Below are 55993 nucleotides of genomic sequence, written 5' to 3'. Positions count from 1 at the left end.
ACGTGGGCGATGCCGAGGCGGGCGCGCGTCGCTGCCGGAATCCTGCCGAGGTCCGTTCCGTTGAAGGTGATCGTGCCTGCGAGTGGGCGCAGCAGGGCGGAGACGGCCTTGAGTGTGGTGGTCTTCCCCGCTCCGTTGGCCCCGAGGAGGGCGACGACTTCTCCCTCGCCCACTTCGAGGTCGATCCCGCGGATGACAGCGGCTCCGTCGTATCCGGCGGTGAGGCCGGCCACCTCCAGGACTGGGGTACTCATGGTGTCTCCGGTGTGCTGGTGAGGGCCTTGGCGGAGCCATTGCCCGAAGTGCCGGACGCGGTGGCGGGCTGGGCGGCGGAAGCCCCGAGGTAGGCGGCGATGACGGCTGGGTCGGTTCGGACCTGTGCCGGTGTCCCGGAGGCGATCACCTTGCCGAACTCCAGGACGACGATGTGGTCGCAGATCCCCATCACGAGGCTCATGTCGTGGTCGATGAGGAGCAGCGCGGTGCCGGCGTCAGCGACCGCGCGCAGTCTGTGTCCGAGTTCGGCGCTCTCCGTCGTGTCCAGGCCGGCCGCGGGTTCGTCGAGACAGATGACGCGGGGCCGGGCCGCCAACGCCCGTGCCACACCGACGAGTTTGCGTCTGCCCTGGGACAGCTCGCTTGCCGAGGCGTCGGCCAGGTCCTCCAGCCCCAGGGCCGAGAGGGCCTCCGGGACAGCGGGGTTCGAGGGCGGGCGGCGGCCGAAGGTCTCGCCGAGCGCGGTCCACCACGTCGAAGGGTCCGCCGTGACCTGGAGGTTCTCCGTGACCGTGAGGTCTTCGAAGAGTTCGCTGCTCTGGAAGGTGCGGGCGAGCCCTCGGCGGGCCCGTACATGGGGCGGCCGTCCGGTCAGGTCCTTGCCGTCCAGTTCCACCCTTCCCCGGGCGGTGACGAGGCCGGTGACCGCGTCCACGAAGGTGGTCTTGCCGGCCCCGTTGGGGCCGATGAGCCCCACGAGTTGGCCCTCGCCGACCTCCAGGGAGACATCGCTGAGCGCGTGGACGCCGCCGTAGCTGACGCCCAACTGCCGGACAGAGAGCACGTTCACGATGCGACCTCCTTGGCGTCGGCAGCGGTACGGCCGAGGCGGATCTCCGGGGAGCCGACGGTGGATGCGCTGTCGCTCGGTGGTCCCGTCGTGGCCGCCGCACGTTTCGCCCTCTTCGCCGTCCTCCGGCGGTGGGCGGCGCCCGCGATGCCGTCGGGGTTGGCGATCAGCGTCACGATCAGGGAGACGCCGCCGAAGAGCAGGGCCCAGGTCCCCTTGATCCCGAACCACTTGTCCAGCGCGTGGGGCAGCAGCGCCTCGGTGGACATCAGCCCCGCGATCACGGCTCCGGACACCATCGTGATGCCGCCGATGTAGGCGAATCCGATCAGGCCGAGGGCGGCCAGAGCGGTGAAGCGGGCGGCGCTGATCGAGCCGAAGTTGTAGCCGTAGAGGGTGCCGGCGGCGCTGGCGATGAAGGAACTGATCGCGAACGCGGCGATCTTCACCGCCCGCACGTCGACACCGGCCGCCGCGGCGGCGCGCTCGTTGGAGCGGACGGCGAGCATCCGCCGGCCGAGTCCGGTGCGCCTGAGGTGGGCGACGTACAGTCCGAGCGCGACGGTGACGGCCAGGACCAGGAAGCCGAACATGGGGCTGGGTTCGTTGCCGTCCAGGCCGCGGAAGTCCGCCTTCGGTCCGAGGTCGGTCCCGAACAGGCGCGGCGGGGGTACGGACACTCCGGCCGTTCCGCCGAACCAGGTGTTGTTGAACAGCGCCTGTTCCATGGCCAGGGCCGCGGCCAGGGTGACGACGGCCAGGCTCACACCCCGCACCCGCAAGGCGGAGACGCCCGCGGCCGCTCCGAGCAGTGTGGCCGGCACCATCGCGCCGAGGGCGGAGAACGGGAACGGGATACCCCACCCGACCGAGAGGTGGGAGAGGACGAAGCCCGCGGTTCCGGAGATCGCGAGCTGCATCACGGAGATCTGTCCGACGTAGCCGGTGATGACGACGTACGACAGGACGATGACCATGCCGATCATCGAGTTCGTGAGTGCCTGGCGGAAGTCGAACGGGAGCACGATCAGTGCGGCGACGGCGACCGCGGCGGATATCAGGGCGGGACGCAGCAGCCGCTCGGGCAGGGGCACCTCGGGCAGCCGCTGTTCGACGCTTTCACCGCGGCGCGGCAGACCGGCGCCGCGCACGTACAGGGCGACGACCATCAGGGCGAAGACGAGGAGCTGCTGGAGGCCGGGCATGGCGTTGCCGTTGTCGGTCGGGAACCAGCTCTGTGTGGACAGGTAGTACACGATCGACTGGAGCACTCCGATGAGGATGCCTGCGGTGCAGGCGATCCACAGCGAGGTGAACCCGGCGAAGAGGGCGGCGGCCAGGGCCGGGACCACCTGCAGGGGGAGCGTCATGGAGTCGACCTGGACGATGGGCGCGGCCAGGACACCGAGCAGCCCGGCGACCAGCGCGGCCAGGAGTGTGTTGGCCATCGAGACGCTGTTGGGTGACAGGCCCGCCAGCAGAGCGGCCTGTTCGTTCTCCGCGGCCGCGCGGGTGGCCAGGCCGAAGCGGCTCCACCGGTACGAGGACCCGAGGACCAGGGCGATCACGACGACCAGTCCGGCCAGGACGAAGCGGTCGGAGGGTGTGGTGATGCCCAGCATGGTGACGGTGCCGGCCGGAAGGATGCTCGGTGCCTGCTGCGGCTGAACCCCGAAGACCAGGAGCACGGTGGCCTGCAGGGTGAGCAGGATACCGAGCGAGGCCGCGAGTTTGGCAAGGGGCGAGACGGTTCGCAGCGGCTTGAAGACCGCCACCTCCGTGAGCACTCCGACGGCGACCGCGACCGCGAGGGCCCCGGCGAGAGCGGGCCCGACGGGCAGCGTGAACTCGAAGAAACCGGTGGTCAGGGCCCAGAAGGCATAGGCCGCGACCATGGCGACGGCGCCGGTGGACAGGTTGATGATGCCCGAGCCCCGGTAGGTGACCACGACGCCGAGCGCGATGCCGGCGATCAGTGCCCCCTGGCCGAGGCCGAGCACGGCGAAGAGCAGGATCTGTTCCAATTTCATGACTCCTGTCATGAGTCCGCGAATCCGCGAATCCGCGCTGCTGAGGCTGCGTCCCGCGAGGGCGTGCGGCCTCAGCGGCGGCGGGGGCGGGCGGGTCTCACCGGGGCGGGCGGATCCAGTCGGTCAGGGGCTTGAACTGGCCCTTGCCCTCGTACTGGTAGAACCTCGCCTGGTCGTTGCAGACGGCGGGGGCGTCCGGGTACTTGCCGCACTTGACCTCTGCGGCGCCCATGACGACCGGCCCGGGGAACTTCTTGAGCTGCTCGGTCACCGACGCGGGAGTGATCTTGTCCGGGCCGATGGCGTTGAGCACCTTCGCGTACGTCAGGACAGTGCTCCAGCCCAGCGGCGCGAAGACCTTGGACTGGTCGTCCTTGCCCAGCCCCGCCTGAGCCGAGGCCTTCAGGAACGCCTGGGAGTCGGCGGCCGAGGAGTCCATCGGCAGCGTCTGGGCGACGCCGTACGTCCAGGTGGGCAGGTCCCCTCCGAGACCCTGGGCGACATCGGGGGACATGCACAGCGGCGTGGAGACCACCGGCTTGGTGACACTGAGCTGCTTCAGTGCCTTGGCGATCCCGACGCATCCGCCACCGATGGAGATGGGCACCACGACATCCGCGGTGTTCGCCCCGGCCGCGGTGACCGGGCCGATCAGGTCGGTGGACTGCGCGTCGAATCCGACGGACTTCACCTTCAGGCCGGCGGCTTCCAGGCCCTTCACAGCAGCCCCGGAGGCGATCTTGTCGCCGGGCGTGTTCGTGTGGATCACCGCCGCGGTCTTCGCCTTCAGCACGTCACGGGCATACGTGCCCCAGGTGCCGAAGATGTGCGGCAGGTCGCCGAACGTGCTGAAGGTGTTCTTCGCGGTGGGCATGGTCGGGCCGGTCGCCACTCCGACCAGCACGGGCTTCTTCCCCGCGATCACGGAGTTGAAGGAGGCGTCTCCGAGGTAGAGGTTGCCCGCGCCGATGGCAGAGACTTCCTTGTCGCCGAGCAGTTGCTGGCCGCATTTCTGCCCCTCCTCCTCGGCGGACACGACCGTGCAGACGTTCAGTTTCAGCGGGTGCCCGCCGATACCGCCCAACGTGTCGTTGACGTACTTCACGGCGGCGCGGGCGCCCAGGGTGGCTTCGGGGTTGCCGCCGGGGCCGCCCTCGACGTTCACCCAGCCCAGGGTGACCGGTTCGAGGCCGGCGTCGGCCTTGCCCGCCTTTCCGCCGACGTAGGCGAGGTAGTCGGTCACGACGTCACTCGCCTGGCGGGACTCCGCCTTTGCGGAGGAGCCACCCCCGGAGGTGCCGGTCGATGCGGGGGCGTTGGTGCCAGATCCGCCGCATGCGGCGACGCCCAGCAGGGGCGCCATGGCGGCGGAGACGAGGCCGAGTCTCAGAGGACGTGAGGTTACGGGCATGCGGGATCCTCCTGGATCGGAAAACGGCAGGGCGGCGGTGCCTGGCACGGCATGCGGGGAGAGCACGGAAGGCAGAGGAAGGCAGGCGGGCGCACTGGGGTGACCGGTGTCTCGGACCAGCCCGAGAACTTCGAAAGGCCAGGTGATTGGCGGCTTCCGAGTTTCGTAACTTTCTTACGGATCGGGAATCTAGGTGTACGCTGGCACCCTGTCAACGCCCCGGTTCACACCGAATTAACGATCATGCAATGGGAGGGGAAGGACATGACGGCGGACGCCGTGAGACGCAGGCTCCCTCGGCGCTCACCCGAAGAGACCCGGGCCCTCATGCTGGAAGCGGCCACCAAGCTCGTCTGCGCCGGCACCTCCGACACGAGTGAGGCGGCCGTCTCCGCGGCCCTTGCTCATATCCGCGTCAAGCGGGTCACCGAGGAAGCCACCCGCATCATGCGGGAGCGACTGGGCGACGACACAGCACCGGCGATCACGACCGGATCCATCTACCAGATCTGGCCCGCGCAGGCCGACTTCCAGGCGGATCTCCTCTTCCACCTCACCGGCCGACAGGCTGAACTGGTCCCGGGGCTGCCGGAGAGCGTCCGTCGTTTCAAGGAGGCGGTCGACAGTGGCACGACCTGGCAGGAGGCTCTCAACGACGTCCTGACGGACAACCACGAGAACCATCGCGTGGACCCGATCTACCGCGTGCTGCTCGGCTTCTACGCCAGCGCCGCCAACCCCCGCGTCCGCGACGCCCTGGGGCACTACGGCGAGTCGTTCACCGAGGTCGCCTGCGAGGCGTATCGGACGCTGCTGGACGTCTACGGGCTGCGCATGCGCGCGCCTTACAAGGTCGAACACCTTGCCACCACCATCGCCGCCCTGCTTGACGGTTTCCACATGCGCTGGATCGCCGGACACCCCAACCTGGAGGACCCGGAAGGAGAGGACCGCTGGTCCCTCGCCACCCGCGCCGCCGTGATGGTGTTCGACCAGTTCACCGAACCGGCGTAGATGGGTTCGCACGTCCATGCGTCGATGAGTGCGCCGAAGGCCGCCAGAACGCGGACGGAGCGCGTCACCAAGCTCAAAGCAAGATCTCCGCAGCCCCCGGAACTCAACACCACCGTTGCGTTCCGCCAGGCCGTGATCCTGGTCGTCCTCGGTTGATCCGATCGGCACGCTGCGACCCAGGTCCATGCGCAGTCCGGTGGACAGGATCGTGCACAGGCTGACTCGGATCAGCACGTCTGACCTGCAAGAACGGCGTGAACCGGCAAGGGTCGTCAAGGGTCGTCAAGGGTCGTCAAGATCCTCAAAGGACTCATGATCCGTCGGCCGTGGGTTCGAGTCCCACCCGCCCCACCTTTGCAGGCTTCTGACCTGCGGCGGAGTGAGCGATCGAGGTCGTCGCTCACCGTCCGGGTGACTGTGTCCGGGCCGGCACCGGAGGCAGCGCGAATGCGGGTGCCCCTGGTGCGCGGGCCCGGGGGCAGTGAAAATCCCCAAGAGGAAACGGCCCTACGGCGTCAGCGGCGATTTTCCGAAGCCATGCGGCCGGGGTGCGCAGGAGAAGGCCGTCGTCGAGAGGAACGGGGGCATGCGGTCTTGTCGTAGCAGTTCTGCCGTCGGCGGCTCACGTGCGCGGTCCGTGCAGTGCCCCGCCCGGGTAGCGGCGGCCTGGCTCCAGTTGTGTCTCCTGGTCGTCGGCATGGACGTTGGCGACGCAGGCTACTTCGCGCGTGATCTGCCGCGGGTCGGCTCAGCCGACCGCGCCCGGTACGGATCCCGCCGCGTGGGCACGGCCTGGCAACCGGTCGGCCAGGGTGTCCAGGGGTTGTGCCGTATTCCCTGGTGCTGAGCAGGACATGGTTCGGCGCGGCGCACACGGTGGCGAGGAGCGGGTCGGTCGGCTTCGGCACCGAGAACTTCCATGAAGGTGTCGTCCGTTTCGACCACGACCACTACCTGGAAGGCTGGACCCTGACCGTCGGCGTCGGCGCCGCCGTGATCGGTCTGCTGGTCGGGGACGCGACCCGGGCCGGCTACGGGGTGACGGTCACGGATCCGCGCGCGTTGTAGATGACGGCATCCTCGCGTTCACCATAGGTTTGGAAGACCGTGACTGCCTCGTCACGAAGCACGCCGGACACGACCTGGATGCCACGCTGCTCGAACTGCTCAGCCCAGTCCTCGCGCATGGGGCCCTCGTCGAAGCCGGTGAGTCGTTCCACCTCGGGACCTTCTCCGGCGATGACCAGACGCCGGATTCCGGACCACATCGCGGCGCCGTAACACATGGCGCAGGGGCGCCAGTTGACGACCAGTTCAAGATCAGGGCCGCCAGGGGCGCCGAGGTCCCATACGCCCAGCCGGGTCTGCGCGAGGGAGACGGCGACGACCTCGGCGTGGGTGGAGGAGAGACCTGAGGACAGTACGAGGTTGACGCCGGCCGACACGAGTCGTCCGGTCCCCGTCTCGACGACCAGGGCGGCGAACGGGCCGCCGGTGTCCTCCTGGTGGTTGCGTTCAGCGAGCCGGTTGGTGAGACGGACGCGGTCCTCGTCGGTGGGCAGGGTCTCGGGCACGCCGGCCAGCTCGGTCAGCACCCATGCGGGGAGCTGGGCGCCGAACGTCGTGGCGAGGGCGGAGGCATCCATTGAGCAGGTCTCCAGTCGTGGGCCGGATGGGGTCAGGTGCCCGGGCGGATGTTGGGCGCGAAGCGGGCCAGGGCGACGGTCTCGATGGCCGCGATGATGTTGTACGCCAGTGCGGACACGGCGGTGAGGACGGCGACCGAGGCCCAGAGGTGGTCGTAGTCGAAGGTGGAGGAGTCCTTGAGCATGGCGTAGCCGAGGCCTTGTCCGGTGGAGAGCCATTCGGCGAGCATCGCGCCGATCAGGGCTCCGGGGACGCCGATGCGTGCGCTGGCGAAGAACGCGGGGACCGCGCTGGGCAGCATGACCTTGCGGGCGATGGTCCAGTCCCCGGCGCCGTACGCGCGGCACAGGTCGGCGGCCTGGCGGGAGGCGGAGCGCAGGCCGAAGGTCATGGTGACCAGGGCGGGGAAGAAGACGATCAGGCCGCTGATGACGGTGGTGGCCATCAGGCCGCGGCCGAAGATGAGCGTGATGAGCGGGGTCATCGCCACCAGGGGCACGGAGCGTACGACGACGGCCATCGGCAGCAGGGCCTGCTCGACGCTCCGGAGGAGGACGAAGACGACCGCCACGCCCACCGCCGCCGCCAGCCCGGCGACGAAGCCGAACCCGGCGTCCAGCAGCGTGCGGCCCAGACCGGAGGAGACCAGGGAGCGGTGGGCGCCCGCGTCCGCGCCCGTGAACAGGTAGTGGAATATGTCGACCGGCGACTTGGCCACCAGCGGGTCCAGGTCGTAGACCTGCAGGAAGGCGATCCACAGGACGATGACGGCCGTCATCGTCACGATCACGTTCAGCAGCGGGCGCAGCACGCCCGCCGCGAAGCGCAGCGCGGGGGCCGTCCGTGTCTGGGTTGCGGTGCTCATGCGTGTCCGCCTTCCACTGTCGTCGTGCGCGACCACGGCAGGGCGTAGCGGGTGACGATCCCGACCGCGCTGTACGCGAGGCCTGCCACCGCTCCCGAGACCAGGGCGATGCCCCAGGTGCGGGGCACGTCGAGCTGCTGCTGGGCGATGGTCATGGCGATGCCGAGGCCGCTGTCGACCCGGCCGAGGTACTCGCCGATGATCGCGCCGAGCAGCGCCGCCGGACCGGCGATCTTGAGTGCGGCCAGTGTGCTGGGCAGTGCGGCGATCAGGCGGACCCGCAGCATCTGCTGCCAGCGGCCGCCGCCGTAGGCGCGTACCAGGTCGAGCGTGGCCGGGTCGGCCGAGCGCAGCCCGAGCAGTGCGCCGATGAGGGTGGTGAAGAAGACGGACAGCCCGGCCATCGCGGACATCGGCTTGTCTCCGTCCAGGACGAGGGACAGGATCGGGCCGATCGCCACGATGGGCAGGCAGTAGGAGGCCACCGCGATCTGCGTGATCACCCGCTCCAGTACGGGCACCAGGAGCACCAGCACCGCCAGGCCCAGCGCCAGCCCGTTGCCGACCAGATACCCGGTCAGGGCCTCGCCCACGGTCTGCGTGACATGCGGGCTGTAGAAGGACCAGCCGTCGTCGAACACGCTCGCCACGACCGCCCACGGGGTGGGCACGCCGTCCCCGGTGCTGACGACCGTGGTGGACAGCAGCGACCACGCTCCGATCAGAGCGGTGATGCCGATGGCCCCGCCGGTCCAGGCGGAACGCCGCGCACTCATGACGCCACCGCCGCGGGATCGGGGGCGTCGGCGGAGGCGTCGGCGCGGCCGAACAGGAGTTCCGACAACTGGTCGGCGTAGGCGTGGAACTCGGGCGAGCGCATCATCTCCGGGGTACGTGGCCGAGGCAGGTCGATGGTGACGACCTCCACGATCCGGCCGGGCCGCGGGGACATGACGGCGACGGTGTCGCTGAGCAGCACGGCCTCGTTGATGGAGTGGGTGACGAGCAGGGTGGTCACCGAGCGGGCCTGCCAGATGCGCTGGAGTTCGAGGTTGAGCCGCTGACGGGTCATGTCGTCCAGTGCGCCGAACGGTTCGTCCAGCAGCAGCACCTTGGGGTCGACGACCAGCGAGCGGGCGATGGCGACGCGTTGCCGCATGCCGCCGGAGAGCTGGGCGGGGCGGGCCTTCTCGAAGCCTTCGAGGCCGACCAGCTTGATGAGGTCGGAGATCGCTGCCGGGTCGGGTTTGATGCCGCTGATCTCCAGCGGGAGCCGGATGTTGGCGGCGACCGAGCGCCACGGCAGCAGCGCGGCGTCCTGGAAGGCTATGCCCAGGTGGTGCCGTTTGCGGGCCGCCTCCGGGTCCTCGCCGTGTACGAGGGCCGTACCGGAGGTCGGGCTGTCGAGCCCGGCGAGGATCCGCAGGACGGTCGACTTGCCGCAGCCCGACGGCCCGAGCAGCGACAGGAACTGGCCCTCGGCCGTGTCCAGATCGACGCCGGCCAGTGCGGGTACGCGCTGTCGGCCGAGCTTGAACTCCTTGCTCAGCCCGCGCAGGGACAGCCCGGTGCCGGCATGGGCTGGGCCTCCCGAGTCGTCGGATGGCTCGGGAACGGCTGCTGCGGTACTCATCAGATGGTGACCTCTGTGTGCGGTGCGGGTACGGGAAGCAGGTACCGGCGGGACGACGGGGCCGCACCGGTACCGCCGGGGGCCTTAGATGAGGCTGGGGTTTTCCTTGTAGACCTCTTCGAGGATCGAGAGGTCGAAGAGCTTGGCGGCGGTGATGTCGAGGCCGCCGTACTTCAGCGTCTTGATGTTCTCGTCGATCAGTGCCTGCGTGACCATGAACAGGCCGTTCTTCTTGGTGTCGGCGCTCACCATCAGCTCGCTCTCGTCCTTGGACTCAAGGGTCTGCTCCTCGGTCGTCAGCCCGAGCCCCTTGCCGTACGTCTCGGCCGCGAGCTTCGCGCCGAGCGCCGGGTCGGCGATGTTCGCCTTCCAGCCCTTGATCTCCGCGCGCAGGAACGCCTTGAGCAGGTCGCGCTGCTTGTCGATGGTGTCCTGGCGGACGCAGTACGTCTCCGAGACCAGCGGGTAGCCGGTGTCGGCGAGCAGCATCGTGGCGACCTTGAAGCCCTTCAGGCGCAGCGCGTTCGGCTCGTTCGTCACGAAGGAGAACCAGCCGTCGACGGTGCCCTGGGTCAGAGGCAGCGGGTCGAACTGCACCGGCACCTTCGTGATCTTCGATGCGTCCAGCCCGGTCGCCTTGATGTACGCCGCCCACACGGACTCGTTGCCCGCCTGGACACCGATCTTCTTGCCGTACATGTCCTCCGGCTTGGCGATCGGCGCCTTGGCCATCGACATGATGCAGAACGGGTTCTTCTGGTATTGCGCACCGATGATCTTCAGTGGCGCGCCCTTGGCGACGGCCGCGCCTGTGATGTCGGGGGCGCTGATTGCCACGAGTGCCTTCTTGGTGACGACGTCCGTCTCCATCGGCGTCGCGGACGGCCCGCCGCCGATCAGCGTGACCTTCGAGAAGCCCTCGTCCGTGTAGTAGCCCTTGCTGTCCGCGATGTAGCTGCCCGCGAACTCGACGTTCTTGATCCAGGACAGCCGAAGCGTCAGTTCACCGAAACTCTTGGAACCGGAGGCCGTGGGGGAGGAGGCCGAGGACGACGAGTCGGAACCGCCGCACGCGGCGAGCAGCGGGCCGCCGAGCAGCGCGGCACCGCCCAGCTGCAGTCCCCGCCTGAGGAAGAGACGGCGGTCGGTGGCGGCGGCGAACGCTCTGCCGTCACTGTTCGTACTTCTGGTCATGGCGCGCTTTCCTTTCACTGGCCGGGTGGGCACCGGCACATGGGTGGGGCGTGGCCCGGACAGGCCGGGCCGGTCTCCGGTCGACCTGTGACCTGGGATCAGGGATCCCGGGTCACAGGTCGAGGAGGAGTTCGGGGGTGCGGGCGCGGGAGCAGCAGACGGTGATCCGGTCGTTGGCCGCGCGCTCGTCGGGGGTCTGGACCTCGTCGCGGTGGTCGGGTTCGCCGGCCAGGACGGTGGTGAGGCAGGCGCCGCAGATGCCCTGCTCGCAGGAGAGCTCGACCTCGACGCCCTGGGCGGTGAGGACCTCGGCGATGGTGCGGTCGGCGGGGACGGGATAGGCGGTGCCGGTGCTCGCGATCCGTACGGTGAACGCGGTGGCGGCTTCGGCTTTCGCTGCGTCTCCCTCTCCGCCTCCGGTGGATGGCGGAGCCCCCGGGGCGAAGCGTTCGGTGTGAAGCTGGCCGGGCTGCCAGCCCGCAGCGGTCGCCTTGGCCACGACGTGCGTCATGAAGCCCTCGGGCCCGCAGACATAGACGGCCGTGTCCGGTTCCGGGACCAGGAGTTCGGCGGGCAGCCCCGCGCGGGCGGTGTCCCCCTGGTCGCTGTGGTGGACTACTGTCCGCTCGCCGAGAGCGGACGTCTGGAGCCGCTCCAGGAGAGGGGCCTCCGCCGCGCTGGAGGTGTAGTGGTGCAGGACGAACGACGCTCCCCGCGCGGCCAGGGCTTCGGCCATCGACAGCAGGGGTGTGATGCCGATGCCGCCCGCGACGAGCACGTGATGCTCGGCCGTCACGAGCGGGAAGTGGTTGCGCGGGGGCGAGATCCGTAGCCGTCGGCCCACGGTGAGGTCGCGGTGCAGGGTGCGGGAGCCGCCCCGGCCGGTGTCGTCGCGCCGTACGCAGATCAGGTAACGGCCTTTTTCCCGGGGGGAGTTGCACAGGGAATACTGACGGACGAGGGAGGGCCCGAGATGAACGTCGATGTGGGCGCCGGCCTCGAAGGACGGCAGGGTCCCGCCGTCCGCCGCCCGGAGTTCGTAACTGAGGCTGGTGCCGGAGGCGAGGGAGATCGTGTGGACGATGACGTCGAGTGTCTGCACGGTGGGGGCCCCTACGCGGTGAAGAAGTGACTCAGGCCCAGGTCGCGCAGGCCGCGCCGGTAGGCGATGGAGCTGCGGTCGGCGGGGATGTGGACTTCGAGTTTCGGGTCGAGGGGGAGGTTCTCGGGTCTTTGGACCTCGACGATGGCGCGGTCCTCCTCGAAGACCGTGCGGTTGAAGTCGTATACGGCCTGGACGGGTTGGTCGGTGTCGAAGTTGCGGGCGATCGGGGCGAACATGCGGGTCTGGCGGGCGGAGACCGGGGAGGCGGCGTTCATGATGTTGAGCAGTCCGCCGTCGGGGAAGTACACGACGAGGGTGGCCGTGAAGGGTAGGTGCACGTCGAAGCGGCGCAGCCACTGGTAGCCGGGCGGGGCCTGCTTGGTGCTGCCGTGCGGGTAGTTGCTGACGGTGCTCCAGTAGTCGACGGAGTGGCCGTACTGGTGGCGGACGGGGGTGTAGTCGGGGACCTCGGTGTTGTCGGGGTCGCCGAAGGAGTCGAGGTGGACGAAGCCGAAGTGGGCGACGTCGAGGAAGCCCTCGACCTGGCGTCCGGCGAAGGCGGCGATGTCGATCCAGGGGCAGTTGATCTGCTGGAAGTCCTCGTCGTCCCAGTGGGCCATGGTCGGGATCACCGGGGCCGCGTCGGGCTCCGGGCGCAGGCAGGTCCACACCAGGCCGTACCGCTCGACGACCGGGTAGGTCCGAAGGTTCAGCCGGGACGGGATCTTCGACTCCGGATGGGCCGGCACCTGCACGCACCGGCCGCCCTCGCCGAACCGCAGCCCGTGATAGGCGCAGGTGATGCCGGTCCCGTCGCCGCCGCCGAGGCTCAGCGGCACCCCGCGGTGCGGACAGATGTCGTGGGCCACGACCACGCTGCCCCGCGCTCGGTAGGCCACCAGGGTCTCGTCGAGCAGGCGCACGGCGGTCGGGGTGTCGCCGATCTCGCTCGACAGGGCGACCGGATACCAGTGCCGGGCGAGGATCGCCCAGTCGTCGGGATCGAACGTGCAGTCCCGGGGCAGGACGGGCCGGGGCGGAGCAGTGGTCATGCAAAAATCCTTCTGCGTAGCGCGGCTGGGAACGGCCGGACAGACACCTGTGAGGCGCGCACGCCAGGACGACGGCGTGGGACACGTGCGAGGCGAAAGAGTGCGGCGACAAGCCGATCCCGGGCCAGAGACACCGTGGAACCGCAGACCGGGCAGGGCACCGGCCGCGGTTGTCGGTATGAGGTCAGTTGTGAGAGCCCTCCGACTCCGGATGTGAACCGTGCGCCACGCGTCCGCGCGTCCAGGCCGACTGGTGGGCACGGCACCGGAGGTCTGTGCTGCACTCGCTGACAAAGCTCATCGCGCTTCCCTCCGTGCTCAGTGCCGACTGTCTGTCGCCGGACGACCAAGCCGAGACTGACGCACGGAGATTGCCCTGTCATTCCGTGTTTGTTACTTACGGATTCCATGCCCGGTTTTGGCTCGGGGTGCCGAAGCGAGAGCCCGCGCAACCGTGGCAGGCATTGGAATTCTCCGTGCCTCGGGATCATCGGAATCATGGGAATGGTCTCGATGACCCAGCACTGCCACACTCGCGCCGAACTCGACCAGGCGGAGTGGGAAGCCGTGTTCGGAGCCGGCGGAGGTGGCGTCGTGAACGCGCAGGTTCCAGCGTTCAGGGCGGAACCGGGGTCGGGCCCGTAGCGGGAGACAGGCCGTCCATTCTGGGCAACCAGGTGATCAAGCTGTGGGTGCATGTGATCAATCCCTGGCTGCGGGCCGAGGTGCTGCTGAAGGCCGCCGTGTCCATGAGTGTCTCGTCGAGCCCCGATCCGCTCGGTCAGGCCCGCTGAGCTGCGGGTAATGTGCTGGCCATGCCCGATACCCCGGCCCTGCCCGAACGCGACCGCCTGCTGGGGCTGACCGCGGACTACATCCTGGAGCACGGCGTCGCGGAGATGACCCTGCGCAAGCTCGGCAGCGCGATCGGCACCAACAATCGCATGCTGCTGTACTACTTCGGCTCCAAGGAGGAGCTGATCACGGCTGCGCTGGCCGAGGCGAGCGGGCGCTTCCCGATTCTCGGCAAGGCGTTCGCCATCATGGACGACCAGCCGCGCCCGCTGCGCGAGCGGATTACCGCGGCCTGGGACGCAGTGGCGGCAGCCGAGAACCTGCCGTTCCACCGGACGTTCTTCGAGGCGCTGGGCCTGGCCGCGCATCAACGCGGTCGGTTCGACAGCTTCCTGGGGTCGGTAGGCAGGGACTGGCGCGAACAGCTCGCGGCCTCGCTGGGCGGCGGCGGTGTGCCGAGGGCCGCCGCGGACGATCTGGCCCAGGAACTGGTCGCGCTGTGGCGCGGCCTGCAACTGGACCTGATCACCTCGGGCGACCGGGCCGGGACCGATCGGGTGATCGCGTCCGCCGCCGAGTCGATCGCCCGGCGGGCGGCGACGGCCGCCGCTCCTGAATCCTGATGTTCCGTCACATCAGCCTGGGCGATGGGGTTTTCAAGAAGCCATCGGGATCCGGGGGACGACAATGTCCAGTGGGCCGTCCGGAATGGCGACCGCGTCCTGGCTCCAGCCCCAGATCGAACAGACCTTGCGCAGCGGATCGCTGTGCCCGTCCCTGCCGTGCAGCACCCGGTAGTTGTCGATGCAGATCATCTCACCCGGGCCCACCCGGAACATCGGCCCGCTGTCACGGGCCGCGACGACCGCGTCCTGCCAGGCGCGCACATACGTCCAGTGCTCCGACTCCAACGGGCCCTCGACCGGCGCGAGATAGGGATGGTGACGGCCCTGGAAGCGGCCCGACGGGGTCCGCCGGACGATCGGCGAAAAGCCGCCCTGGGGGTAGTTGGGCTCGGAGTGGTCGATGTCGACAGTGCGGCAGAAGTGGGCAAGCGCGGTGCTGCCGGGATCGGCGGCCAGCAGGTCCAGCAGCCGGGCGGTGTCGATCAGGAAAGAGTCGCCGCCGCTGGCCGCGGGCCGCTCGCACCACAGGAACAGATGGTCGGGGGCGTAGTCACCGAAAGCGAAGCCGTCGTTGTGGGCGACCATCCGCTCCTCGGCCGGGCCGGCGTCGCGTTTGCGGCCACGCCTGTCGGCGGGCTGCGCCCTCATCTTCATCGCCTCGACCCGGCCGCTCTCCTTCGTCGCCTCGAACTGGGTGCCGCAACGCACAGCCCGGTCCCCCATGATCGCGCGGCCCATCGCGACCGCCGTCTCCTCGTCCGGCAGCCCGGTCATGATGGCCGCGCCCTCGGCGGCGAGCACCGCTGCCGCCTCCTGTGGGCCGGTTATTTTGCGCGGGATGAAACTTGCGGTGCTGACGTCCAACACAGCGCCTCCTGAAGTCCGCGGAACCAAGCCCGATTGAACCAATCGGTTCAATCAGCGTAGAAGCCCCGTGTTTCACCAGAGTGACGCACCCGCGTGCTTCGGGTTGCCCATGCGGACCCTGGAGTCCATCCGGCCCCGGGCTCGTGCCATGCACAGCTTGAACCTGATCCAGCAGCGGCCGGGGCGAGAGCGGGGCCGAGGGAGTGGCCCGGCTGCGGGTCGAGAACACGAGGGTGCTGTCCATGGCACCGCGGTCCTTGAGGACGTCGAACTCCTTCATGCCAGGCATCCCGGCCGCCAGCTCCCTGGCGCCGCCGGTCAGCCGGAGCGCCAACCACGAGAGGGAAGCCGATGACCCCGCCCTGGCTGGGGGCGGGGCCTACGTGGACCGCGTACATGCCGAAGACGGCCAGGCCGCGGGCCAGGTCCAGCCCTGTCAGCCGGCCCACGCCGGGCGCGCCGGTCGAGGGCTCGCTGCGCTCGCGTTCGGGGGACGGCGCGTCGGCCGTAAGCGGCGGGGAGTCCGGGTGATGGGTCATGACCCTCAGGCTGGAGACCCGGGCCGATCACGGACTATCCGGCAGAAGGCTGCCATGTCCCTGCCGAGTCGTGGGTGCTACCCCGCCGTGTGGCTGGAGCTGCCGCTCGCCGGGCCGCAAGAGCTCTACGTGGCTTTAGGGTCGAGTCGACATGGGCCGGACGGCATGAACGAAGGTGAGGCGGAGCGCGTGATCCGGGTAGTGGTGGTCGACGACGAGGCACTGGTCCGCTCGGGCTTCGAACTCATTCTGGGCGCGTCCGAGGACATCGAGGTCGTCGCGACCGCGAGCGGCGGCCACGCGGTGGAGGCCGTCCGGCGGGAGCGGCCGGACGTGGTGCTGCTGGACATCCGGATGCCGGACGTCGACGGGCTCACCGTCCTGCGCGGGCTGCGGACGATGCCGGATCCGCCGGTGGTGGCGATGCTGACCACGTTCGACGCCGACGAGTACATCCTGACCGCGCTGAACTCCGGCGCGGCCGGCTTCCTGCTCAAGGACACGGAGCCGGAGCAGCTTGCCCACCTGGTGCGGACCCTGGTCGCGGGCGGTGTGGTGCTGTCGCCCAAGGCGTCGCGGACGCTGGTGCACAGCCACCCCGGCACCGAGGCGGCCGTCGACGAGGAGGCCGCGCGGGTCCGGCTGCTCACCGCGCGGGAGCGCGACGTCCTCGTCCTGGTGGCGGAGGGGCTGTCGAACGCCGATATCGGGGCGCGTATCCACCTGGGGGCGGGCACGGTGAAGGACCACGTCAGCGCGATCCTCACGAAGCTGCGGGTGACGAGCCGGGTGCAGGCCGCGCTGCTGGCGCAGCGGGCCGGGCTGCTCGACGAGCGCCCGCGGTCGGAGGCCGGCCGATGAGCCGTACACGTGCCGTGTGGCAGCGGGTTCCCGCGCCGGTCGTCGACATCGTCCTGGTGACGGTGGCGGCCGTGGATGTGCTGGTGGTGGACATGTGGGAGCACACGCGTCCCGAGGTCACGCTGGCCGCGGTCGGCTGCGCCGCGTTGGCGTTCCGGCGCAGGTTCCCGCTCGGCGTCTTCCTGCTCACCCTGCCCATCGCGCTGATGCAGGATGTCGCCGTCGCTGTGCTCGCGGCGCTGTTCACGCTGGCCGAACGCTCCCGCAACCGCCGTCTCCTCGCGGTGTGCGTCGTCCTGGCCGCCGTCGCGAGCAGTACTCCGTGGCCCCTGGCCGAGGCGGACCGGACCATGACGCTGGTCTTCTTCGTGTACGGCCTGGCAACCAGCGCCGCCCCGGTCCTCTTCGGCCAGCTTCTCCAGGCACGACGGGACCTGGCGCGGCGGCTGGCCGAGGTCGAGGAGGCCAGGGAGCACGAGCGGACCCTGCACGCCCAGGCCGTGCTCGCCCGTGAGCGCGCCCAGCTGGCCCGCGAGATGCACGACGTGGTCTCCCACCAGGTCAGCCTGATCGCCGTACGGGCCGGGGCGTTGCAGGTCGCCACGCGGGACGCGGACGCCAAGGAGGCCGCCCGCACGATCCGTTCGCTGAGCGTCACCACCCTCGACGAACTGCGCACCATGGTCACGCTGCTGCGCGCCTCCGGCGGCAAATCCACCGAGCTGACGCCGCAGCCCACCTTGGCCGACCTGCGCAGACTGGTCGAATCCAGCGGCACTCACACGGAGCTGACGGGTGAACTGCCGCCCACCGTGGGCACACCCGCCCAACGCGCCCTTTACCGCACGGTTCAGGAGGCGCTGACCAACGTCCGCAAGCACGCCCCCGGCGCCAACGCTCGCGTCGAGCTGTGGCAGGACGGGGACGGTATGGGAGTGACCGTCACCAACACCCCTCCCACGCGCCCCTCCCTCTCCTTGCCCGGTTCGCAGCAGGGCTTGGTCGGCCTGCGGGAACGGGCCGAGATCCTGCACGGCTCCCTGGACGCGGGCCCGACTGCTCAGGGCGGCTACCGGGTGCGGCTGAGGGTTCCCCTGAGCGCGGACTGACATGCTGTTCTGTCGGCTTGCGGCTTGCGGCGTGCGGCTCACACGTGAGCCTCAACCGGCAGCGCACGCCGACGCCCCTGGACCGTGCTCCGCCGGCTTGCCTTTCGTCCAGCTCCCCGTCCCGACCGTGTCCGGTGCCACGTCAGCCCGGTGAGGATGCCGGAACCAGGCTGACGGCCCTGATCGCCGCCCCACTTCAGCAGGGTGCTGACCAAGGCGACGGCCCGGTCTGCGGCCCGGGAGGCGAGCAGGCCCCAGCCCAGGAGCAGGACGGTGTTGATTCCGAAGGCGACGTACTCGAGGCCTGTGGAGTGCCACCAGCCAAGGCCCGCCCCCCACAGCAGCAGTGTGGTGGGCAACGCCGCCACTACCAGCGGCCATTCGGCGAGGACTGCGCGCACCACTCCCCGTATGCCGGGACGGCCCTGAGCATCGCGGTGAGCGATCTGGTGGGCGTATCCATGAGCCAGGGCCGGGGCCAGGGCGGCCGCCACGGGCCCATCCGGCAACCGTCGGGTCCACCCCCGCCAAGTGGCCGAACAACACCGCCCGTCCGGTCGCACCGGACCGACCGGTCAGGACGAGACTCCGCCTGTCGGCAGGGCGGTACCCGCCGATCGGCGGGGGAGAGCCCGAAGACTGCCGGATGGTCAGCCCCCGGACGTCCACGCGAGGTTCTCCGTATGACACAGACACAGCCGCCGCAGGAGACGTCAGCTCCGCAGGAGAACTCGCCTCCGCCGCCCCAGACCTCCCCCGAGTCCCCGGCCTCGCCCGGTCCTTCGATGGGACGCATCGTCGGGGTGGACCTGGCCCGCGCGCTGGCGGTGTTCGGCATGTACGTCGTGCACATCGGCCCCCCGCTTTCCGCCACGACTGGCGTCGGCAGCTGGATCCGATACATATCGGACGGTCACTCGTCGGTCCTGTTCGCCACCCTCGCCGGGTTCTCCCTGATGCTGCTCGCCGGCCGCCGCGAGCCCAAGACCGGCCAGGCGGGCCGGCAGGCGAGGGCCCGCATCGCGATCCGCGCCGTGATCCTGCTGGCGCTGGGCACCGTGATGGCGATGGAGTACGGGGGCGTGATCATCCTCGGCTTCTACGGCGTCTACTTCCTCCTCGCCCTGCCCCTGGTGCGACTGAGCGCCAGGACCCTCGCGATCATCGCGGCCGCGTTCGCCCTCGTCACACCGCAGCTGGCGTTCGTCCTCACCTCGCTGCTGACCCCGTCGGTCCAGCAGAGCATCAACACCTACGACCCGCTCCGTCACCTCAGCGAGGTCGGCGTCCTCGATCTGCTGCTCACCGGCTTCTACCCGGCGCTCACGTGGATGTCGTTCGTCATCGCGGGCATGGCGCTGGGCCGCCTCGACCTCTCCTGCGGCACCATCCTGAAGCGCCTGGCCGCGCTCGGCGCCTCGCTCACCGCGGCCGCCTACGGCATGTCCCTGCTGCTCGCCGGATCGGGCGCGTTGAGGAGCACGGCGGAAGACGGGTCGTCGTCCGGCGGCTCCGGTTCGATGCCCACCGGCAGCGGGTCGATGCCCACTGATGCAGGGTCGTTCCCCGACATGTCCGCGTCGTTTCTCCTGAAGGCCGGGCCGCACAGCGGAACCACGTTCGACATCATCGGCAGCGTCGGAATCGCGATCCTCGTGATAGTGGGCGCGACGGTGGCGATGGACCGCCTGCCGCGACTGCGCCGCTTGGCCAAGCCGGTCATCGCCGTGGGCACCATGTCCCTGACCGCCTACGTCGGCCACTTCCTCGCACAGACCGCATTTTCCACGCCCGCCGGAACCGGCACCCAGCAGTCCTGGCTGCCCCTGATCATCTACGTCCTCGGAGCCATCCTGTTCGCCGCGATCTGGTCCCGCTTCTTCCGCCGCGGCCCCCTGGAGTACCTGCTCAACGCCGCCACCAAGCCTGCGAAGCACCTGCGATGAGACCCGGGCCGGGGTGTGAACTCCCACAGTGACCAGGCTGAATCCGCTGCTCGTGAGCTCGACTCCGGTGCCATCAGAGTTACTTGAGGTCACTCTGACCTGCACAGACGTATCAGCCCACGGCTGGAGGACGGTGTCGTGGGTGGGCTGCGCGAGCGTCTGGACGTCGGATTCTGGACGCTGGCTGGACGCGAGGATCCGGGCCTCTTGTATCTGGCCACGGTCATCGGCCTCGCGTCCCGGCGCCTGGCGGGCTGGGCGATCGCCGAAACCCTCCGCCCTCGCTCGCGTCCTGCTCCGCTTATATGTCGCTGCTGGCCGTGGCTGTGTGGGAGACGCATGGATGCGACGGCGCTGCGGCGGCATCCCGGAGGGCGCGGAGTCGGCGCGAGCGTACGAAAAGGGTCGGTACCGTCGCGTCCGGCATTGTCCCGCGATGCCGGGCCGCCCGGAAGAACCGCTCGACCCGCTCACGGTTGCCGGGGATGGCGTCGCCGGGCACGTCCGCGGCGGCCGCCCGGTCCGCGGGCAGCGTCACGTCGTACTCGCCGGCACCACGGCCCGGTAGGGGGCGGTGCTCCTCGCCGAAGTCGAGGCGGTCGACGGCGCCCAGCCTCTCGTACGGGCCCCGCAGGGAGAGCGTCTGGCCCTCCGACCCGACACCGGAGAGCTCGTGCGGGGCCGTCTCGAACTCGTAGCGGCCCCGCCCGAACGGCGTCGACGTCACTCATGGCCGCCCGCCGCGCGGGCGATCTCGTCGAACTTCGCGCCCATCGCAGCGGCCAGCGCGTTCGCGCCCGAGAGCGGGCGGACCATCACCATGAAGTCGTCGATCCTGCCCTCCTCGTCGAAGTGGAGGAAGTCGCAGCCCGTGAGCTGCCTGCCGTTCACGGTGGCGGTGAAGACCAGGGCGTGGTCGCGGCCGTCCGGGTTCGCGATCTCCCGGATGTAGGTGAAGTCCTCGAAGACCTCCGACACGGCGTTCAGGATCGCGGCGGTGATCGCCTTGCCCGGGTACGGCTTGAAGGCGACCGGGCTGGTGAAGACGACGTTCTCGGCCAGCAGGGCGGCTACGGCCTCCTTGTCGCCCGCTTCGACGGCTTTACGGAAGGGATGCATGGAAGGCCACCTCATGTAATCAACGATTTGAATAGGTGCATCGCAGATTAGGGTCGGGATGTGTGGCGTGTCCAGGGTTTACTAATCACTTTTTTGACTAATCAACCAGGTGTTAGATTGACTGGCATGGCTCTGCGCAACGCGGTGATGGCCGCTCTCCTGGAGGGCGAGGCGTCCGGATATGACCTCGCGAAGGGCTTCGACGCCTCGGTCGCCAACTTCTGGATGGCCACGCCCCAGCAGCTCTACCGGGAACTGGAGCGCATGGAGGGCGACGGGCTCATCACGGCCCGCGTCGTGGAGCAGGAGCGCCGCCCCAACAAACGGCTGTTCTCCCTCACCGCGGCCGGACTGGAGGCGGTGCGCGCCTACACCGCCGAATCCCCGTCCAGGCCGACGGCCATCAGGGACGAGCTGATGGTCAAGGTCCAGTGCGTCGACGCCGGCGACACCGAGGCCGTACGGGCCGCGATCGCCGAGCGCATGGAGTCGTCTGCCGCCAAGCTGGCCCGCTACGAGCGGCTGCGCAAACGCCTTCTGGACGGACGCACCGAGGACGAGTTCTTCGCGACCGCCGAGCGCATCGGCCCCTATCTCACCCTGCTGCGGGGGATGGCCCTGGAACAGGACAACCTCCGGTGGGGCACGCTGGCCCTGACCCGACTGGAACAGCGCGCCGCGGCCCCCACCGGTGGGTGAGGCCGGGCGACCGGACCTGCCCGGCGGGCACGGCACGGACACCACCGGATCAGGCCGGCCGGCAGGTACCCGTTCCGCGAGCAGGTGCACCTTGGTCACGGGTGCCGCCGAGCCGTTGGGGTTCAGGTGAGTGTGGCGTGAACGGCCGTCCGGGCACCTGCGGGCAGGTCGTCGGCATCCGCCGATGGCCCGCCGCAACCCGGCCGGGTTCTCGCCGGCCACCGCGAGGTCTGCTGGGCCACCTCCTCGGCGAGCTGGGCGTCGCCGGTGACCGTCACGGCCACCCCGTCGTGGTCGTCGGCCCCGCCGGCAGCGCGTCATCGGGCATCCATGCCGGAGAGAGCCCCCCATGGTGCGCATCACTCATGGGCGGCCTCCTCGCGGAGGGGTTGTCCGGGGGCCGACCCGGATGGTGCTGGTTCCACGTCCCTGCGGTGGAAGGGCAGCAGCGCGTCGAACGTCGCGGCGAGGGAACCGATGTCCGGCCGGGCGGTGGGGTCCGGTTCCAGGCAGGCGTCGACCGCGGCGGCGAGCGCACGCGGCAGCCGGCGCGCGGTGCCCACAGGTGCGGCCCTGCCCTCCAGTTGCGGGTAGAGGCGCTGTCGGCCGTAGGTGTCGTCCGGGCTCACGGACCCGGACGGGGTGTCTGCGCCCGCGTCGCCGGCCGGTTCCCTGTCCGTCGTGGTGGTGGTGATCTCGGGGAAGGGAAGGTCACCGGTGGCGACCTCGTACAGCGTGATGCCCACCCCCCAGACATCCGCGGCGGCGGACAGGTCGGCACCGCGTGCCTGTTCGGGGGCGAGATAGCAGGGGGTGCCGATGCCGGCGGGCGCGGGCCCCGGTGGGCGGGCGACGCTGAGGTCGAGGAGTTTGGCGCGCCGGCAGTCGATGATCACGTTCGAGGGCTTCACGTCCAGGTGCAGCAGGTCCCGGCCGTGCAGGTAGTGCAGTGCGGAGCACAGGTGCAGGCCGAGGAAGGCCACGTCAGGGGCGGCGAGCCGGCGGTGCAGGCGGCCGATGAGGTGGGCGACGGTCTCGCCGGTCAGAGTCTCCAGGACGACGAAGGGCTCGGGGGCCTCGACGGTCTCGTAGGCGCGGACCAGATGCGGGTGGCTGAACGCCTCCAGCCAGCGGCCCTCACGCAGGAGCCGTTCGCGCAGCCGTGGTTCGTGCCGCCGGTCGGGACGCAGCGTCTTCAGCAGACAGCGGCAGTCCCGCTCATGGCTCCAGGCGTCGTACACGTCGAGCCAACCGGTCCTGGTCAGATGGGCGAGGATCTCGTAGCCGGCCACCGGTCTCGTCCCCGGCGGCAGAGGCACGAGCGCGGGCGGCGGGGGTGCGGGCGGCGGGGCGGTCCGGTGCCGGGGGACCGTTCGCGGCGGGGCGAGGTTCGGACGGCTCATGGGAAGGCCTTGGTCGTGGAAGCGGCGACGACGGTGGCGGCCGGGTCCGTGGGCGTGACGGCGGGGTCCGCGGGCGCGTGCAGCCGGTGCAGCCGGGCGTAGGTTCTGCCGCTCAGCAGGAGGTCGTGGTGGGTCCCTTGCTCGACGACCCGGCCGTGGTCCAGCACCAGGATCACGGTGGCGTCGCGGACGGTGAGCAGGTTGTGGGAGATGAGAATCGTGGTGCGTCCGGCCATGAGCCGGCGCAGCGGCTCCATGACACGTCGGCCCGATTCGGCGTCCAGGCCGGTGGTCGGCTCGTCCAGAACGAGGACGGGCGCGTCACGGATCATGGCCCGGGCGATCGCCAGGCGCTGGCGCTGACCTCCGGACAGCAGCCTGCCGCGCTGGCCCACGACGGTGTCGTAGCCCTCGGGCAGCGCGGTCACGAAGTCGTGCGCGTCCGCGGCGCGGGCCGCCGCGACGACCTCCCGCTCACCGGCGTCCGGACGGCCGTAGAGGATGTTCTCGCGCACGGTGCCGTGCAGGACCAGCGTCTCCTGGAGCACCACGGCCACGTTGTCCCGGACGTCGGCGAGCCGCAGGGTCCTCAGGTCCGCTCCGTCCAGCCGGACGGCGCCGTGCTCGGGGTCGTAGAAGTGCAGCAGGAGCTTGGCGACGGTGGACTTCCCCGCACCGCTGGGCCCGACCAGCGCCAGGGTCTGCCCGGGCTCCACACACAACGACACGTCGCACAGCGCGGGCCGGTCGGTTCCCGGATAGGTGAAGCCGACACCGTCGAACTCCACCTGCCCGCGAGCGCGCCCGAGCCGGGCCGGACGGGGGACCTCACTCACCAGCGGGCGCTGGTCGAGCAGTTCGACGATCCGCTCCGCGGCGGCGGAGGCCGTGTAGAAGGTACTGGTCAGGTGGGACATACCCCGGATCGGGCTGTAGAGCTTGCCGAGCAGGGCCAAGAAGACCAGAAGCTCGCCCAGGGTGAGCCGGCCGCGGGCCAGTTGCCAGGTGCCCAGGCCCATCACCAGGAGGGCCCCGCTCAGCTCGACGAGATCGACCAGCGGCCCGAAGACGGCACGGATCCGGGTCGAGGCCATGGTGGCGCGGTAGCGGCCGAGGATCTCGCGATGGAACCTGCTCTGCTCCCACTCCTGGCGGTTGTACGCCTGCACCAGAGCGATGTTGCCCAGCACCTCCTCGGCGAGGGCGCTGACCGAACCGCTGCGTCGGCGGCGTTCCCGGGAGGCGGCCTTCACCAGCCGGGAGAAGTACCGGGCCGCGCACCAGAACAGGGGCACGACCACGAGGGCGAACAGCGTCAGGTCCCAGCTCAGGTAGAAGAGCATGCCCAGGAAGATGCCCAGCCGCATCACGTACCACAGGGCCTGGGCCACGCCCGAGAGCAGGAACGTCTCGACCGCGTCGACGTCACCGGTCACCCGGGCCAGGACGTCACCGAGCCTGCGCCGTTCGAAGAAACCGAGGGAGAGGCGTTGCATGTGCCGGAAGACGTCCGTGCGCAGGGCGATCAGGAAGCGCTCACCGACCCAGACGGAGGTCACGTCGTCGGCGAACGACACGAGGCCCGAACCGAGGCTGAGCCCGACGTACGCCAGCGCGATCGGAAGGAACGCACTGAGGTCGCGTTGGACGAGGACGTCGTCCACCACCACCTTGAACAGCCATATCTCCGCCGCGTCGATGGCGGGGCCGACGACACAGAAGGCGACGAGGGGCAGCAGCCACCTCCGCCCGCCGCGCGTGTAGGGCCAGAACCGCCGGAAGATCTGCCGCAGCGGAAGTACCGGTGCGGCGGCGACGAGCTGCTCGCCCTCCGGCTCGGCGACGGTGAACGACCGTCGCAGCGCCGCGAACAGGGCGGCGCTGCGGGCGGTGCGATGGCAGGGTTTCGTCACTTGTGCGTGCCGGTGCTGGAGGTACGGCGGCGGTGCTTGCGGTGGTGGGACGTCCTCCCGTTCATGCTGGTCGTGGACTTCTTGCCCTGGGAGTGCCGCTTGGCGGGTGCCAGGTGACTGAAGAGGGACATGATCTTTCCCTTCGTCTCGCCGGTTCACTGGGACACCGGTTCACTAGGACATACGGGCGACCTCCGTCACGGGATTGCGAATCCGGTAGGAATTTCCCGTCCTGGGCACGTGCGCACGGACTTCGGGAGGTCGCGGGTCTTGTCACCGGCGTGGCGGACGTGTCAATGTCCGCCATGGTTACGTAACCATGGCCGGTTTGCGCGGGTCCGGATGGCTGTCCTCATCCGGACCCCGGCTCATCAGTGCCTCGGCTCAGGTGACGAACCCGCACTCCGCACTCCGCGATTCCCGTCACTGGAGACGACATGACCAAGACCCTGAAGGGGTCGAGAAAACTGGCCGGTGTGATCATGGCCGGCTTTGGCGCTTCACTCATGTTCCTGACCGGCCCCGCCCCCGCCTTCGCCCAGTCGGCCGCCACGCCGTCAGCCGCCCCGCACGCGCCGGTGAAGCCCGCGCCGAAGGGCGGTACGAGTGACTTCCGCGGGGTGAACTGGGCGGACCCGCGGGACAACTACGCCTCCGACGCCGTGGTGCCCAGCGGGCTGTCGGTGACGGACGACTACCGCACCGTGTACCGCACCACGGGTCACATGGTGCGCGGCTTCAAGAAGAACCTGGGCGCCAACACGCTGCGACTGCCCATCAACCCGGCGAGTGTGGGCACCGCCTGGTGGAAGTCGTACCGGGCGACGATCGACGCGGCCACGGCCTACGGCGACAAGGTCATCGTCAGCTACTGGGAGGCCGACACCAGCAAGGACGGCCTGGTCGACGACACGGCCGCCTGGAACACCATGTGGAACACCGTGGTGCGGGCGTACAAGAACAACCCACGGGTCTACTTCGAGCCCATGAACGAGCCGCACGGCTACACCCTGGACCAGTGGGTGTCCGTCACCAGCGGCTGGCTGGCCCGGCACAAGGACGTCCCGCGCGGCCGTGTCGTGATCAGCGGTACCGGCTACAACGACAACGTCACCGGTGTCGGCGCGGCACGCGCGCTGAAGGGAACGCTGCTGTCGCTGCACTTCTACGGGTACTGGAAGAGCTACACCCAGCAGGCGGACTGGGTCGCCGACCTCGAAGCCCGGATCGGCGGCTACGCCGGCCGGACCGTCATCGACGAGGCAGGCGCCCCGATGACCATCGGTCTGAACTACGGCGCGTGGAACGGCAACGTCTACACCTCGTATCTCGCGTCCGTGACCAACACCGCCCGCAGCAAGGGGATGGGGCTGGTGTACTGGCCGGGGCTGAGGTTCGGCGACGCCTACTCGATCGAGTCGCTGGACTCCGAGGGCAACCTGGTGGACAACAGCACCACCGGAGTCGCGCAACTGCGCTGGGGCTACGGCTTCGGCACGACCTCGCCCGCGAACGACCTGCCGGCCGCGCCTCCCGGTGAGGTCCTGCGCGGAGTGGGCTCGGGCCGCTGCGTCGACGTGCCCGGCTTCAGTACGACCGACAACACCCAGCTCGACCTCTGGGACTGCAACGACGGCGGCAACCAGTCCTGGAACTGGAACGCGGACAGACAACTCACCGTCTACGGCGACAAGTGCATGACGGTGGGAGGCACCGGAGCCACGGCGGGAGACCCCGTGGTCATCTCCGACTGCACCGGCGCGGCGGCCCAGCAGTGGAACGTGAACGCCGACCTCACCGTGACCAGTGTCGCGAACCCGGCGCTCTGCCTGGACGCATCCGGAGCGGGCACCGGCAACGGCACGTCGGTCGACGTCTGGTACTGCAACGGAGGCAGCAACCAGCAGTGGACCAGGAGCTGACACCGGCACCCGCTCCCGTGGAACGCTGACACGGGTCAGCGCCGCCGCGCTTCGCCCTCCGGCGGAGGCGGCGGCGCCGCGGTGCTCGCGCGGACCACCAGCCGGGTCGGGACGAGGGTCTTGTCGATCACGTCGGGCCCGGTACGGCCGATCTTGCCCAGCAGCTTCTGAAGGCTGAGCCGGCCGACCGCGGCGAAGTCCTGCCGCACGGTGGTCAGCGGAGGCCAGAAGGCGTGGGCCTCCTCCATGTCGTCGAACCCCACCACGCTGACATCGTCGGGAATCCGGCGGCCGAGCTCGTGCAGGGCACGCAGGACACCGAGCGCCATGTGGTCGTTCGCGGCGAAGATCGCCGTGACCTCCGGCCTTCGCCCCAGGGTCAACCCGTGCCGATATCCGGATCTGGTGGTCCAGTCGCCGTACAGCACCGGCGGCGGGACGATACCGGCATCCTCCAGGGTGCGCCGCCAGGACTCGACCCGATGCGCCGCGGAGAACGAGGTCGGGGGTCCGGCGATGTGCCACACCTGCCGGTGGCCGAGTTCCAGCAGGTGCTCCGTGGCCTGACGAGCACCCTGCGCCTGATCGGTGTCCACCACGGTGTAGCCGGGGCCGGTGTCGGAGTCGACCACCACCATCGGAACCCCTGGGGGGAGGCTGAACTCCGCATCGTCCAGGAGATGCGCCTCGAAGACGAGGATCACCCCGTCGACGGCCGCCTCGCTGAGACGGTCGTAGGCACCGGAAACCCTGCCCATGGTCGGATCCGAGACGGGGATGAGGGTGACGGCGTACTTGGCGCGTGCGGCTTCCTCGGCTATGGCGTCGAGGGTGCGCGTGTTGCCGAACGTCCTGAGCGTGAACGTGATGACACCGATCGTGTTGAACCGCCCGCTCTTGAGCGCGCGGGCGGCTCCGTTCGGCCGGTAGCCCAGCGCCTGCATCGACTCCACGACCCGCTGCCTGGTCGCCGGGTCGACGTTGCTGTGGCCGTTGGACACGCGCGAGACCGTCTGCGGCGCGACGCCGGCGTGCCGGGCGACATCCGCCATCGACGGCCGGGGCCGTCCGGACATGGGCTTGTCCCGCATCACCATGATCCCTTGTTTCCCCTGCTCTCCGGGCCCTGACCACAGCCTAGGCCCACTCCTCGGGCGTCCCGCGGGTGCGAGAACGCGGTGGGGGCGTCCAGCGGGCGTCGAAGAGGGCGCCGACGTGGTACGGGCGGGGTGGAGGCGTGGTTCACGGTGCGCGCGACGTGCGGGTCCCCTTCCGGTGCCACGGACACCTGGCGTCCTTTCCTCTTTCCGCCAAGGAGATGTTCCGTATCCGCGGCCGCACGACCAACGTACGAAGGCTCCGCAGGCAGAGCCGGATAGGCTTTCGGCTGATGATGGCCAAAACCCGACACGATTCGCCGCGTGAGATCCCGGAGATCCCGTTCGCCGCGCCCGCGGGCACTCCCGCCGGTATCGAGGTCATGTCGCCGGCCGAGCTGCGGCGGCGCGTCTCCGGGCACACCCTGGGCCGGCCCCAGCGCCCCGACTTCCATCATCTGCTCACCCTCACCGCGGGCGACCTCTGGCACGTCGTCGACTTCACCGGCTACGCCCTGCGGCCGGGCTCATGGTTGTGGGTGCGCCCGGGGCAGGTGCAGCAGTGGGGCGACCTCAGCAGGGCCGAGGGCACTCTGATCCTCTTCCGGCAGGACGCGCTGGACCCGGCCACGGCGACGGCCGCCCGTGTCGACGACCCGCACGCCCCGGCCGTCACCACCCCCGTCGCCGCCGACGCCGAGGCGGTCACCATGGCCGCGGAACACCTGAGCCGCGAGTTCCGGGCGCTCGGTCACCTGCCTCTCGAAGCGCACATCGCGGCCCTGCGCCACCTCCTCGCCGTCCTCCTGCTGCGGCTGGCCCATCTCACCGTCCCGGTCGGCAGCCCCGCTCCGGAGCCGGACGAGACCTATCTGCGGTTCCGTGACGCGGTCGAACGGCACTTCACCGCCACCCGACGGGTGGAGGACTACGCCCACCTGCTCGGCTACTCGGGGCGCACCCTCGCCCGGGCGACGCTGGCCAACGCCGGGCTCAGCGCCAAGGAGTTCATCGACCGCCGGGTGGTGCTGGAGGCGAAGCGTCTGCTGGCGCACGGCGACGAGACCGCGGCGCAGATCTCGGACCACCTCGGCTTCGTCACGCCCTCCCAGTTCAGCAAGTACTTCACGCAACGCACGGGTCGTTCCCCGATCGACTTCCGCAGGGGGATCCGGGGACTGGACGGGCCGACCCGCGCGAAGTAGGCGGTGGCGGGGCGACCGGGGCGACCGGGGCGACCGAGGGGGGCCGGAGGCGCGATGGTGGTGCCTTCGTGGTGCGACGCGGTCGGCGGATCCCGTACGGCCCCGCCGTTCGCCGTGGTGTCCAGGGCCCCGTCGGCTCGTCCGCGAGTACCAGGACGGGCCGGTTCCACCCGGTCCAGCGCCTCCAGGGCCGGCGAACGGCGTCTGCCCCGCGGACGAGAGCGGCTTCTTCTTCCGCTCGCGGGACGACGACGTGATCATCACGGTCGGCTGTCGCATCGGCCCCTTCGGCGTCGAGTGAAACTCCGCGCACGCGCCGCCGGGAGCACCCCGGCGCCCGGCCGCCCGACCCCTTCCCCTCCGCCCTGCGCACGGCCCGCGCGGCCTCCGCCGGAGGGACGCGGTAACTTCGGTGGCGGGCAGGGGGCCTTCAGTGACCTGCCCGTACGAGAGGGGTTGGTGGAGATCGGCACGCAGCAGCGCGCGCCCCTGAGCAGGAAGCGGGTGCTGGACACCGCCGTGGCGCTGGCCGACGAGGGCGGGGTCGACGCGCTCAGCATGCGCAGGATCGCGCAGGCGCTCGGTGTCGTGCCCATGGCGCTGTACAAGCACGTGGCCCACAAGAACGAACTGCTCGACGGCATGATCGACGCGCTGGTCGGTGAGATCGACCCGCCGTCCGCCGACGCCGACTGGAAGACCGCCGTCCGCCGGCGGGTGCTGTCGGCCCGCCGGATGCTGCTGCGGCACCCGTGGGCGCCCGCGGTCATCGAGGCGCGGATGAAGGCGAGGGCCACGCCGACGCCCGCCGTCCTGGCGTACCTGGACTCGATGATCGGGATCTTCCGGGCCGGCGGCTTCCCGGTCGACCTGGTGCATCACGCGATGCACGTGATGGGCAGCCGCCTGCTGGGCTTCTCCCAGGAGCTGTTCGAGGACCGGACCGACCGCGCGCCGGATCCGGACGCGCCGCCGCCCGAGGAGATGGCGGCGCGCTATCCCCACCTCACCGAACTGGCCAGGGCGGTCGCCCATGACGAGGAGTCCGTCGTCGGCTCGGGCTGTGACGACCAGGCCGAGTTCGAGTTCGCCCTGGACCTGACCCTGGACGGCCTCGAACGGCTCCTGCGCACGGCCTGAATCGAGGTTCCCGCGCCACTGCGGCTCCCTTGGCGGTTCTCCCCTCCCCTTGACGGGTGTACGCCGTACACCTACCGTGCCGTGCAGGTGGTGTACGGCGTACACCCGAGGGGATGGGGGAAGACCGATGAAGGCGATCGTCCAGGAACGGTTCGGCCCGCCGGAGGCGCTGCGGCTCGCGGAGACGGCCCGGCCCGAGGCCGGGCCGGGCCGGCTGGTCGTACGGGTGCGTGCCGCCGCGCTCAACCCGTACGACTGGCACATGCTGCGCGGCGACCCGTACGTGGCGCGGCTGATGGGAGGCGTGGGGCTGACCCGGCCCAAGGCGCGGGTGGCCGGGATCGACGCGGCCGGCGAGGTGGTGGCGGTCGGCGCCGGCGTGCCCGCGCTCCGGCCCGGCGACGAGGTGCTGGGCTTCTGCCCCGGTGCCTTCGCCGAGTACGCGCGCACCACCCCGGAGCTCGTGGTCCCCAAGCCCGCGGGACTGACCTTCGAGCAGGCCGCCGCCGTGCCCATGGGGGCGGTGACCGCCCTGCGCGGCATCCGGACCGTCGGGCGGGTACGGGCCGGCCAGCGGGTGCTCGTCAACGGCGCCGCCGGGGGCGTCGGCACGTTCGCCGTACAGATCGCCGCCGCCCTGGGCGCGGAGGTGACCGGGGTGTGCAGCGCCCGCAACGCCGACCTGGTGCGCTCGCTCGGCGCCGCGCACGTCGTCGACTACGCCCGGGAGGACTTCACCGAACGCCGCGCGCACTACGACGTGATCCTCGACAACGTGGGAAACCACCCGCCGGGACGGCTGCGCCGGGCGCTCACCCCGACCGGGACCCTGGTGGCCAACGGGGGCGGCTCGCCCGGCCGTGCGTTCGGGGCGGTGGGCTCGCTGCTGCGGGTGGCGGCGGCCGACACCTTCGTACGGCAGCGGCTGCGGCCGATCCTTCCGTCCGCCCCGGCCGGACCGGTCCACGAGGACCTGCTCGCCGTCACCGCCCTCATCGAGGCGGGCGCGCTCACCCCGGTGGTCGACCGGACCTACGCCCTGGCCGACACGGCCGAGGGGCTGCGCCATGTGGAGCGGGGGCACGCCCGGGGCAAGGCCGTGATCCGCGTGTCGTCGTCCTGAGAAGAGGTCGTGGGCACGCGCGGGGCAACCGGGACCGCCCCTCGTGGGTCTAGGCAGCGTGACACATCATCAGGCCCGCCGCGCGGAGGAGGCGGCGGGCCCGAGCGTCCCGAAGGGGGAGTCCATGCGTATCCGCTCGGCTGTCGCCGTCGTATCCCTTGCCACCGCCGTGTCCGCCTCGATCGTCCCGGCCACCGCCGGGGCGGCGGACCGCGCCGCGGCCGGCCCGACGACGTTCACGCACGTCGTCGTCAACGGCGGCAAGGACATCGTGCTCGGCACGACCACCCGCAAGACCGTCACCCTCACCTGGACGGTGACCGACCCGGAGGGTGTCGTCGCGACCTGGGCCTTTCTGTGGCACGGCCCCAACACCGACGACGCCGACGGCCATCTGCCGCAGTACCCCCCGGCGGGCACCTGCACGGTCTCGCCCACCGACCCCACCACCTCCGCCTGCACGATGTCCTTCGAGGTGGACCCCGCACGGGATCTGCACCGCAACAGCCTGGCCGGCACCTGGAACGTGCTCACCGACGCACAGGACGCCACCGACGACTGGACGGACGTGGACGTCGCGGCCACGGCGAAGCTCAAGCGGAACGCCAAGGTCACGGTCAACGCCTCGCCCGAGCCGGTGAAGAAGGGCCGGACCGTCACGGTCACCGGCAAGCTGACCCGCGCCAACTGGGAGACCGGCGGCTACACCGGGTACCGGGGCCAGTCGGTGAAGCTCCAGTTCCGCAAGAAGGGCAGCAGCACCTACACCACCCTGAAGACCGTCACCAGCGGCAGCGGCGGCACCCTGAAGACCACCACCAAGGCCACGAAGGACGGCTACTACCGGTACGTCTTCGCCGGCACGGGCACCACCGGACCGGCCACGGCCGCGGGGGACTTCGTCGACGTCAGGTGAGGTCCCGGGGCGGACGGGGGTGACCGGTCACATCCGTGGGTAGGTACGCCCGGACCACGGGGACCCGGACCACGGAAACCCGGAACACCGGAAGGGGACGCCTCGTTGGCCGTCGCAGCCGAGCAGACCGTCCTGTGGTCCCACGACGTCCTCGGGCTGCACGCCGTGGCGGACTCCGCCGGGGCGGTCCGGCTGGGGGCGTCGGGGCAGGACTGGGACCGTCTGGCGCCCCTCGTCGAGGTCACCGTCACCGGGCACGGCCGCACCTGGTCGGGGGAGCGGTTCATCGACACCACCGTCGGCGGCCGCCTCGCCCACCAGGGCCACCGGACGGTGGTGGACGGCGACCTGCGGACCACCACGATCCGGCTGGCGGACCCGGTGACCGGCCTCGCCGCCGAGATCGCCCTGCGGACCAGCCCCGGCGCCGGCTTCCTGCGCTCGCAGGTGCGCCTGGTCAACGAGGGGAGCGCCCCGCTCCGGCTGGAGAGCGTGTCGAGCCTGGCCCTCGGCGGTCTCGTGGACACCGGCGGTTCCCCGGCCGGCGGTCCGACCCTGCACTGGGCGGACAACGACTGGCTCGCCGAATGCCGTTGGCGGCAGGCCGCCTTCCGTGACCAGGTCGTCTCCCTGAACCGGTCCGCCCACGGCCACGAGGGACGCGGCGCCTTCGAGCGCTCCTCGCAGGGCAGCTGGTCCACGGGCCGCCATCTGCCGCTCGCCGCGCTCACCGATCCGGCCGGACGCGCCTGGCTCTGGCAGATCGAGTCCAGCGCGGGCTGGCGCTACGAGACCGGCGAACGCGAAGGCGCCGCCTACGTCGCCCTGTTCGGCCCCGACGACGCACACCACCAGTGGCACGAGACCCTCACACCCGGGCAGGAGTTCACCACCGTCCCGGCCGTTCTCGTCGGGGCGACCGGGGGCCTGGACGCCGCGTTCGGCGAACTCACCTCCTACCGCCGCCGGACGCGCCGCCCCCACCCCGACCACACGGCACTCCCGGTGATCTACAACGACTACATGAACACCCTCATGGGCGACCCCACCACCGACAGGCTCATGCCGCTCATCGCGGCGGCGGCCTCGGCGGGCGCCGAGGTGTTCGTCGTCGACGCAGGCTGGTACGACGACGACGCCCAGGGCTGGTGGGACGCCGTCGGCGCCTGGGAGGCCTCCAGCAGCCGCTTCCCCGGCGGCATCCAGGAGGTGCTGGACGCCATCGCACGGCACGGCATGACCCCCGGCCTCTGGCTGGAGCCCGAAGTGGTCGGCGTCCGCAGCCCGCTCGCCCGCACCCTGCCGCCCGAGGCCTTCTTCCGCCGGGGCGGGGTCCGCGTCACCGAGCACGGCCGGCACCACCTGGACCTGCGCCACCCCGCCGCCCGCGCCCACCTGGACCAGGTCGTCGACCGGATCGTGGGCGACTGGGGGGTGGGCTATCTGAAGCTCGACTACAACGTCAACATCGGCGCCGGCACGGAGAACGGGACCGAGAGCGCGGGCGCCGGACTGCTCGGCCACCACCGCGCCCACCTGGACTGGCTCGGCTCCCTGCTCGACCGGTACCCCGGCCTCGTCCTGGAGAACTGCGCCTCGGGCGGACTCCGCATGGACCACGCGCAACTCGCCGTCACCCAGGTGCAGTCCACCAGCGACCAGCAGGACCCCGCGCGCTATCCGCCCATCGCCGCGGCGGCCGCCACCGCCGTCACCCCCGAACAGGCCGCCGTCTGGGCCTACCCCCAGCCGCACTTCACCCCGGACGAGATCGCCTTCACCCTCACCGGCGCACTCCAGGGCCGTGTCCACCTGTCCGGATTCCTCGACCGGATGAGCCCGGAGCAGTCCGCACTCGTCCGCTCCGCCGTCTCCGCCTACAAGACCCTCCGCCCGGAGATCCCCGCCGGCCTTCCCTTCTGGCCGCTCGGCCTGCCCGCCTGGGAGGACACCTGGCTCGCCTCCGGCCTGCGCGGCCCGGCCACCGCCGCCACCTGGCTCACCGTGTGGCGCCGCGCGCCGGCCCCCGGGGCCGCGCGGACGCCCGACGACAGCACCCGCACCCTCCCCATCCCCCACCTGCGCGGCACCCACGTCCGGCCCAGGGTGCTCTACCCGACCGCCTCCGACGCCACCGCGACCTGGAACCCCGCCGACTCCCGACTCACCGTCTCCCTGCCCCGCCCCGGCACCGCCGTACTCCTGAACCTGACCGGGGACCACTGACACGGGTACGCCGCCGCCGAGGTCTACTGGCAGCTCCACCCCGCCCGCAGGACCAAGGCCGCCCTCGCCCCCGCCCTGCACGGCGGCGCGTTCATCAACCGCCAGGCCTGGAAGTTCCAGGGCTGGCTCCAGGGCTACAACGGCGGCCCCCTCCGCCAGCCCACCCAGCGCATCCACGACCCCCAGATGACCGCCCTGCGCAAGGGCCTGATCGACGCGGGCCTGGAGCCGAGCATGGACCCGTTCCGGGAGTTCTTCGTGCGGCGGAATCCCGCCTGAGGGCCGGGAGGCCGTCGGCGAGGTCGTCACCCCGTCGCCGGTTCCAGGGGCCCAGGTGCCGGGGCCGGCCTCAGCCGCAGGACCCGGTGAACACGGCCACCTCGTCGTTGCTGCTGCTCGCGACCACGAGGTCCTGGGTGCCGTCGGCGGTCAGGTCGGCGGCCGCCGCCTCGTAGGCGCCGTCGGCCGTCAGTTCGGTCAGCTCGGTGAGCTCGCCGCCCGAGGTGCCCTGGAAAGACGGTGACGGAGTTCTCCTTGAGCGAGGAGACGAGGACGTCCGTCACCTCGTCGCCGTCGATGTCGGCGGCGCCCACGGCGACCGGCAGGGCGGACGTCGTGTAGTCGACGGGGTCCGCGAAGGTGCCGTCCCCGCCGCCGGCGTAGATCTCCAGGGTGTTGGAGCCGTTGCCGACGGTGGCCAGGTCGGTCTCGCCGTCCCCGTCGGGCCGTCGCCGTCGAGGTCACCGGTCGCCACGTGCCGGGGGTTGTCGCCGACCGTGGCGGAGGCCTTCGACTCGGTGAAGACGATGTCGGACGAGCACACGGTGGCCGTGGTGCCGGCGGCCGTGGTGGCCGTCCCGGTCGCCGAGGCCATCGCCGCGACGCTCGCGGAAGAACGGCCTTGTCATGGGCACGGGAACTTAGGGTGTGCGGCTGTGAACCACGTGTAACGGGACCGTGCTTTCGTATAGCGCGGGCCCGTCCGCACTCCACGCTCGGCGTGATCGCCCCGCTGATGTCCAGCGTCCCCGCCCCGTGCGTCGGAAGTCGTCCGGAAGCGGACCCGAAGCGGGTGACGGCTGTCGGGGGAAGCGGCTGCCGATCTTTGCTGGGGGAGTGACCAGGTCAACTCGCTTGCGTCGGCGGGATCGCCGACCGTTCGTCCATGTCCCGCAGAAAGGCCTCGACCGCCGGCAGATCCGTCCGCTCCAGTTCGTCGGCCCGGATGACGACCCGCAGCTCGGGGGAGACGGCGGGGTCGTCACGGAGGCTCTCCGTGAACGTCTCGACGATCAGCAACAGCAGTTGGGTGCGGTCGAGTTCGACGACCCGGGCCAGTCCCGCGCCGATCAGCGGGATCGCCACCGGCTTGAACAGACCGTGCACCGCCACCGCCGGCCACAGGCGCTCCAGGCTCAGCCGCAGGTCCGCCGGCGCGGAGCGGGCGCGCAGATCGTTGCCCAGCCGGGAGTAGGCGAGAGCGAAGACCCGACGCGCGCCGAGGGGCACCGCCACCGCCGTACCGACCGGATAGCGGGTGCGCCGGCCCCGCCGCTTCGCCTGGACGCTCTCCGTGACCAGCGGGGTGACCTCCTTGAGCCCGCGGCGCAGACCGTCGTCCAGCAGCCGGTGCCGGCCCTCGAAGAGCCGCTCCACCAGCTGGCCCTGCACGCTCTCCCGGCTGATCACGACGTCGTCGGCGGAGGTGTCGAAGGTGTCGGAGAAGCCCACGACCAGATTGGCGTCCTCCTGGTCGAACAGATCGCCGCGCACCACGACCACGTCCACCCGCAGTCCGCGCAGGGTGTGGCGCAGCAGTTCGTCGCCGTGCCGCTCCCGCAGCCGGGCGTGCAGCCGGGTGAGGGCGGCGGCGGCCTCGGGGTCGTCCGGCCGTTCCCGGGCCGTCTGCTCGGCGACCGGCAGGGCCAGGTCGTAGCGGCCCAACGCGCTGTGTCCGGCGATCAGTTCGCGCCGGGCGGTCTCGCGGAGCTGGGTCAGCCGCCGTACCGGGCCGGCGGCGAACGCCTCGCCGTGGGCCTCGGCCAGCGGACGGCCCCGCCACAGCCGCAGCGCCTCCGCCAGCAGCCGGACGGCGGAGGCCGGTGCCGCCCGCAGCGCGCCGCCGACCAGTTGGGTGAACTCGGCGCTGTCCAACTCCTCGGTGGCCAGCACCAGTTGGTAGCTGCTCTCCACTCCGCGCGCGGTCGGCAGCTGAGCGGTGCGGACGATCCGGGCGCCGAGACCGGGGCCGGCGAGGTCGAGGGCGCGGCGCAGCTCCAGGATCCGTTTCTGCACCTCGTTGCGGCCCCGCAGGTCCTGGCGGGGCAGTTCGGCGGTCGGCTGCCAGACGTCCCGGTAGAGCTGCCGGGCCGGTACGGCCTCGCCGTCGGCGGCGACCAGCCGGACCAGCAGCCGTGCGGTCAGCGGAGTGAGATGCGCCTCGGCGCCGTTCACGTCCAGCCGGACGGGGCCCAGGACGCTCACGCGCACGCTCGGTGTCCGGGTTTCCACGCGTTCCGCCCCCTTCACCGCGTGACGGCCCGTCAGCAGTGAACTCAGCGTACCAAGGCGTCCTGGAGGGATGTATGCGATCGACCGTGCCGTCCGCGCCGCACCGGCCCGCACGGGCGCGGCTGCCGGGATCACGGCGGACCCGGCGGGTGTTCGCCGGGAGTGTGCTGGTGGCGTTCGGCGCGGTGTCGGCCGTCGTGCAGTTCGTCGGCCAGCTGTTTCCGGACCTCGTCCGGCATCCCGGATGGGTGACGGCCGGCTCCGTGGCGCTCTGCCTGGCCTGGGGGCTGGTCCGGGCCCGTCCGCGGTCCTCCGTACGGCAGGAGTTCGGGCGCCCCGGGATGACGGTGGTGGTCGAGGAGGGCGATCTCTTCGACCAGCCCGGCCATCTGGTCGTCGGCTTCACCGACACCTTCGACACCCTCGTCGACGACGGCTTCGTCATCAACGACACCAGTGTGCAGGGGCAGTTGCTGGCCCGCCGCTACGAGGGGGACGCCGGGCGGCTGGACGCGGAGCTGGCCGCGGCGTTGCACGGGGTGGCGCCGGTGGTGCGGGAACGGGCCCGGGACAAGCCGCGGGGCAAACGCGACCGGTACCCGATCGGCACCGTCGCCGTCCTCGGTGCCCGCCCGCGGCTGGTCTTCGCCGTCGCCTACAGCAGGATGGGCGACGACTGCGTCGCCTCCTCCAGCGTCCAGGACCTGTGGCTCGGCCTGGACCGGCTGTGGGACGCCGTCCGCCGGCACGGCCAGCTGGAGCGCGTCACCATGCCGCTGACCGGGGCGGGCCTCGCCCGGCTGCACGACCTCGACGAGGACAGCCTGCTGCGGCTGATCCTGCTGTCGTTCGTCGTCCACGCCTGGGAGCGGCCGCTCTGCCGGGAACTGCACGTGGTCGTCCGCCCCGGCGAGCTGGCCCGGATCGACCTGCCGGAGACCGCGGCGTTCCTGGCGGGCCTGGCGACGGGAGCCCGGCGCCATGTCTGACGCCGGGCGGCGGTACGGGCCCCTCCCCCGGCCGTGGACGACCACCGGGCCCGTACCGCTGTTCACGGGGTGGGCGGTACTCCCCGCCCGGTGCGGCCGTAGGCCGACAAGCGGCTGTACGGCCAGGTCTGACGCCAGTCGGATCCCGTGTCGTTGACCCGGCAGCCCGCACCCTTCAGCCGCTCCACGATCTTGCCCAGGGCGGCCTGCGAGCCGTCGAAGCGGATGACGTTGCGGCCCCCGATGTCGGAGACCGGGCGCAGCTCGCCGATCTCCACCATCAGCGTCCGCTCCGGGTAGGCCATCAGCACCATGCCCAGTTCGATCAGCACGTTCGGCCGGGGCTGGCCGGTCGGCTCCGTCTCGTACGGCGGCTCGCCCGCGCCCCGGAGCGCCGGGTGCAGCTGGACCAGGTCGTCCGGGGTGAGCAGCACCAGCGCGGCCTGCGCCTGGGCGGGCGCACCGGCGACGACCTCGCCGAGGAACGGCGCCGTCTTCCCGGTGGCCCGGACCAGGTCCTCCCATTCCAGCGGACGCAGATCGAGCAGGCGCAGCAGATCGAACATCTTCATCCGCACCTCCTCGTCCCGCCCGTGCACGACGAAGACGTTGCGGCTGACGTCCGGGGAGGGGCCGTCGTCGCCGGCCCTCGCGGCGGACGGCGGCGGGGCGTCGTAGAAGTTCTGCGTCCCGGAGTTGGCGGTGTTGTTGTTGCCGGTGACGAAGTTGTTGCCGCGCCCGAAGTCGTTGCCGTGCCCGAAGTCGCTGCGGTGACCGCCGCCCGTAGAGGTGTCGCTCATGCGGTGCCGCCCCCCTGACCCGCGCCGGGGCCGCGGTGGAAGTTCTGCGTCCCGGAGTTGGCGGTGTTGTTGTCGCCGTTCATGAAGTTGTTGTTGCTCCCGTAGTCGTTGAGGATGTTCGTCTGGCGCGCCTCGTGCTCCGCCAGGTCCACGTTGTGCTCGTGCAGGAAGCCACGGATGACGTGCAGGAGCTGGCGCTCCACGATCTGCGTGTACTTGATCGTGTCCGTCTCCTGGAAGAAGTGCAGGAAGTCCTCGCTGGTGGCCATCTCCCGGATGCTGGTGAGCGCCCCGCGGTCGAGCACGAGGTCCGCGTAGCGGCCGAGGCGGAACTCGCTGGTGTCCAGCGGCAGCAGCACCCGGATCCGGTTCTTGTTCCAGCGCCAGGGCAGCAGACCGGGCAGCCAGGCACGCAGCCGGGTGAGGACCGGCCGGACCAGCGCCTCGGGGGCGCCGAGCAGGGTGTCCCACCCGACGCGGGCCAGCAGCCGGGCGTTCAGGGCGGCGGGCAGCCGGTCCACGAGGTGGAAGTCGGCCTTGATCGGAGCCAGCACGTACGAGTAGAACTCGGTGTGCAGGGTGTTGCCCTTGAGGTCGAAGCCCACGAACGCCGTGGTGACCAGCTCCTGCTGCCAGGAGCCCACCCGCACGCACAGATACGCGCGGGCGGAGTCGTAGACCTCGTCCCAGCGCCCCTCACCGTCCGCCGGGCCGCGCCCGTCAGGGCCGCGCCGGTTCGGGACGGCCGTGGTGAACGTGGACCGCTCGACGGCGAGGCCCTCGATCCGCTCCGACCGCCGTGCGCTCTCGCGCAGTTCGGCGGTTATGCGCTCGGCGACACAGCGGGTGATCTTCTCGACGGTGAAGGGGATGACCTCCTTGCGTTTCGGTTCCTGGGCGGCCGGGGTCCCGGGGGCCGCTGCCGCGCCCGGGGGCCGCCGGTCGTGTTCGGTCATCGGCAGTGGCGCGCCGACCAGCAGTTCGGCGGTCGACCACTGCCGTACCTGCTCGCCCGCGCCCACGAACGGCTTGTACCCGCCGTAGTGGACCACCGTGCCGTCCGAGGCCTGCTCCTCGTCGATCTTGGACACCAGGTCGGGGGTCAGGTGCGGGTGGCGCGGGTACGCGCCGGTGAACCCGCCGCTGCCGTGTCCCAGCCGGCCCACCAGGGTCTGGAGGGTGACGACCCGCCGCAGGTAGGCGGTGACCCAGCACAGCCACAGCGCCGTCAGGAACCCGGTGAACCCGCCCAGGACCCCGGCCCCGGTCAGGAAGACGGTGGCGACGAGGCCCGCGCCGAGGACGGCCAGCCGGATCCGCTGCAACCGGCGCGCGGCCAGCGCGTGCGCGAGCACGGGTACCGCGTCGTAGCCGTACGACGGTGCCACCACCCGGAACCGGTGGGTCAGCAACTCCCGTATGACGGAGGCCCGGTAGAGCGGATCGAGATACGTGCCCGCGCACAGCAGCCGGGTCGCGTTGCTCGTGGCGTCGCCCGCGGCGCGGCCCGGGGCCGGTCCGGCGACGGAGAGGGTGGTGTCACTGGTCATGGCGTCGCTGCTCCGCTCTCGCCGGTCGGTTCCATGGAGCCGCTCGTGATGACCCCGTCCACCACGGTGTAGGTACCGCGGTACGACTTCTGCGTGCCGTCGGTCCCTTCGGCGACGAGGCTCACCGTGACGGTGTCGCCGTCGACGGACTCGACGGTGGGCTCGGCCCGTGCGGTGTCCTGGTAGCCCAGCACGAAGGCCTGGTAGCCGCCGTCCCCGAGGTTCTTGCCGCCCAGCTCCCAGGCGGTCTCGAAGTCGTGCGCGTTGATGGCGTCGTAGTAGGCGAGGACGGTCGCGTCGGGACCGTCGGAGAGCCCGGTACCGGTGGGACTCGCGCCCGGGTCGGTGCCGGAAGAAGTGACGGTCCCGGTGGGGCCGGCGGAGGGCACCCACAGCCCCGTGTCGTCGTCGGTGCCGGTGTACTCCTCGGTGGGGTACTGCTCGCTGGGGTACTCCGCGCTCGGCGACGCGAACCAGGCACCCCCGGCCCCGTCGGAGGACCCGGACGACCCGGAGGACCCGGACGACCCGGAGGACCCCGTGTTCGCGGACGCCAGCGAGGGCAGGACGGTGATCAGCAGGATCAGCAGCAGCGGTATCCCGGCGACGATCAGGGCGTACGTCCGCTCCTGGCCGGCGGTGGGTAACAGGGTCGGCGTCTCGTAGGTGCCGCCCGGTCTCGTGCGGGCTTCGGGATGGTTCGGCTGGCTCATGGGCCCCTCGCAACTCCCGGCAGGCTGCCGGGTCTTCGCTGTTCTCGCGGCACGACCAGAGTCACTCTGCCCGACATCCGTGGGGCGCGATCCGGTTTCGCGCTGACGAGATGTGACCAGACACCCCGCTTCCCCGGCCAGCCCTTCCACCTGCCGATCCGCTTCCGATCCGCTTCCGGCCCGCGGGGCGGGTCACCAGGGCAGCGGGCCCTCCGCGTCGAAGTAGCCGCCGGTCGGCCCGTCCGGCCCCACCTGGGCCATCCGCACGACGATCGCCGCGCCCTGTTCCACGGTCTGCGTCCCGGTGTTCCCGTTCAGGTCGGTCCGGGTGAACCCGGGCTCGACCGCGTTGATCCGCAGCTCCGGGAACGCCTTCGCGTACTGGAGCGTGACCATGTTGAGCGCGGTCTTGGACGCCGGGTAGGCGACCCCCGGATAGCCGTACGCCGGGGTGCTCGCGTCCGAGGCCAGGGTGAGGGAGGCCAGTCCGCTGCTGACGTTCACCACGACCGGGGCGGCGGAGCGCCGGAGCAGCGGCAGGAAGGCGTGGGTGACCCGCACCGCGCCGAAGACGTTCGTCTCGAACACCTCCCGCATGGCGTCGGCGGTCACCTCGTCGGCGCCGGGGATCGTGTTGCCGGGGCCGCGGGACTCGATGCCCGCGTTGTTGATCAGCACGTCCAGGCCGCCGTCGGCCTCGACCGTGCGCACCGCGGCCTCGACCGAGGCGTCGTCGGTGACGTCCAGCAGGACCGTGCGCGCCCCCAGCCGTTCGGCGGCCAGCCGGCCGCGCTCGGCGTCCCGGCTGCCGAGGTAGAGGGTGTGGCCCGCCGCGAGGAGCTGCCGGGCCGTCTCGAATCCGATGCCCTTGTTGGCACCGGTGATCAGTGTGGTGGTCATGCCCTCCAGCCTGCGGCGGGCGGCCCGGGGCAGCCAGTTCCCCCGGCTTCCTGGGACCGCGGGTACCAGGACGACGGCAGGGGGGCCGGTGCACAGTGGTGGCATGGCGGGTACGGAGTTCGGGCGCACGGTACGGCGGTGGCGGGACCGGGTCTCCCCGGAGGCGGCGGGGCTGCCCTCGGGCGGCCACCGGCGGGCGCCCGGGCTGCGTCGGGAGGAGCTGGCGATGCTGGCGGGCATCTCCGCCGACTACGTCACCCGGCTGGAACAGGGCCGCGCGGCGAACCCCTCGGAGCAGGTCGTCGAGGCCCTCGGCCGGGCGCTGCGGGTGTCCGCCGCCGAGCGCGAGCACCTCTTCCACTCGGCCGGGCTGGTCCCGCCGGGACGCGGCACGGTCCCCGCCTACATCGCGCCCAGCGTCCACCGCATGCTGGACCGGCTGACCGGCACCCCGGTCGCGGTCTCCGACGCGTCCTGGACGCTGCTGCTGGCCAACCCGCTGTACACGGCCCTGATGGGGGAGCGGTACGGCCGGGAGCGCAACGGCGCCTGGCGGATCTTCCTCGGCCGCGGCGAGAACCGGGTCCGGCACACCCCGGAGTCCCGGCGGGCCACGGAGGCGGCGGTCGTCGGCGACCTGCGCGCGGCGGCGGCCCGCTATCCGGCGGACCGCCGGCTGCGGCAGCTGATCGCCGAACTGCGCGCCGAGAGCCCCCGGTTCGCCGATCTGTGGGACTCCGGGGCCGTGGGGCGCCACGAGGCCTCCCGCAAGACGGTCGACCATCCCCAGGTCGGCCCCGTGACCCTCGACTGCGACACGCTCAGCGTCGCGGGCAGCGACCTGCGCATCATGATCTACACGGCAGAACCCGGCACCCGGGACGCCGAACGCCTGGAACTCCTGTCGGTCCTCGGCCTTCAGCCCGTCGGTGTCTAGTGCCGCGGCAGGCAGCGTTCGCCCCGTCGCGACGGGCAAACGTTGCCTGCCGCGGCACTAGACACCGGAGCCCGGCCGCCCCAGGGCCTCCAGCACCGCGGCGAGCTGCCCGAGCGGTTCCGGACCCACCACGCGCAGGACGACGGTGGCGGCGCCGGCCTTCGCGAGGTCCTCGATGTTCCCGGCGGCCTCGCGCGCGGTGCCGGAGACGGTGAAGACCTCCTCCTGCGGGCGGCCGAGCCAGGCGCCGTGGCCCTCGGTGTGCGGATGGAGGGCCCGGGACACCTCGTCGGGGTCGTCGCCCACGCAGGCGAAGGAGAAGACGGTGAGAGTGTGTTCGGGGGTGGCGCCGCCCCGGTCGGTCAGGGTGCGGACGCGGTCCAGGTCGCCCGGGCCGTGGCCCTCGGCGATCAGGGTGCCGTCCGCGACCCGCCCGGACAGCTCCAGCGAGCGAGGCCGTACGACCCCCGCGACGACGGGCGGCACCTCGGCCGGCGGATGCACCAACCGGATGCCGTCCAGGCGTACTTCACGCCCCTCCAGGTCCACCTTCTCGCCGCGCAGCAGCGCCCGCACCGAGGTGATCGTCTCCTCCAGCAGCGCCAGCGGGGAACGGGCCGCGACGCCCGCCTGGGCCATCCACTCCGGCACCCCGTGCCCGATACCGGCCACCAGCCGGCCGGGGAACACCCGGGCCAGGGTGGCCAGTTCCATCGCCAGCAGCGCGGGGCTGCGCAGCGGGGCGGGGGCGATGCCGATGCCCACCCGGAGGCGTTCGGTCGCCCCCAGCGCCACGGCGGCCGCCGACACCCCGCCGTTCCAGCCGAGGTCCTCCACCACCCACAGGTCGTCCGCCCCGAGCGCCTCGGCCCGCCGCGCGAACGCGGGCAGCCCCTCCGGCGCCCAGTCGCGGTCGTACATCACACCGATCCGTACGTTCGTCATGTTCCGGAACCTATGCGTGGGGTGACAGGGGGATCAACGGCATATGCATGCGGGGGAGTCCACTCGGATCCCGGGTGCGGGAAGCGGCGACCGGCCCGCCGGTGTCAGGGTCGGCGGGCCGGTCTGTCCGGGTCAGCCCTGGACCGGCCTGCCGCGGCCCCAGGCCCAGGCGAGGCGGTCCGCGCCGGACTGGTTGGTGGTCTCCAGCCACGGACGGTTGACCGGGCCGACGAGCTTCTGCACGGAGTACGTGTCGTCGGTGCGCAGCCCCGGCCAGTACACCGAGCCCATCTTCAGCTCGCGGAAGGTGTCGGTGACGGCCTGGATGAAGTTGACGTAGTTGTTGTCCGGCGTCTTCACGTCGTAGTTCAGACCGTCGGTCATCGGCGCGCCGAACTCGTCCGCCACGGTCCGGTTCGCGCAGTCCCCGATGCGCACCTTCAGGTCGGCGACCCACTCGTCGTAGGTGGCGTACGACTTCCAGAAGCCGTAGTGGTGCAGGGAGAGGTACGTGCCCTTCAGGCGCGGGTCGGCGCAGACCGAGGTGACGTGGTCGTTGTAGCCGGCGCCGCTGACGAAGACCCGGTTGCGGGGCACGGACCGGTAGGTGTCGAGCCACTTCGCGGCGAGGTCGGCCCACTCGGTGTCGGTGTAGCCGTGCGGCTCGTTCATCGGCTCGAAGTAGACGCGCTTGTCGTTCTTGTAGGCCTTGACGACGGTGTTCCACATCGGCCAGTAGGTGGCCTCGTCGTCGATGTAGCCGTCCTTGCGGGTGCCGGTGCCCTCCCAGTAGGACACGATCACCTTGAAGCCCTGGTCGGAGGCCGCGTCGATGACCCCGCGGTACGACTTCCAGTACGCCCCGTTGACCGTGTACGGGTTGATCGGCAGCCGGACCGTGTTGGCGCCGAGGTTGGCGCGGAAGGCCGCGATGATCCGGCTCGCCTTCGCATACGTCTGCCGGTAGGTGTCCGAGGTCGACAGACCGGACAGCTGGAGGTAGTCGTCGGCGAAGTTGTCCCGCGGGTCGGCCCAGTTCACGCCCTTGAACTGGGTCGTGTCGGCGGCCAGGCCCGTCCTGGCGGGCGCGGCGGAGGCGGAGGCGGGGGCGGGGGCGGCGGCGAGGGTGCTGCCGGCGACCGCGGCCACCGCGACCGCGGCGAGGGCGGCCCGCACCCGGGGCGAGCGGGAGGAACGGGAGGAACGGGAGGAGGCTCTGACGGGGGTCCTGCGCATCGGCTTGCCCTTTCCGGACGACGATGTTTACGTAAACATCCCCGGTCGCGCGTGGCTGATGTTTACGTAAACATGGCGGCGCCGGAAGCTTCGCACTGTGCCCGGTGATCGTCAAGGTTTCGCGCGTGTAACGTTTGCGGGCGAGGCACCCCGCGGGGCAGCTCAGGAGCTGGCCAGCGGGGTGAGGGTCAGCGGCGCGATCTTGCCCTCCAGCATGGCGCCGAGGCCCTGCGCGGCGCAGATGTCGGGCCGCTCCGCGATGTGCACCGGCATGCCGGTGGCCTGCCGCAGCATGTGGTCGAAGCCCGGCAGCAGGGCGGAGCCGCCGACCATCATGATCCCCCGGTCGGCGAGGTCGGCGACCAGGTCCGGCGGGCACTCCCGCAGCACCCTGCCGATGCCGTCGAGCACGGCCGTCAGCGGGGTCTCGATCGCGTCCCGTACCGCGGCGGTGTCGACGAGGACGGAACGGGCCAGGCCCGTTGCCACGTCCCGCCCGTGGATCTCCGTGGAGGCCGGGCCGTGCGGGGTGAGACCGTTGCCGGACAGGGCCAGCTGCAAGGGCCGTACGGACTGGCTCGGCAGCATCAACTCGTGCTCCAGACGCAGGTGCTGCACGATCGCGTGGTCCACGGCCTCGCCGCCCACCGGGATCCGCTCGGCGGTCACGATCGAGCCGAGCGAGAGCACCGCGATCTGGGTGGCGGCCGCCCCGCACACCATGATCATCGTGGCCTCGGGGTGCTCGACCGGCAGCCCGCAGCCGACGGCGGCGGCGATCAGGGTGTCCACCAGCTCCACCCGGCGCGAGCCCAGACCGACGAGGGTCTCGATCGTGGCGCGGCGGGCCAGCGGATCGGCGTCGTGCGGGGTGCAGGCGGCGGCCCGCAGGAACGGCTTGCGGCGCAGCTGCCGGCGGATCTTGTCGCCGAGCAGATGCCGCAGCATGCGCTGGGCCATCTCGATGTCGACGACCGTGCCGCCGGAGACCGGCCGCATCACCCGGATGTAGTCCGGGGTGCGGCCCGTCATCCGCTCGGCGAACTCGCCCACCGCGATCAGCGCGCCGGTACGGGTGTTCACGGCCGCGACGGACGGCTGGTCCACGACCAGCCCGGCCCCCCGCACATACACCCGGGTCCGTGCCGCCCCGAGGTCGACGGCGAAGTGGCAGCGGCGCAACTGCTCCAGACTGGCGGTCATCAGGTTCCTCCGTGGATACTCCGCCGTTCACGGCGGAGAGGAAACGGACTCCTGCGGAGCAGGGCAGGGAGCGGGGGTTTCGCCGCCAGGGCGAAAGGCCGTGCTCTGACCCGCAGGTTTGATATTCACACGCAATCTCACTAGCTAGTGAGCGTGACCACGACGCAGGTGAAGCGGGCGTTCAAGTACCGCTTCTATCCCACGGGCGAGCAGGCAGCCGAGCTGTCGCGCACGTTCGGCTGCGTCCGCAAGGTCTACAACATGGCGCTCGCCGCCCGCACCGAGGCATGGACGCGGCAGGAGCGGGTGAACTACAACGCCCCGTCGGCGATGCTGACGGCGTGGAAGAAGACCGGGGAACTGGCGTTCCTCAACGAGGTCTCCTCCGTGCCGCTCCAGCAGTGCCTGCGCCACCTGCAAGCCGCGTTCACGCACTTCTTCGGCAAGCGGGCGAAGTACCCGCGGTTCAAGTCGAAGAAGAAGTCCCGCAAGTCCGCCGAGTACACCAGCAGCGGTTTCCGCTTCCGCGACGGCCGGCTCACCCTGGCGAAGATGCGTGATCCCCTGGACATCGTGTGGTCGCGGCCGCTGCCGGAGGGCGCTCAGCCGCCGACGGTGACCGTGTCCCAGGACGCGGCCGGGCGCTGGTACGTCTCCCCGCTGTGCGAGGACCCGTCGGTGAAGCCGCTTCCCGCGACAGCAGCCGCCGTGGGTGTGGATGTCGGCCTGGACCACCTGCTGACCCTCTCGACCGGGGAGAAGATCGCCAACCCCAGGCACGAGCGCAAGGACCGCGCCCGGCTCGCGCCGGCCCAGCGCCGCCTGGCGAAGAAGGCCAAGGGATCGGCGAACCGGGCCAAGGCCCGGCAACAGGTTGCCAGGATCCACGCCCGGATCGCCGACCGCAGGCGTGACGGCTTGCACAAGCTGACCACTCGTCTCGTTCGTGAGAACCAAACGATCGTGATCGAGGACCTGACCGTACGCAACATGGTCAGAAACCGGAGCCTGGCCCGCGCCATCAGTGACGCGGCGTGGGCCGAGTTCCGGAGCATGCTGGAGTACAAGGCCGCCTGGTACGGGCGGGAAGTGATCGCGGTGGACCGCTTCTTCCCCTCGTCCAGGCTGTGCTCCGCCTGCGGCACCCTCCAGGAGAAGATGCCGCTGCACGTCCGCACCTGGACATGCGACAGCTGTGGCACGACCCATGACCGGGACGTGAACGCGGCGCAGAACCTGCTGGCCGCCGGACGGGCGGTGTCGGCCTGTGGAGCTGGTGTAAGACCTCAACGGAGTACTCCGGGCGGGCAGTCGGCGATGAAACAGGAAGTCTTACGGCGCGAGCCGTAAGAATCTCCTCCCTTCAGGGAGGAGAGCGTCAAGGCAGGTCCTCCCGAGAGCGCGGCGCGCGAGCGCGGGGCCGCCTGGTCGGCGGGCCTCGTGTGCGGGTGGGCCGCCGGGTGGTCGGCCTCCTTCGCATCCTGCGCGGGCGGCGCGGGGGTACGCCTCTTCAAGGGGGCCGGGCGGGGCGCGCCCGAATGGGGGGTTGTCCCTCGCGGGGCGCCCCGCGAGCCGCTGAGCAGGGGCTCGGCGTCTGCCCCGCCGCTGCCGGGAGCCAGTGGTCAGCGACCCTTCAGCGCCGGTTCCGAAGCGGGTGCGGCCTCCTCCCGGTCCGAGCCGCCGGTCCGGCGGAACAATGCGCCCGGCGACCACATCCAGCGGCTGACGTCCAGGGTCAGCGCGGTGTCTCGCCGAGGGCGGCTCGCAGCCAGTCCAGCGAGCCCGTCTCCAGCACGGCGTCCGCGAGGGCCTGCCCGCTCTTGGTGGTGATTCGCTTGCGGCTGTTGTCGATCCACTGCCTGCGACGCATCTGCGACGGCTACATCGATGGCACCGCCGTCAGCAGTCCAGAGGATCGTGCCCGCTGGAAGGCGCGCGGCACAGCAGCTGCCAAGATGCGCAAGCTCATCGACTACGACAACCCCGCCGCGCACTGATCGTGAGCGTGGCACCAACGTCACGGGATGGCACGAGTAAGTCAGAAAGGCACGCCCGCGCGCTTGGCCAGCCGTGTCAGCCTCGGGTTGCTGCGGCGGTGCAGTGAGGTCAGCACGCGCATCAGCTCCTGGCTCGTCGGGTGGACGCGGGCCATCTCGGGTGCGATGTTCCACGCTTCTTCGAGGGCTTCGAGGGCGGAGTCCCGGTCGCCCAGGGCCAGGTGTGACCGTCCCAGGTTCATGTGCAGTGGTCCGATGCGGGTCGCGGGCAGTGAGGTGCCTTCCCGGATGAGGTCGTCAGCCGTGTCCAGCGCTCGGTGGTGCTGGTCCATGTCGGAGTACGTCGAGATGACGTGGGTCGCGGTCTGGTCCGGCCCGAAGCGAATGCCGTGCTCGTCGGTGTCTGCGCCGTACTCCTCGGCCGTACGCCAAGCCGCCCTGATGTGGTCCCCGGCGGCGGCTTCGTCCTTGAGCCGACCGGCCAGGGTGAGCCCTCGCAGGTGCAGGATGCCCAGACCGAACGCGCGGTCACGTCCCTCACCTCGCGGTGCGCTACGACGGGTACGACATCGCGGAGGTGCTGGCCGCGACGGTGGACGAGGCGCTGACCGTCTTCCGGGGCGTACGGCAGATCGCGGCCCGGCTGCAACGGCTCTCGGACGTGGGCCTCGGCTATCTCCCGCTGGGCCAGCCCGCCACCACCATCTCCGGCGGCGAGGCCCAACGCCTCAAGCTGGCAAAGGAGTTGGGGCGCCGTGCGACCGGCCGCACCCTCTACCTCCTCGACGAGCCGACCACCGGCCTGCACGCCGCCGACACCGCCCGCCTGCTCGAGGTACTCCAACGCCTCGTGGACGCGGGCCACTCGGTCGTCACGATCGAGCACAACCTCGACGTCATGCGCGCCTCCGACTGGATCATCGACCTCGGGCCGATGGGCGGCGCCGGGGGAGGGCGGGTGGTGGCCGAGGGGACACCTGAGCAGGTCGCGCGGGCGGCGGTGGAGGAGGACGGGGGCGGTTCCCGGACGGGTGGGTTTCTGCGCGAGTCCGAGCCCCATGCCTGAGCCCCATGCCTGAGCCCCATGCCTGAGCCCGATGTCCGAGGCCGATGTCCGAGTCCACACTGCTTCGATTCGGCGGGACAATAAATGGGCCGGAAAGCCAGGGCCTGTTGTGGTCACAATGCCCCTGTGAAGTATGCCTATGTCCTGGGCGGGCTTGCCTCCAACGCCTCCCTTCCGTCCGAACTCGTCGACCGTCTGATCGAACTCGCGGTCGCCGACACCGACCGCGACTTCACCTATGACCTCGCCGCCCGCTCCGACCTCACCCACGCGCAGGCGCTCGCGCTGTACGCATGCGACCTGGACAGCGGCCCACGGCTCGCGCGCGAGGGCCGGCTGACCGTCGCCGACGTCGATCCGGCAGCTGATCCGGACACCGCTCTCGCGCTGCTCGGCGAGGGGCGCGGCGATCCGGCGTGGGGCCGGGTCCTCGTGGCGGCGGACCTGGATTCCTGGAGTCGGCAGCGGCTGGCCGAGTGTGTGGGTCTGCCGCCCGATGTCGTCGAGACGCTCGTCGCCGGTCCGGATGTGCGGGTGGTGGGGGAACTCGCCCTGCGGACGACGGATCGGGCGCTGGCCACGAGGCTCGCGGAGCATCCGAACGCCGAGGTCCGCAAGTTGGCGGCCTGGAACGAGGCAACGCCACCGGCCGTACTGGCGGCACTCCTCGACGACAAGGGACTGCTTCCCGTAGAGCGGTGCGAGTTCTGCGGCGGCGTCGAGGAGACCTACTGCGGGGTGGCGCCGTACGAGATCTGTGACGCCACGCACGAGACCCCCGTGCACGACGTACGGCACGGGGCCCTGAGCAACCCCGCCACTCCCATCGAGGCCGCGATCCCCTTCGCCGACCACCCGTCGGAGAACCTGCGCTTGGCCCTCGCCGAGCGCCTCGACCTGCCCCGGGAGGTGAGCCGACGGCTCGCCAAGGACCCCGACGTGCGCATCCGGGCCTGCATCGCCGAGAAGCTGGCCGGCGACGACGGCCTGATGCGGGTACTGGCCGAGGACGAAGACCAGGACGTACGGCGCCGACTCGCGCACAACCCCAACGTGCCCCTCGGCGTCCTCGTTCGCCTCCCCGTCACCACGAAAATCAGCCCCACCCTGCTACCCCGCGTCGAGGCCGCGTCCCCGGCCGAGGTCGAGAGACTGGCCTGCTCGACCAACTCGACCGTACGGATGTTCGTGGCCTTGCGCCGCGACCTGCCCGCCGAGATACGCGACGCCCTCGCCACCGACCCCGACGCGAAGGTGCTCAAGAGCATCGCCCCGCACCCCGGCCTCTCCGAGGCGCGACTGCGGGCCATGGTCGACCGGCAGGGAGACCGGGTCCTGGCGGCGGTGGCGGCCAACCCGGACGCGTCCGGGGCACTCCTGGAACATCTCGCCCACCACTGTCCGCCGGTGCACGAGGCATTCTGCGAAATCGCCGCCCACCCCCATGCGACCCCGCGGGCCCTGCTCGTCTGCCTGACGGACGGCCGGGCGAGGCCCATTGCCGCGGCCCATCCGGCCCTCCCGCCCCAGGTGATCGTGGAGTTGCTCGCCGACGATGACGTTTATGTGGCGATGGCGGCGGCGCGCAATCCTTCGCTGCCGGGTGCGGTGATGCGGGATTTGGTGCCTTAGCGGTCGGCTCCGTAAGTCTTTCGGGGGTTGATCATGTAGCTGGCTCGGCGGAGGATTCTTCGTGGTGATCGGTGGTGTGCCGATCGAGCCTGGCCAGCAGATCGTCCAGGTCGGAGGTGGTGAACTTCCACTGGAACGGCTGTGCTGTGGCGTTGTAGCGGTCTTCGAAGGCGCCAAGCCCGTCGGCGACCTGGGCGAGGTCGGTGAAGTCGTCGGGTGAGACGACCCTGCGCTGTACGACGGCGAAGTAGATCTCCACCTGGTTCAACCCCGAAGCATGCACGGGGGTGTGGACCATCACCGCGTCGGGGAAGGCGGCGGCCAGGCGGTCGGCGGCCTTCTTGCCGCGGTGGGAGGAGCCGTTGTCCACGATCCAGAACACGCGCTTCGCGCTGGGCTCGGTGCTCATGACCTGGGCGACCAGGTTCATGAACGGGTCGATGCCGGTGCGTGGCTCGGTGCGGCCGGACACTTTCGCGGCGTGGACGTCGTAGGCGGCGAGGTGGGCCAGGGCGCCGCCGCGTCCGTAGGTGTGGTTGACGCGCATCGCGCGGGCCTGGCCGGGGGCGAGGGTGGGGTGGCCGCGGCAGCGGGCCTGGATGGAGGTCTTCTCGTCCGCGCTGATGACGTACTCGTCCTCGCCGAGCCGGACGCCTCGCCAGGTGCGGGCGTACAAGCCGGCGTCCTGCCGGAATACCGCGGCCGCGGCCACGGGCGGGCCCTGTGGCGCGGTGCGATGCATTGGGGCCACCTGCACGGCGCGGCGTACCAGCTCCTCCAGACCGAGGTGGGGGGCGTATCTGACCGCCTGTGCCTGGCCGAGGGGCTGACGTCGCTCGGGTTCGTCAATCAGCGGGCTGTCTGACGACCGTTGCTCTGCGCGCTGCGGCATGGAGGAGCCCGCGGTCACCTGGCTCCGAGGACGGATTCGAGATCGGGTCTGTCCGTCGGCGGCTGAAGGGTGGTGTGCCGCCGGAACAGACCACTCGGCCACCACATCCAGCGCCCCACGTCCAGGATCAGCGCGGTGACCAGGACCGAGCGGACGACCAGGGTGTCCAGCAGCACCCCGAACGCCACCGCGAACCCGAGCTCGGCCGCGAACACCAGCGGCAGCGAGGCCATCGCCGCGAAGGTGCCCGCCAGCACCACCCCCGCCGAGGTGATCACACCGCCGGTGGCCGACAGCCCGGTCAGCGCCGCGCGCCGGGTGCCGTGCCGGAGGGCCTCCTCCCGCACCCGGGTGACCAGGAAGATGTTGTAGTCGATGCCCAGAGCGACCAGGAACACGAACGCCAGCAGCGGGAAGGAGGCCTCCTCCCCGGCGAAGTGGAACACGTGCTCGAACACCAGGGCGCTCACCCCCATCGTCGCCCCGAACGACAGCACCACCGTCGCCATCAGCAGCAGCGGGGCGACGATCGCCCGCAGCAGCAGGGCGAGCACGAGGAACACCACCACCAGCACGATGGGGATGATCACCGCCGAGTCGCGGTCGGCCGCCTCCCGCGTGTCGAACAGCACCGCCGTCGTCCCGCCGACCTGCGCCCGCGCGCCCTCGACCCGGTGGACGGCGGCCCTGGCCCGCTCGACCGCGCGCATCGCGGCCGTACTGCTGGGATCGTCCCGCAGCTCCCCGAGCACCAGCGCCTCACCCCCCTTGACCACCGGCGCGGCGACACGGGCCACCCCCGGGACACCGGACAGCGCGGTCCGTACCCCCTGCGCCGCGTCCGCCTGCGCCACCACGAGGACGGGGTCGCCCGAGCCGGCCGGGAAGTGCCGGGCGCGGATCTCCTCCCCGACGACCGTCTGCGGGCGGCCGGTGAACTGGTCCTTGCCGGCCAGCCCGTCGGCCCGCAGCGCGAGCATCCCGAGCGTCATGACGGCGAGGACCAGCGCGGTACCGGCCCACACGAGCCGCGGCCGCCCGGAGACCGCGGCGCCCACCCGGGCCCAGAGGCCGTCGGCGGCCGCACCGGGGGGTGTCGCGTCGTACGACGGTGTCGTCGGCCAGAAGATCCAGCGGCCGCAGACGACCAGCAGGGCCGGCATCAGGGTGGTCATGGCGAGCAGACCGACGAGGACGCCGACGGCGCAGGCCGGGCCCAGCCCCTGGGTGGAGTTGAGGGAGGCCAGCGTCAGCAGCGCCAGGCTGACCGCGACGGTCGCCGCGCTGGCGACGATCGCGGGCCCGGAGCGCCGCAGGGCCCGTTCCATCGCCTCGTGCCGGTCCTCGTGCCGTCGCAGCTCCTCCCGGTAGCGCGAGATGAGCAGGAGGGCGTAGTCGGTGGCGGCGCCGAACACCAGCACGGTCAGGACGAAGCCGGTCTGCTTGTTGACGGTGAGTCCGGCGTTCCTCGCCAGTCCGTAGATCACCGCCTCGGAGGTGACCAGCGCCCCGCCCGCGGTCAGCAGCGGCAGCAGGGGGAGGACCGGGCTGCGGTAGGTGAGCAGCAGGATCAGGACCACCACGGACGCGGTGATCGCCGTCAGCCCGCCCCCGCCGCCGAAGGCCTTGATCGAGTCGGCGGCCTGCCCGGCCGGCCCGGTGACATGGAACCCGAGACCGCCCGCGTCCTCCTTCTTCCCCTCACCGACCTCGGTCAGCGCGTCGACGACCTTGCCGATCCCCTCCCAGCCCGTCCGGTCCTTGTGCACCTGGACCACGGTCTGGAGCGCCTGCCCGTCCTCGGACGGCACCGGGCCCTGCGGTGTGCCCTCGACCCCTTCGACGCCCCGGAAGGCCTCGGCGTCGGCCCGGGCCTTCGCCAGATCGGCGGCGGTGACGCCCCCCGGCCGGTCGTAGACCACGATCGCGGGCACGGTGTCGGCGGGCTGGAACCGCGCCACCCGCTTGACGACCCGGGTCGACTCCGCGTCGCCCGGCAGCCAGGCCGAGTTGTCGTTCTGCTCGACCTCGCCGAGCCGCCCGGCCAGCATCAGGGCCGGGACCAGCAGCACCGCCCAGAGCGCGAGGACGACCCACTTGCCGACCCGGCCGCTCGGCAGGGACGCCAGGGACGCCAGGGTGCGCGCCATCAGAGGGACCTCTCCGTCGCGCCGAGGTGGGAGAGCTTGTCGGGGTTGGCGACGGCGTAGATCCCGCACACCCGGTCCCCGTCCGGGGTGAGGTCGAGGACGAGCACCGCGTACGGGGTGTCGCCGGCGAACAGCAGCGCCGACGGATCGCCGTTGACGCTGCGGTAGGCGATGCGCAGGCCCTGCCCGGAACGCGGGGCGACCGAGGCGAGCAGCCGGGCCACCTTGTCCCGCCCGCGCAGCGGCCGGGGGCCGCCCGCGCCCTTGCCGCCGCCGTCGCCCCACAGCGTCACGTCCGGCGCCAGGAGCCGCAGCAGGGCGTCCAGATCACCGCCGAGCGCGGCCTCCAGGAACCGCTCGGTCACCTGCCGCCGGACCTGCGGGTCGGGCGCGTACCGGGGGCGCCGGGCGTGCACGTGCTCCCGGGCGCGGTGCGCGAGCTGACGGATCGCGGAAGGACTGCGGCCGAGGATCTCCGCGATCTCGGTGTGGGGGTAGCCGAACACCTCGTGCAGCACGAACACGCCCCGCTCCAGCGGGGTGAGGGTCTCCAGGACCACCAGCAGCGCCATCGACACCGACTCGGCGCGCAGGGCCGCGTCGGCGGCGTCACCGGCGTCGGCGGGGACGGGGGCGTCCGGGAGGGGCCCGACCAGCGGTTCGGGCAGCCAGGGTCCGACATAGGTCTCCCGGCGGCGGCTGACGGCGGCCCGGTGCGCGAGCGCCCCGTTGACCGCGATCCGCACCAGATAGGCGCGCGGATGCCCGATCTCCGCCGCGCCCTCCGCCTCGTGCCGGGCCGCCCACGCCAGCCAGGTCTCCTGCATCACGTCCTCGGTGTCGCAGACGCTGCCGAGCATGCTGTAGATGATGGAGAACAGCAGCTCCCGGTGGTCGGCGAACACCTGGGTCGCGGTGCGCGCCACCGGCTGCGGTGGGTGGGACATCGTGGGCCTCCCGTCGCGGATGGTTTCCGCACTGAGAGGGCGCAGACCGCCCGGAGTGTGACATGGCCACCCCCGTATGTGACCCACGTCTCACGAATCCGGGCGCTACAGCGACCGCGCCGCTTCCAGTACGGCGGTCAGCGAGGGCACCGTGATCGCGCAGCCCGCCTCGCGCAGCCCCTGCTCGACCGTGGGATTGCGGGCCAGGCCGACGAACCGCAGGCCCACCTGCTGGGCGGCGGTCAGCTCGGCGAGCGTGGAGCCGATCAGGATCCCGGTGCCCGCCGGGCTGCCCTGCGGGCCCAGGGCGCGCAGTAGACAGTCCGGGTGCGGCATGAGCCGGCCTAGGTCGTCGGACCGGCCGTGCACCCCCGCGAGGAGCGGCAGCCGGTGCGCCTCCAGATGCCGCCGGACGGCCTGCTCGCAGACGTCCGTGGCGACCCCCACCCGGCGCCCGGCGGTGTGCAGGGCGCGTACCAGGGCCAGGGAGTGATGGGTCGTCGGCGCGTCCGGTACGGCCCCCAGCTCCAGCTGGTCGAGCCGGTTCCGCAGCAGCGGGCCGACCCCGTCGTGCGCGAAGGCCCGCAGGACGTCCAGCGGATGCACGAACAGCTCCCGCGCCGCCCCCGCGTCCCCCGCCGCCCGGCCCGCCAACGCGTCCTCGGGATCGCGGTGTTCCACCACCACGCGCAGCAGCTCCACGGCGGCCGCGCGGGCGCCGGCCGCCGTGAACAGCCGGAGCAGCGGCCCGTCGAAGCCGAACAGGACGGTCTCGGCGTCCGCGAGCAGCTCGGACAGGGACCGGGCGGTGGCGTCGGCGCGGGGGATCTCCGGCGGCGGCGCGTAGTCCGGCGCGAGGGCGACCGTGCAGCCGACCTCGAGCCCCGGCACGGGCCACCGCCCGAGCTGGGAGTTGACGGCCCGCTGGGCGCCCGCGGGGCGCCGTACGGAGTGATGGCGGGTGATACGGGGTGCCGCCTCCCGGACATGGTCCAGCAGCCG

Annotated in this window: 50 protein-coding genes and 3 pseudogenes (2 of these 53 only partly in view); 20 read left to right on the top strand and 33 right to left on the bottom strand. The window is 71.3% G+C overall.

The genetic code is table 11. The features are described from left to right. The 4 genes from AQJ64_RS08345 to AQJ64_RS08330 all read right to left on the bottom strand — a co-directional run. Nucleotides 1-254, bottom strand: the 5' portion of a protein-coding gene (locus tag AQJ64_RS08345) for an ABC transporter ATP-binding protein (RefSeq protein ID WP_055632554.1). 460 nt of this gene lie to the left of the window's left edge; 254 of the gene's 714 nt are visible here — the first part of the coding sequence; its start codon is at nucleotides 252-254; its stop codon lies off the left edge, out of view. After that, the gene (locus AQJ64_RS08340; protein WP_055632555.1) at nucleotides 251-1066 is read right to left on the bottom strand and encodes an ABC transporter ATP-binding protein; all 816 of its coding nucleotides are present in this window, start codon (nucleotides 1064-1066) and stop codon (nucleotides 251-253) included. Before AQJ64_RS08340 ends, AQJ64_RS08345 begins: the two co-directional genes overlap by 4 nt. Next, complete coding sequence (locus tag AQJ64_RS08335) at nucleotides 1063-3096, bottom strand: branched-chain amino acid ABC transporter permease (RefSeq protein WP_240512519.1); 2034 nt, start codon at nucleotides 3094-3096, stop codon at nucleotides 1063-1065. Before AQJ64_RS08335 ends, AQJ64_RS08340 begins: the two co-directional genes overlap by 4 nt. A 97-nt stretch (nucleotides 3097-3193) precedes the next feature. Then, complete coding sequence (locus AQJ64_RS08330) at nucleotides 3194-4507, bottom strand: ABC transporter substrate-binding protein (RefSeq protein WP_055632557.1); 1314 nt, start codon at nucleotides 4505-4507, stop codon at nucleotides 3194-3196. 327 nt (nucleotides 4508-4834) lie between these two features. Between AQJ64_RS08330 and AQJ64_RS08325 the strand changes: the two genes are divergently transcribed. From AQJ64_RS08325 to AQJ64_RS08320, 3 genes are all read left to right on the top strand, one after another. Further along, nucleotides 4835-5521 carry a TetR family transcriptional regulator C-terminal domain-containing protein gene (locus AQJ64_RS08325; RefSeq protein ID WP_055632558.1) on the top strand — a complete coding sequence of 229 codons (687 nt, stop codon included), beginning with the start codon at nucleotides 4835-4837 and terminating at the stop codon, nucleotides 5519-5521. A gap of 24 nt (nucleotides 5522-5545) precedes the next feature. Further along, nucleotides 5546-5677 (top strand): hypothetical protein, encoded by a 132-nt coding sequence (locus AQJ64_RS51680; protein WP_276206627.1) that lies wholly within the window; start codon nucleotides 5546-5548, stop codon nucleotides 5675-5677. Between the two features lie 669 nt (nucleotides 5678-6346). Continuing rightward, nucleotides 6347-6589 (top strand): hypothetical protein, encoded by a 243-nt coding sequence (locus tag AQJ64_RS08320; protein ID WP_055632559.1) that lies wholly within the window; start codon nucleotides 6347-6349, stop codon nucleotides 6587-6589. On the opposite strand, the gene AQJ64_RS08315 is transcribed toward AQJ64_RS08320, so the two are convergent. From AQJ64_RS08315 to AQJ64_RS08285, 7 genes are all read right to left on the bottom strand, one after another. Then, on the bottom strand, nucleotides 6553-7167 hold the full coding sequence (locus tag AQJ64_RS08315) for a nucleoside deaminase (RefSeq protein ID WP_055632560.1): 615 nt from the start codon (nucleotides 7165-7167) through the stop codon (nucleotides 6553-6555). The two genes, AQJ64_RS08320 and AQJ64_RS08315, sit on opposite strands and share 37 nt — an antisense overlap. 32 nt (nucleotides 7168-7199) lie before the next feature. Then, nucleotides 7200-8033 carry an ABC transporter permease gene (locus AQJ64_RS08310; protein WP_055632561.1) on the bottom strand — a complete coding sequence of 278 codons (834 nt, stop codon included), beginning with the start codon at nucleotides 8031-8033 and terminating at the stop codon, nucleotides 7200-7202. After that, on the bottom strand, nucleotides 8030-8809 hold the full coding sequence (locus AQJ64_RS08305) for an ABC transporter permease (RefSeq protein WP_055632562.1): 780 nt from the start codon (nucleotides 8807-8809) through the stop codon (nucleotides 8030-8032). Before AQJ64_RS08305 ends, AQJ64_RS08310 begins: the two co-directional genes overlap by 4 nt. Next, complete coding sequence (locus tag AQJ64_RS08300) at nucleotides 8806-9666, bottom strand: ABC transporter ATP-binding protein (RefSeq protein ID WP_055632563.1); 861 nt, start codon at nucleotides 9664-9666, stop codon at nucleotides 8806-8808. The genes AQJ64_RS08305 and AQJ64_RS08300 overlap by 4 nt, the downstream gene beginning before the upstream one ends. A gap of 84 nt (nucleotides 9667-9750) precedes the next feature. Next, nucleotides 9751-10860 carry an ABC transporter substrate-binding protein gene (locus AQJ64_RS08295; RefSeq protein ID WP_055632564.1) on the bottom strand — a complete coding sequence of 370 codons (1110 nt, stop codon included), beginning with the start codon at nucleotides 10858-10860 and terminating at the stop codon, nucleotides 9751-9753. 112 nt (nucleotides 10861-10972) lie between these two features. Continuing rightward, nucleotides 10973-11962, bottom strand: a complete 990-nt coding sequence (locus AQJ64_RS08290) for a PDR/VanB family oxidoreductase (protein ID WP_063788672.1) — start codon at nucleotides 11960-11962, stop codon at nucleotides 10973-10975. Between the two features lie 11 nt (nucleotides 11963-11973). Beyond that, complete coding sequence (locus tag AQJ64_RS08285; RefSeq protein ID WP_063788673.1) at nucleotides 11974-13017, bottom strand: aromatic ring-hydroxylating oxygenase subunit alpha; 1044 nt, start codon at nucleotides 13015-13017, stop codon at nucleotides 11974-11976. Nucleotides 13018-13832: 815 nt separating this feature from the next. Between AQJ64_RS08285 and AQJ64_RS08280 the strand changes: the two genes are divergently transcribed. Then, nucleotides 13833-14435 (top strand): TetR/AcrR family transcriptional regulator, encoded by a 603-nt coding sequence (locus AQJ64_RS08280; protein WP_055632565.1) that lies wholly within the window; start codon nucleotides 13833-13835, stop codon nucleotides 14433-14435. A gap of 33 nt (nucleotides 14436-14468) precedes the next feature. On the opposite strand, the gene AQJ64_RS08275 is transcribed toward AQJ64_RS08280, so the two are convergent. Beyond that, on the bottom strand, nucleotides 14469-15305 hold the full coding sequence (locus AQJ64_RS08275; protein ID WP_055632566.1) for a TauD/TfdA family dioxygenase: 837 nt from the start codon (nucleotides 15303-15305) through the stop codon (nucleotides 14469-14471). 704 nt (nucleotides 15306-16009) lie between these two features. Here AQJ64_RS08275 and AQJ64_RS08270 point away from each other — a divergent pair. The 3 genes from AQJ64_RS08270 (at nucleotide 16010) to AQJ64_RS08255 (ending at nucleotide 19760) form a co-directional block, all read left to right on the top strand. Next, nucleotides 16010-16705, top strand: coding sequence for a response regulator (locus AQJ64_RS08270; RefSeq protein WP_055632567.1), 696 nt, complete (start codon nucleotides 16010-16012; stop codon nucleotides 16703-16705). Next, complete coding sequence (locus AQJ64_RS08265) at nucleotides 16702-17814, top strand: sensor histidine kinase (RefSeq protein WP_055632568.1); 1113 nt, start codon at nucleotides 16702-16704, stop codon at nucleotides 17812-17814. Before AQJ64_RS08270 ends, AQJ64_RS08265 begins: the two co-directional genes overlap by 4 nt. A 683-nt stretch (nucleotides 17815-18497) precedes the next feature. Next, a complete protein-coding gene (locus tag AQJ64_RS08255) occupies nucleotides 18498-19760 on the top strand; it encodes a DUF418 domain-containing protein (RefSeq protein ID WP_206189638.1) in 1263 nt (420 codons plus the stop codon). A gap of 301 nt (nucleotides 19761-20061) precedes the next feature. Here AQJ64_RS08255 and AQJ64_RS08250 read toward each other — a convergent pair whose 3' ends face one another. Then, nucleotides 20062-20487: a hypothetical protein gene (locus AQJ64_RS08250; RefSeq protein WP_055632570.1), complete on the bottom strand. Its 426-nt coding sequence runs from the start codon at nucleotides 20485-20487 to the stop codon at nucleotides 20062-20064. Further along, nucleotides 20484-20879, bottom strand: a complete 396-nt coding sequence (locus tag AQJ64_RS08245) for a nuclear transport factor 2 family protein (protein ID WP_055632571.1) — start codon at nucleotides 20877-20879, stop codon at nucleotides 20484-20486. The genes AQJ64_RS08250 and AQJ64_RS08245 overlap by 4 nt, the downstream gene beginning before the upstream one ends. A gap of 126 nt (nucleotides 20880-21005) precedes the next feature. Between AQJ64_RS08245 and AQJ64_RS08240 the strand changes: the two genes are divergently transcribed. After that, the gene (locus AQJ64_RS08240; RefSeq protein WP_055632572.1) at nucleotides 21006-21578 is read left to right on the top strand and encodes a PadR family transcriptional regulator; all 573 of its coding nucleotides are present in this window, start codon (nucleotides 21006-21008) and stop codon (nucleotides 21576-21578) included. A 359-nt stretch (nucleotides 21579-21937) separates the two neighbouring features. Here the strand turns inward: AQJ64_RS08240 and AQJ64_RS08235 are convergent, their stop codons facing one another. Genes AQJ64_RS08235 through AQJ64_RS51675 form a run of 3 tightly spaced genes read right to left on the bottom strand, consistent with a single transcriptional unit; the run spans nucleotide 21938 to nucleotide 25025 of the window. Then, nucleotides 21938-22981: a serine/threonine-protein kinase gene (locus AQJ64_RS08235; protein ID WP_079061527.1), complete on the bottom strand. Its 1044-nt coding sequence runs from the start codon at nucleotides 22979-22981 to the stop codon at nucleotides 21938-21940. Further along, complete coding sequence (locus tag AQJ64_RS08230; protein WP_244902639.1) at nucleotides 22978-24894, bottom strand: ABC transporter ATP-binding protein; 1917 nt, start codon at nucleotides 24892-24894, stop codon at nucleotides 22978-22980. Before AQJ64_RS08230 ends, AQJ64_RS08235 begins: the two co-directional genes overlap by 4 nt. After that, a complete protein-coding gene (locus AQJ64_RS51675) occupies nucleotides 24891-25025 on the bottom strand; it encodes a hypothetical protein (protein ID WP_280529276.1) in 135 nt (44 codons plus the stop codon). The genes AQJ64_RS08230 and AQJ64_RS51675 overlap by 4 nt, the downstream gene beginning before the upstream one ends. Nucleotides 25026-25331: 306 nt before the next feature. On the opposite strand from AQJ64_RS51675, the gene AQJ64_RS08225 reads away from it, so the two are divergent. Further along, nucleotides 25332-26816 (top strand): ricin-type beta-trefoil lectin domain protein, encoded by a 1485-nt coding sequence (locus tag AQJ64_RS08225; protein WP_055635869.1) that lies wholly within the window; start codon nucleotides 25332-25334, stop codon nucleotides 26814-26816. Between the two features lie 35 nt (nucleotides 26817-26851). On the opposite strand, the gene AQJ64_RS08220 is transcribed toward AQJ64_RS08225, so the two are convergent. After that, nucleotides 26852-27913 (bottom strand): LacI family DNA-binding transcriptional regulator, encoded by a 1062-nt coding sequence (locus AQJ64_RS08220; protein WP_055635870.1) that lies wholly within the window; start codon nucleotides 27911-27913, stop codon nucleotides 26852-26854. Nucleotides 27914-28206: 293 nt separating this feature from the next. On the opposite strand from AQJ64_RS08220, the gene AQJ64_RS08215 reads away from it, so the two are divergent. The 5 genes from AQJ64_RS08215 (at nucleotide 28207) to AQJ64_RS08195 (ending at nucleotide 34523) form a co-directional block, all read left to right on the top strand. Continuing rightward, nucleotides 28207-29118 (top strand): helix-turn-helix domain-containing protein, encoded by a 912-nt coding sequence (locus tag AQJ64_RS08215; protein ID WP_206189775.1) that lies wholly within the window; start codon nucleotides 28207-28209, stop codon nucleotides 29116-29118. Nucleotides 29119-29574: 456 nt separating this feature from the next. Then, nucleotides 29575-30258, top strand: a complete 684-nt coding sequence (locus AQJ64_RS08210; RefSeq protein ID WP_055635871.1) for a TetR/AcrR family transcriptional regulator C-terminal domain-containing protein — start codon at nucleotides 29575-29577, stop codon at nucleotides 30256-30258. Between the two features lie 127 nt (nucleotides 30259-30385). After that, nucleotides 30386-31381, top strand: a complete 996-nt coding sequence (locus tag AQJ64_RS08205; protein WP_055635872.1) for an NAD(P)-dependent alcohol dehydrogenase — start codon at nucleotides 30386-30388, stop codon at nucleotides 31379-31381. A gap of 124 nt (nucleotides 31382-31505) precedes the next feature. Further along, the gene (locus tag AQJ64_RS08200; RefSeq protein ID WP_055635873.1) at nucleotides 31506-32297 is read left to right on the top strand and encodes a hypothetical protein; all 792 of its coding nucleotides are present in this window, start codon (nucleotides 31506-31508) and stop codon (nucleotides 32295-32297) included. A 105-nt stretch (nucleotides 32298-32402) separates the two neighbouring features. Beyond that, nucleotides 32403-34523 (top strand): alpha-galactosidase, encoded by a 2121-nt coding sequence (locus AQJ64_RS08195; protein WP_059202517.1) that lies wholly within the window; start codon nucleotides 32403-32405, stop codon nucleotides 34521-34523. A 305-nt stretch (nucleotides 34524-34828) separates the two neighbouring features. Here the strand turns inward: AQJ64_RS08195 and AQJ64_RS52235 are convergent, their stop codons facing one another. Together AQJ64_RS52235 and AQJ64_RS08190 are read right to left on the bottom strand one after the other, a co-directional pair. After that, on the bottom strand, nucleotides 34829-35188 hold the full coding sequence (locus AQJ64_RS52235; protein WP_425315609.1) for an FG-GAP repeat domain-containing protein: 360 nt from the start codon (nucleotides 35186-35188) through the stop codon (nucleotides 34829-34831). Nucleotides 35189-35648: 460 nt separating this feature from the next. Then, nucleotides 35649-37034, bottom strand: a complete 1386-nt coding sequence (locus tag AQJ64_RS08190; RefSeq protein ID WP_244902638.1) for an AfsR/SARP family transcriptional regulator — start codon at nucleotides 37032-37034, stop codon at nucleotides 35649-35651. Nucleotides 37035-37108: 74 nt separating this feature from the next. On the opposite strand from AQJ64_RS08190, the gene AQJ64_RS08185 reads away from it, so the two are divergent. Further along, the gene (locus tag AQJ64_RS08185; protein ID WP_240512837.1) at nucleotides 37109-38023 is read left to right on the top strand and encodes a macro domain-containing protein; all 915 of its coding nucleotides are present in this window, start codon (nucleotides 37109-37111) and stop codon (nucleotides 38021-38023) included. 62 nt (nucleotides 38024-38085) lie between these two features. On the opposite strand, the gene AQJ64_RS08180 is transcribed toward AQJ64_RS08185, so the two are convergent. The 4 genes from AQJ64_RS08180 to AQJ64_RS08165 all read right to left on the bottom strand — a co-directional run bounded on the left by AQJ64_RS08180 (nucleotide 38086) and on the right by AQJ64_RS08165 (nucleotide 41986). Next, a complete protein-coding gene (locus AQJ64_RS08180; protein WP_055636974.1) occupies nucleotides 38086-38823 on the bottom strand; it encodes a TIR domain-containing protein in 738 nt (245 codons plus the stop codon). Continuing rightward, the gene (locus tag AQJ64_RS08175) at nucleotides 38820-40373 is read right to left on the bottom strand and encodes a hypothetical protein (protein WP_055636973.1); all 1554 of its coding nucleotides are present in this window, start codon (nucleotides 40371-40373) and stop codon (nucleotides 38820-38822) included. The genes AQJ64_RS08180 and AQJ64_RS08175 overlap by 4 nt, the downstream gene beginning before the upstream one ends. Further along, nucleotides 40370-41086 carry a nuclear transport factor 2-like protein gene (locus AQJ64_RS08170; RefSeq protein ID WP_055636972.1) on the bottom strand — a complete coding sequence of 239 codons (717 nt, stop codon included), beginning with the start codon at nucleotides 41084-41086 and terminating at the stop codon, nucleotides 40370-40372. The genes AQJ64_RS08175 and AQJ64_RS08170 overlap by 4 nt, the downstream gene beginning before the upstream one ends. A 192-nt stretch (nucleotides 41087-41278) precedes the next feature. Further along, nucleotides 41279-41986: an SDR family NAD(P)-dependent oxidoreductase gene (locus tag AQJ64_RS08165; protein WP_055636971.1), complete on the bottom strand. Its 708-nt coding sequence runs from the start codon at nucleotides 41984-41986 to the stop codon at nucleotides 41279-41281. Nucleotides 41987-42089: 103 nt separating this feature from the next. Here AQJ64_RS08165 and AQJ64_RS08160 point away from each other — a divergent pair, with 103 nt between their 5' ends. Continuing rightward, nucleotides 42090-42923, top strand: a complete 834-nt coding sequence (locus AQJ64_RS08160; RefSeq protein WP_055636970.1) for a helix-turn-helix transcriptional regulator — start codon at nucleotides 42090-42092, stop codon at nucleotides 42921-42923. A 57-nt stretch (nucleotides 42924-42980) separates the two neighbouring features. On the opposite strand, the gene AQJ64_RS08155 is transcribed toward AQJ64_RS08160, so the two are convergent. The 3 genes from AQJ64_RS08155 to AQJ64_RS08145 all read right to left on the bottom strand — a co-directional run bounded on the left by AQJ64_RS08155 (nucleotide 42981) and on the right by AQJ64_RS08145 (nucleotide 46307). Continuing rightward, entirely contained in the window at nucleotides 42981-43868 is an 888-nt protein-coding gene (locus AQJ64_RS08155; protein ID WP_055636969.1) for an LLM class flavin-dependent oxidoreductase, read from the bottom strand. A gap of 132 nt (nucleotides 43869-44000) precedes the next feature. After that, entirely contained in the window at nucleotides 44001-45104 is a 1104-nt protein-coding gene (locus AQJ64_RS08150) for a glycoside hydrolase family 5 protein (RefSeq protein ID WP_059202516.1), read from the bottom strand. Nucleotides 45105-45266: 162 nt separating this feature from the next. Further along, nucleotides 45267-46307, bottom strand: a complete 1041-nt coding sequence (locus tag AQJ64_RS08145; RefSeq protein ID WP_059202515.1) for a rod shape-determining protein — start codon at nucleotides 46305-46307, stop codon at nucleotides 45267-45269. Nucleotides 46308-46460: 153 nt separating this feature from the next. Here AQJ64_RS08145 and AQJ64_RS08140 point away from each other — a divergent pair, with 153 nt between their 5' ends. Then, complete coding sequence (locus AQJ64_RS08140) at nucleotides 46461-47657, top strand: RNA-guided endonuclease InsQ/TnpB family protein (protein ID WP_079061525.1); 1197 nt, start codon at nucleotides 46461-46463, stop codon at nucleotides 47655-47657. 385 nt (nucleotides 47658-48042) lie between these two features. Here AQJ64_RS08140 and AQJ64_RS45435 read toward each other — a convergent pair. Together AQJ64_RS45435 and AQJ64_RS50615 are read right to left on the bottom strand one after the other, a co-directional pair. Beyond that, nucleotides 48043-48168 (bottom strand): annotated as a pseudogene (locus tag AQJ64_RS45435) (HD domain-containing protein); the annotation flags it as partial. Between the two features lie 177 nt (nucleotides 48169-48345). Further along, nucleotides 48346-48636, bottom strand: coding sequence for a tetratricopeptide repeat protein (locus tag AQJ64_RS50615; protein WP_240513019.1), 291 nt, complete (start codon nucleotides 48634-48636; stop codon nucleotides 48346-48348). A gap of 209 nt (nucleotides 48637-48845) precedes the next feature. On the opposite strand from AQJ64_RS50615, the pseudogene uvrA reads away from it, so the two are divergent. Continuing rightward, nucleotides 48846-49370 (top strand): annotated as a pseudogene (gene uvrA / locus AQJ64_RS08130) (ABC-ATPase UvrA); the annotation flags it as partial. Nucleotides 49371-49496: 126 nt separating this feature from the next. Further along, complete coding sequence (locus tag AQJ64_RS08125; protein WP_240513004.1) at nucleotides 49497-51002, top strand: hypothetical protein; 1506 nt, start codon at nucleotides 49497-49499, stop codon at nucleotides 51000-51002. A 31-nt stretch (nucleotides 51003-51033) separates the two neighbouring features. Here AQJ64_RS08125 and AQJ64_RS08120 read toward each other — a convergent pair whose 3' ends face one another. Continuing rightward, the gene (locus AQJ64_RS08120; protein ID WP_240513003.1) at nucleotides 51034-51744 is read right to left on the bottom strand and encodes a transposase; all 711 of its coding nucleotides are present in this window, start codon (nucleotides 51742-51744) and stop codon (nucleotides 51034-51036) included. Here AQJ64_RS08120 and AQJ64_RS50610 point away from each other — a divergent pair. Next, a pseudogene (locus AQJ64_RS50610) lies at nucleotides 51682-51867 on the top strand (GNAT family N-acetyltransferase); the annotation flags it as partial. The gene AQJ64_RS08120 and the pseudogene AQJ64_RS50610 overlap by 63 nt on opposite strands. A gap of 41 nt (nucleotides 51868-51908) precedes the next feature. Here the strand turns inward: AQJ64_RS50610 and AQJ64_RS08110 are convergent. The 3 genes from AQJ64_RS08110 to AQJ64_RS50030 form a co-directional block, all read right to left on the bottom strand. Then, nucleotides 51909-54044 carry an MMPL family transporter gene (locus tag AQJ64_RS08110; protein ID WP_055638978.1) on the bottom strand — a complete coding sequence of 712 codons (2136 nt, stop codon included), beginning with the start codon at nucleotides 54042-54044 and terminating at the stop codon, nucleotides 51909-51911. Continuing rightward, a complete protein-coding gene (gene sigJ, locus AQJ64_RS08105; RefSeq protein ID WP_055638977.1) occupies nucleotides 54044-54991 on the bottom strand; it encodes an RNA polymerase sigma factor SigJ in 948 nt (315 codons plus the stop codon). Before sigJ ends, AQJ64_RS08110 begins: the two co-directional genes overlap by 1 nt. Before the next feature lie 105 nt (nucleotides 54992-55096). Then, a protein-coding gene (locus AQJ64_RS50030) for an SAV_2336 N-terminal domain-related protein (protein ID WP_059202512.1) crosses the window boundary here: on the bottom strand, nucleotides 55097-55993 show its 3' end. It continues 3435 nt past the right edge of the window; only the last 897 of its 4332 coding nucleotides appear in the window; the start codon falls outside the window, past its right edge; the stop codon is at nucleotides 55097-55099.

Source organism: Streptomyces griseoruber, assembly GCF_001514205.1.
GTDB lineage: Bacteria > Actinomycetota > Actinomycetes > Streptomycetales > Streptomycetaceae > Streptomyces > Streptomyces griseoruber.
This window is presented reverse-complemented; position numbering and strand designations above follow the sequence as displayed.

Coding starts and splice junctions, on each gene's coding strand:
- AQJ64_RS08235 (WP_079061527.1), bottom strand. CDS start 22,981: ATGAGCCGTCCGAACCTCGCCCCGCCGCGAACGGTCCCCCGGCACCGG.
- AQJ64_RS08335 (WP_240512519.1), bottom strand. CDS start 3,096: ATGAAATTGGAACAGATCCTGCTCTTCGCCGTGCTCGGCCTCGGCCAG.
- AQJ64_RS08330 (WP_055632557.1), bottom strand. CDS start 4,507: ATGCCCGTAACCTCACGTCCTCTGAGACTCGGCCTCGTCTCCGCCGCC.
- AQJ64_RS08245 (WP_055632571.1), bottom strand. CDS start 20,879: ATGCATCCCTTCCGTAAAGCCGTCGAAGCGGGCGACAAGGAGGCCGTA.
- AQJ64_RS51680 (WP_276206627.1), top strand. CDS start 5,546: ATGAGTGCGCCGAAGGCCGCCAGAACGCGGACGGAGCGCGTCACCAAG.
- AQJ64_RS08150 (WP_059202516.1), bottom strand. CDS start 45,104: ATGCGCAGGACCCCCGTCAGAGCCTCCTCCCGTTCCTCCCGTTCCTCC.
- AQJ64_RS08325 (WP_055632558.1), top strand. CDS start 4,835: ATGCTGGAAGCGGCCACCAAGCTCGTCTGCGCCGGCACCTCCGACACG.
- AQJ64_RS50615 (WP_240513019.1), bottom strand. CDS start 48,636: ATGGACCAGCACCACCGAGCGCTGGACACGGCTGACGACCTCATCCGG.
- AQJ64_RS08285 (WP_063788673.1), bottom strand. CDS start 13,017: ATGACCACTGCTCCGCCCCGGCCCGTCCTGCCCCGGGACTGCACGTTC.
- AQJ64_RS08270 (WP_055632567.1), top strand. CDS start 16,010: ATGAACGAAGGTGAGGCGGAGCGCGTGATCCGGGTAGTGGTGGTCGAC.
- AQJ64_RS08145 (WP_059202515.1), bottom strand. CDS start 46,307: ATGACCGCCAGTCTGGAGCAGTTGCGCCGCTGCCACTTCGCCGTCGAC.
- AQJ64_RS08305 (WP_055632562.1), bottom strand. CDS start 8,809: ATGAGTGCGCGGCGTTCCGCCTGGACCGGCGGGGCCATCGGCATCACC.
- AQJ64_RS08155 (WP_055636969.1), bottom strand. CDS start 43,868: ATGACGAACGTACGGATCGGTGTGATGTACGACCGCGACTGGGCGCCG.
- AQJ64_RS08225 (WP_055635869.1), top strand. CDS start 25,332: ATGACCAAGACCCTGAAGGGGTCGAGAAAACTGGCCGGTGTGATCATG.
- AQJ64_RS08240 (WP_055632572.1), top strand. CDS start 21,006: ATGGCTCTGCGCAACGCGGTGATGGCCGCTCTCCTGGAGGGCGAGGCG.
- AQJ64_RS08165 (WP_055636971.1), bottom strand. CDS start 41,986: ATGACCACCACACTGATCACCGGTGCCAACAAGGGCATCGGATTCGAG.
- AQJ64_RS08200 (WP_055635873.1), top strand. CDS start 31,506: ATGCGTATCCGCTCGGCTGTCGCCGTCGTATCCCTTGCCACCGCCGTG.
- AQJ64_RS08315 (WP_055632560.1), bottom strand. CDS start 7,167: ATGGATGCCTCCGCCCTCGCCACGACGTTCGGCGCCCAGCTCCCCGCA.
- AQJ64_RS08175 (WP_055636973.1), bottom strand. CDS start 40,373: ATGACCAGTGACACCACCCTCTCCGTCGCCGGACCGGCCCCGGGCCGC.
- AQJ64_RS08160 (WP_055636970.1), top strand. CDS start 42,090: ATGGCGGGTACGGAGTTCGGGCGCACGGTACGGCGGTGGCGGGACCGG.
- AQJ64_RS08265 (WP_055632568.1), top strand. CDS start 16,702: ATGAGCCGTACACGTGCCGTGTGGCAGCGGGTTCCCGCGCCGGTCGTC.
- AQJ64_RS08300 (WP_055632563.1), bottom strand. CDS start 9,666: ATGAGTACCGCAGCAGCCGTTCCCGAGCCATCCGACGACTCGGGAGGC.
- AQJ64_RS08280 (WP_055632565.1), top strand. CDS start 13,833: ATGCCCGATACCCCGGCCCTGCCCGAACGCGACCGCCTGCTGGGGCTG.
- AQJ64_RS08120 (WP_240513003.1), bottom strand. CDS start 51,744: ATGCATCGCACCGCGCCACAGGGCCCGCCCGTGGCCGCGGCCGCGGTA.
- AQJ64_RS08170 (WP_055636972.1), bottom strand. CDS start 41,086: ATGAGCCAGCCGAACCATCCCGAAGCCCGCACGAGACCGGGCGGCACC.
- AQJ64_RS08255 (WP_206189638.1), top strand. CDS start 18,498: ATGACACAGACACAGCCGCCGCAGGAGACGTCAGCTCCGCAGGAGAAC.
- sigJ (WP_055638977.1), bottom strand. CDS start 54,991: ATGTCCCACCCACCGCAGCCGGTGGCGCGCACCGCGACCCAGGTGTTC.
- AQJ64_RS08220 (WP_055635870.1), bottom strand. CDS start 27,913: ATGGTGATGCGGGACAAGCCCATGTCCGGACGGCCCCGGCCGTCGATG.
- AQJ64_RS08215 (WP_206189775.1), top strand. CDS start 28,207: ATGATGGCCAAAACCCGACACGATTCGCCGCGTGAGATCCCGGAGATC.
- AQJ64_RS08295 (WP_055632564.1), bottom strand. CDS start 10,860: ATGACCAGAAGTACGAACAGTGACGGCAGAGCGTTCGCCGCCGCCACC.
- AQJ64_RS08180 (WP_055636974.1), bottom strand. CDS start 38,823: ATGAGCGACACCTCTACGGGCGGCGGTCACCGCAGCGACTTCGGGCAC.
- AQJ64_RS08310 (WP_055632561.1), bottom strand. CDS start 8,033: ATGAGCACCGCAACCCAGACACGGACGGCCCCCGCGCTGCGCTTCGCG.
- AQJ64_RS08110 (WP_055638978.1), bottom strand. CDS start 54,044: ATGGCGCGCACCCTGGCGTCCCTGGCGTCCCTGCCGAGCGGCCGGGTC.
- AQJ64_RS08185 (WP_240512837.1), top strand. CDS start 37,109: ATGCGATCGACCGTGCCGTCCGCGCCGCACCGGCCCGCACGGGCGCGG.
- AQJ64_RS51675 (WP_280529276.1), bottom strand. CDS start 25,025: ATGTCCCTCTTCAGTCACCTGGCACCCGCCAAGCGGCACTCCCAGGGC.
- AQJ64_RS08205 (WP_055635872.1), top strand. CDS start 30,386: ATGAAGGCGATCGTCCAGGAACGGTTCGGCCCGCCGGAGGCGCTGCGG.